The 46,932-nt window shown below is 59.2% G+C and carries 50 protein-coding genes; 7 read left to right on the top strand and 43 right to left on the bottom strand.

The annotated features are described in order from the left end of the window. Positions 1-186: 186 nt before the first annotated feature. From VD17_RS24865 to VD17_RS24825, 9 genes are all read right to left on the bottom strand, one after another. Positions 187-792, bottom strand: coding sequence for an START domain-containing protein (locus VD17_RS24865; RefSeq protein ID WP_046056122.1), 606 nt, complete (start codon positions 790-792; stop codon positions 187-189). Positions 793-833: 41 nt separating this feature from the next. Continuing rightward, positions 834-1,088, bottom strand: coding sequence for a YkgJ family cysteine cluster protein (locus VD17_RS24860; protein WP_033055267.1), 255 nt, complete (start codon positions 1,086-1,088; stop codon positions 834-836). 163 nt (positions 1,089-1,251) lie between these two features. Beyond that, on the bottom strand, positions 1,252-1,719 hold the full coding sequence (locus tag VD17_RS24855) for a hypothetical protein (RefSeq protein WP_046056121.1): 468 nt from the start codon (positions 1,717-1,719) through the stop codon (positions 1,252-1,254). Between the two features lie 88 nt (positions 1,720-1,807). Then, complete coding sequence (locus VD17_RS24850) at positions 1,808-3,247, bottom strand: aminotransferase-like domain-containing protein (protein WP_028620632.1); 1,440 nt, start codon at positions 3,245-3,247, stop codon at positions 1,808-1,810. A 275-nt stretch (positions 3,248-3,522) separates the two neighbouring features. Further along, positions 3,523-4,335 (bottom strand): OmpA family protein, encoded by an 813-nt coding sequence (locus VD17_RS24845; RefSeq protein ID WP_046056120.1) that lies wholly within the window; start codon positions 4,333-4,335, stop codon positions 3,523-3,525. Continuing rightward, positions 4,332-4,688, bottom strand: a complete 357-nt coding sequence (locus VD17_RS24840; protein ID WP_008147008.1) for a DUF4398 domain-containing protein — start codon at positions 4,686-4,688, stop codon at positions 4,332-4,334. Before VD17_RS24840 ends, VD17_RS24845 begins: the two co-directional genes overlap by 4 nt. Positions 4,689-4,697: 9 nt before the next feature. Continuing rightward, positions 4,698-5,534, bottom strand: a complete 837-nt coding sequence (locus VD17_RS24835; protein ID WP_046056119.1) for a substrate-binding periplasmic protein — start codon at positions 5,532-5,534, stop codon at positions 4,698-4,700. A gap of 80 nt (positions 5,535-5,614) precedes the next feature. Continuing rightward, the gene (locus VD17_RS24830; protein ID WP_046056118.1) at positions 5,615-6,544 is read right to left on the bottom strand and encodes an electron transfer flavoprotein subunit alpha/FixB family protein; all 930 of its coding nucleotides are present in this window, start codon (positions 6,542-6,544) and stop codon (positions 5,615-5,617) included. After that, positions 6,545-7,294 carry an electron transfer flavoprotein subunit beta/FixA family protein gene (locus VD17_RS24825; protein WP_033057000.1) on the bottom strand — a complete coding sequence of 250 codons (750 nt, stop codon included), beginning with the start codon at positions 7,292-7,294 and terminating at the stop codon, positions 6,545-6,547. A gap of 549 nt (positions 7,295-7,843) precedes the next feature. Here VD17_RS24825 and VD17_RS24820 point away from each other — a divergent pair. Beyond that, a complete protein-coding gene (locus tag VD17_RS24820; RefSeq protein WP_046056117.1) occupies positions 7,844-9,508 on the top strand; it encodes an electron transfer flavoprotein-ubiquinone oxidoreductase in 1,665 nt (554 codons plus the stop codon). A gap of 185 nt (positions 9,509-9,693) precedes the next feature. Here the strand turns inward: VD17_RS24820 and VD17_RS24815 are convergent, their stop codons facing one another. Beyond that, complete coding sequence (locus VD17_RS24815; protein ID WP_046056116.1) at positions 9,694-10,584, bottom strand: AraC family transcriptional regulator; 891 nt, start codon at positions 10,582-10,584, stop codon at positions 9,694-9,696. 192 nt (positions 10,585-10,776) lie between these two features. Between VD17_RS24815 and VD17_RS24810 the strand changes: the two genes are divergently transcribed. Continuing rightward, positions 10,777-11,829, top strand: a complete 1,053-nt coding sequence (locus VD17_RS24810) for an NAD(P)-dependent alcohol dehydrogenase (protein ID WP_046056115.1) — start codon at positions 10,777-10,779, stop codon at positions 11,827-11,829. On the opposite strand, the gene VD17_RS24805 is transcribed toward VD17_RS24810, so the two are convergent. The 6 genes from VD17_RS24805 to VD17_RS24780 form a co-directional block, all read right to left on the bottom strand. Further along, complete coding sequence (locus VD17_RS24805) at positions 11,830-12,633, bottom strand: IclR family transcriptional regulator (protein ID WP_008152270.1); 804 nt, start codon at positions 12,631-12,633, stop codon at positions 11,830-11,832. 60 nt (positions 12,634-12,693) lie between these two features. After that, positions 12,694-14,004, bottom strand: a complete 1,311-nt coding sequence (locus VD17_RS24800) for an MFS transporter (RefSeq protein ID WP_033056994.1) — start codon at positions 14,002-14,004, stop codon at positions 12,694-12,696. Between the two features lie 186 nt (positions 14,005-14,190). Beyond that, complete coding sequence (dgoD, locus tag VD17_RS24795; RefSeq protein ID WP_008152275.1) at positions 14,191-15,339, bottom strand: galactonate dehydratase; 1,149 nt, start codon at positions 15,337-15,339, stop codon at positions 14,191-14,193. A 46-nt stretch (positions 15,340-15,385) separates the two neighbouring features. Further along, positions 15,386-16,006, bottom strand: a complete 621-nt coding sequence (locus tag VD17_RS24790; protein WP_046056114.1) for a 2-dehydro-3-deoxy-6-phosphogalactonate aldolase — start codon at positions 16,004-16,006, stop codon at positions 15,386-15,388. A 19-nt stretch (positions 16,007-16,025) separates the two neighbouring features. Next, a complete protein-coding gene (locus tag VD17_RS24785; protein WP_046056113.1) occupies positions 16,026-17,018 on the bottom strand; it encodes a 2-dehydro-3-deoxygalactonokinase in 993 nt (330 codons plus the stop codon). Between the two features lie 192 nt (positions 17,019-17,210). Beyond that, a complete protein-coding gene (locus VD17_RS24780) occupies positions 17,211-17,690 on the bottom strand; it encodes a GNAT family N-acetyltransferase (protein WP_046056124.1) in 480 nt (159 codons plus the stop codon). A 165-nt stretch (positions 17,691-17,855) separates the two neighbouring features. Here VD17_RS24780 and VD17_RS24775 point away from each other — a divergent pair, with 165 nt between their 5' ends. The 3 genes from VD17_RS24775 to VD17_RS24765 all read left to right on the top strand — a co-directional run bounded on the left by VD17_RS24775 (position 17,856) and on the right by VD17_RS24765 (position 20,183). Beyond that, on the top strand, positions 17,856-18,509 hold the full coding sequence (locus tag VD17_RS24775) for an HD domain-containing protein (protein WP_046056112.1): 654 nt from the start codon (positions 17,856-17,858) through the stop codon (positions 18,507-18,509). A 112-nt stretch (positions 18,510-18,621) separates the two neighbouring features. After that, positions 18,622-19,827, top strand: a complete 1,206-nt coding sequence (locus tag VD17_RS24770) for an MFS transporter (RefSeq protein WP_046056111.1) — start codon at positions 18,622-18,624, stop codon at positions 19,825-19,827. Between the two features lie 101 nt (positions 19,828-19,928). Continuing rightward, positions 19,929-20,183 (top strand): hypothetical protein, encoded by a 255-nt coding sequence (locus VD17_RS24765; RefSeq protein WP_046056110.1) that lies wholly within the window; start codon positions 19,929-19,931, stop codon positions 20,181-20,183. A 159-nt stretch (positions 20,184-20,342) separates the two neighbouring features. Here the strand turns inward: VD17_RS24765 and VD17_RS24760 are convergent, their stop codons facing one another. The 10 genes from VD17_RS24760 to VD17_RS24715 form a co-directional block, all read right to left on the bottom strand. Continuing rightward, on the bottom strand, positions 20,343-21,272 hold the full coding sequence (locus tag VD17_RS24760) for a PfkB family carbohydrate kinase (RefSeq protein WP_046056123.1): 930 nt from the start codon (positions 21,270-21,272) through the stop codon (positions 20,343-20,345). Beyond that, a complete protein-coding gene (locus tag VD17_RS24755) occupies positions 21,265-22,731 on the bottom strand; it encodes a purine-cytosine permease family protein (protein ID WP_046056109.1) in 1,467 nt (488 codons plus the stop codon). The genes VD17_RS24760 and VD17_RS24755 overlap by 8 nt, the downstream gene beginning before the upstream one ends. A gap of 222 nt (positions 22,732-22,953) precedes the next feature. After that, entirely contained in the window at positions 22,954-23,952 is a 999-nt protein-coding gene (locus tag VD17_RS24750; protein ID WP_046056108.1) for an ADP-ribosylglycohydrolase family protein, read from the bottom strand. Next, complete coding sequence (locus VD17_RS24745; RefSeq protein ID WP_008152295.1) at positions 23,949-24,662, bottom strand: GntR family transcriptional regulator; 714 nt, start codon at positions 24,660-24,662, stop codon at positions 23,949-23,951. Before VD17_RS24745 ends, VD17_RS24750 begins: the two co-directional genes overlap by 4 nt. A gap of 200 nt (positions 24,663-24,862) precedes the next feature. After that, positions 24,863-25,831, bottom strand: a complete 969-nt coding sequence (gene araH / locus VD17_RS24740) for an L-arabinose ABC transporter permease AraH (protein WP_033056977.1) — start codon at positions 25,829-25,831, stop codon at positions 24,863-24,865. A gap of 9 nt (positions 25,832-25,840) precedes the next feature. Beyond that, positions 25,841-27,385 carry an L-arabinose ABC transporter ATP-binding protein AraG gene (gene araG, locus VD17_RS24735; RefSeq protein ID WP_033056976.1) on the bottom strand — a complete coding sequence of 515 codons (1,545 nt, stop codon included), beginning with the start codon at positions 27,383-27,385 and terminating at the stop codon, positions 25,841-25,843. 65 nt (positions 27,386-27,450) lie between these two features. Next, positions 27,451-28,455 carry a substrate-binding domain-containing protein gene (locus tag VD17_RS24730; RefSeq protein WP_046056107.1) on the bottom strand — a complete coding sequence of 335 codons (1,005 nt, stop codon included), beginning with the start codon at positions 28,453-28,455 and terminating at the stop codon, positions 27,451-27,453. 122 nt (positions 28,456-28,577) lie between these two features. Next, positions 28,578-29,396 carry an SDR family oxidoreductase gene (locus tag VD17_RS24725; RefSeq protein ID WP_008152305.1) on the bottom strand — a complete coding sequence of 273 codons (819 nt, stop codon included), beginning with the start codon at positions 29,394-29,396 and terminating at the stop codon, positions 28,578-28,580. Between the two features lie 198 nt (positions 29,397-29,594). Further along, positions 29,595-30,470 carry an SMP-30/gluconolactonase/LRE family protein gene (locus tag VD17_RS24720; protein WP_046056106.1) on the bottom strand — a complete coding sequence of 292 codons (876 nt, stop codon included), beginning with the start codon at positions 30,468-30,470 and terminating at the stop codon, positions 29,595-29,597. A 132-nt stretch (positions 30,471-30,602) separates the two neighbouring features. After that, the gene (locus VD17_RS24715; protein ID WP_046056105.1) at positions 30,603-31,319 is read right to left on the bottom strand and encodes a FadR/GntR family transcriptional regulator; all 717 of its coding nucleotides are present in this window, start codon (positions 31,317-31,319) and stop codon (positions 30,603-30,605) included. 194 nt (positions 31,320-31,513) lie between these two features. On the opposite strand from VD17_RS24715, the gene VD17_RS24710 reads away from it, so the two are divergent. After that, the gene (locus VD17_RS24710; protein ID WP_046056104.1) at positions 31,514-32,386 is read left to right on the top strand and encodes an esterase/lipase family protein; all 873 of its coding nucleotides are present in this window, start codon (positions 31,514-31,516) and stop codon (positions 32,384-32,386) included. A gap of 61 nt (positions 32,387-32,447) precedes the next feature. Here VD17_RS24710 and VD17_RS24705 read toward each other — a convergent pair whose 3' ends face one another. The 17 genes from VD17_RS24705 to VD17_RS24625 all read right to left on the bottom strand — a co-directional run bounded on the left by VD17_RS24705 (position 32,448) and on the right by VD17_RS24625 (position 46,154). Next, positions 32,448-33,008, bottom strand: a complete 561-nt coding sequence (locus VD17_RS24705) for a DUF1285 domain-containing protein (RefSeq protein ID WP_046056103.1) — start codon at positions 33,006-33,008, stop codon at positions 32,448-32,450. Positions 33,009-33,025: 17 nt separating this feature from the next. Beyond that, complete coding sequence (locus tag VD17_RS24700) at positions 33,026-33,634, bottom strand: DUF4823 domain-containing protein (protein ID WP_033056964.1); 609 nt, start codon at positions 33,632-33,634, stop codon at positions 33,026-33,028. A gap of 170 nt (positions 33,635-33,804) precedes the next feature. Then, complete coding sequence (locus VD17_RS24695; protein ID WP_046056102.1) at positions 33,805-34,773, bottom strand: GTP 3',8-cyclase MoaA; 969 nt, start codon at positions 34,771-34,773, stop codon at positions 33,805-33,807. A gap of 139 nt (positions 34,774-34,912) precedes the next feature. Further along, a complete protein-coding gene (locus VD17_RS24690; RefSeq protein ID WP_008152317.1) occupies positions 34,913-35,551 on the bottom strand; it encodes a TetR/AcrR family transcriptional regulator in 639 nt (212 codons plus the stop codon). Between the two features lie 342 nt (positions 35,552-35,893). After that, on the bottom strand, positions 35,894-36,679 hold the full coding sequence (locus VD17_RS24685; RefSeq protein WP_046056101.1) for a TatD family hydrolase: 786 nt from the start codon (positions 36,677-36,679) through the stop codon (positions 35,894-35,896). Between the two features lie 14 nt (positions 36,680-36,693). Continuing rightward, a complete protein-coding gene (locus VD17_RS24680; RefSeq protein ID WP_033056958.1) occupies positions 36,694-37,050 on the bottom strand; it encodes a PilZ domain-containing protein in 357 nt (118 codons plus the stop codon). A gap of 42 nt (positions 37,051-37,092) precedes the next feature. Beyond that, positions 37,093-38,082: a DNA polymerase III subunit delta' gene (locus tag VD17_RS24675; RefSeq protein WP_033056957.1), complete on the bottom strand. Its 990-nt coding sequence runs from the start codon at positions 38,080-38,082 to the stop codon at positions 37,093-37,095. Further along, positions 38,075-38,707: a dTMP kinase gene (gene tmk, locus VD17_RS24670; protein ID WP_008152325.1), complete on the bottom strand. Its 633-nt coding sequence runs from the start codon at positions 38,705-38,707 to the stop codon at positions 38,075-38,077. Before tmk ends, VD17_RS24675 begins: the two co-directional genes overlap by 8 nt. 19 nt (positions 38,708-38,726) lie before the next feature. Continuing rightward, positions 38,727-39,992 (bottom strand): endolytic transglycosylase MltG, encoded by a 1,266-nt coding sequence (mltG, locus tag VD17_RS24665; protein WP_046056100.1) that lies wholly within the window; start codon positions 39,990-39,992, stop codon positions 38,727-38,729. 3 nt (positions 39,993-39,995) lie between these two features. After that, entirely contained in the window at positions 39,996-40,811 is an 816-nt protein-coding gene (pabC, locus tag VD17_RS24660; RefSeq protein WP_046056099.1) for an aminodeoxychorismate lyase, read from the bottom strand. Then, positions 40,811-42,055, bottom strand: coding sequence for a beta-ketoacyl-ACP synthase II (gene fabF / locus VD17_RS24655; RefSeq protein ID WP_046056098.1), 1,245 nt, complete (start codon positions 42,053-42,055; stop codon positions 40,811-40,813). The genes pabC and fabF overlap by 1 nt, the downstream gene beginning before the upstream one ends. A gap of 108 nt (positions 42,056-42,163) precedes the next feature. Then, positions 42,164-42,400: an acyl carrier protein gene (gene acpP / locus VD17_RS24650; RefSeq protein WP_003442511.1), complete on the bottom strand. Its 237-nt coding sequence runs from the start codon at positions 42,398-42,400 to the stop codon at positions 42,164-42,166. Between the two features lie 191 nt (positions 42,401-42,591). Further along, positions 42,592-43,335: a 3-oxoacyl-ACP reductase FabG gene (gene fabG / locus VD17_RS24645; RefSeq protein ID WP_046056097.1), complete on the bottom strand. Its 744-nt coding sequence runs from the start codon at positions 43,333-43,335 to the stop codon at positions 42,592-42,594. A 16-nt stretch (positions 43,336-43,351) separates the two neighbouring features. Beyond that, positions 43,352-44,290, bottom strand: coding sequence for an ACP S-malonyltransferase (gene fabD / locus VD17_RS24640; protein WP_046056096.1), 939 nt, complete (start codon positions 44,288-44,290; stop codon positions 43,352-43,354). A gap of 125 nt (positions 44,291-44,415) precedes the next feature. Next, positions 44,416-45,426: a phosphate acyltransferase PlsX gene (gene plsX / locus VD17_RS24635; RefSeq protein WP_080932064.1), complete on the bottom strand. Its 1,011-nt coding sequence runs from the start codon at positions 45,424-45,426 to the stop codon at positions 44,416-44,418. A 4-nt stretch (positions 45,427-45,430) separates the two neighbouring features. Next, on the bottom strand, positions 45,431-45,613 hold the full coding sequence (gene rpmF, locus VD17_RS24630) for a 50S ribosomal protein L32 (protein ID WP_008152339.1): 183 nt from the start codon (positions 45,611-45,613) through the stop codon (positions 45,431-45,433). Between the two features lie 13 nt (positions 45,614-45,626). Further along, positions 45,627-46,154 carry a YceD family protein gene (locus VD17_RS24625; protein ID WP_004371317.1) on the bottom strand — a complete coding sequence of 176 codons (528 nt, stop codon included), beginning with the start codon at positions 46,152-46,154 and terminating at the stop codon, positions 45,627-45,629. 106 nt (positions 46,155-46,260) lie between these two features. Between VD17_RS24625 and VD17_RS24620 the strand changes: the two genes are divergently transcribed. Beyond that, on the top strand, positions 46,261-46,839 hold the full coding sequence (locus VD17_RS24620; protein ID WP_046056094.1) for a Maf family protein: 579 nt from the start codon (positions 46,261-46,263) through the stop codon (positions 46,837-46,839). Positions 46,840-46,932 lie beyond the last annotated feature (93 nt).

Raw genomic sequence — 46,932 nt, 5'->3', positions numbered from 1 at the left:
GGCACCGAACGAAAGGGGCAAGAACCCTTTGGTTACTTTGGGGTTCTTTTCCAAAGTGACTCGCTGTAAAAGCGAAACCGTAACCAGCCATAACCGAAGAAACGGATATGCCCCCAATCAAATAAACCGCCCTGCCAAATAGCAAAACGCCCCAAACAAGTCAGGGCGTTTTATCAAAAAGAACAATTACTTCTCGGCCCGTTCTTTCAGGGCTTTCAAGGTATTGAACGGCGCATCGACCACAAACTTGTTGGCCACCATCGACGGTATGCTACCGCCCGGCTCAGTGTGCACCTGATAAGTCACTTCAATCTGATCGCCCTTGGGCACGAACTTCCAGAAACCGTCGACCTTGGTAACCCGGACGAAACCTTTTTCTTCGGGAAGGTACTTCGGTACGCCTTCAAGTTTGCGGGTCAGGCTGCCATCAGCCCCTTCGATGGTGGTCACATGCAACACCGAATCACGCTCGGTAACCGGCCAAGGAGTATTGAACTGAGTGTAGGTCCAGCTCTGATCACCTTCGTGTTTGAGCAATTTCTGGGTCTTGCATTCGTGAATCCAGGCACAGGCCCCTGCCACGTCTTCCTGCAATGCGCGCAGTTTGGCCACAGTGGTCTTCATCAGCGTGACACCACGGTAGGCCTTGTAATCGGAGCCGGCCACCTCGCTCAAGGAGATTTTGATGCCGTCCTGTTCCTTGGCGACTTTCCAGTCTTCGGCCTGAGCAGCCGTGGTGGCGAACATTACCGTCAAACCACACAACACAGCCATACGATGCAGCGAACCCATAATCTTATTCCTTATTGTTGAAGATCCGTTCGTTGAACACATTACGCCGCCGTCATTTGCTCCCACCAACCCAGCAATTTGATCGCTTCGTCACTGCTGTTACCACAGACTTCGATGTCGGCTTCGAACGCCGAACACACTGCAGGACGCTCCGGTTTGCCGAATATGCCGCACAGGTTATCGACAGAGAGTTGTACGCAACGTTCTCCGGCGGGCTTGCCATTGGGCATGCCGGGAATCGGTGAGCTGATGGAAGGGGCAATGCAACAGGCGCCACAGCCTTCACGGCATTTCATGACGACGAGCTCCTCGACGGGTGATGTGTTAAAGGACGTGGCACAGAGTAACCGCTAAAACGCTTGTTTAAAATTGTCTGGGCCCGGGTTTTTACACTTAAACGAGCGTGACTGACCAGTCTCCGACAAAGCGTCTGGCCAGCGGGTCACGGACGGGAAGAAATTATCGTTTGAACTCGAATTCCAGGGCTGCGCCTTCGACTTCACGGCGCTCTTCGTTGCGCAGTTGCAACTTCATTTCGTTGCTGATCAGCCTCCCGTTGAGCTGAAACGGACCCGCCTTCTCACCAAACATTTGCGGCAATAGTGCATCGTGCCGTGGCAACGCTACCGTACCGAGCGGTTTCAGCTCCTCCGCCATGTCTTGGGGCAGGCTCAAATCCAGGTCGGCCGAAGGGAGCTTGGTTTTCACGATCTCACTGGCGGATTTGGACTTGGAGGCAATCGGCGGTCGCTTTTTCACCGTGGCCACTTTGTTTTTGACCGGCGCGGTTTTCTTGACCGGTGCCGGTTTTTTCGCGGTAGCGCTGGCTGCCGGTTTTTCTTGAACGGAAGCCGCCAATACACCTTCGGCCTGGAAGGTCATCAGCAGGCAGATCGATAGCCAGACAGCGGGAAAAATCGGCTTCATGGACCCAACGGTACAAACGGCAGGAGCCATATGCTCGCCTGTTGCACGCGACATGACAAGCGCGGGCAGGAATAACCTGCCCGCCCCCTCAAAAGCCGCCGGCCATCTCCTGACAGAGCTGGGTGGCGAGCATGCCCAGGGTCATCAACGCGCGCTCGGCTTCACGGTTCCAGGGTGTGCCGCAGTTCAACCGAATGCAGTGATTGAACTGCTCGGTGTTACTGAAAATCAGCCCCGGCGCGATGCTGATACCCTGCTGCAACGCACGAACGTGCAGCTCCTGGGTGTTGACCCGCCCCGGCAGGCTGACCCACAGAATGAAGCCGCCGGTCGGCCGGGTCATCTGCGTGCCCTCCGGGAAGTATTGCTGCACCGCCAGCTGGAAAGCGCTGAGGTTCTTGCGGTACTCCTGACGGATGTAACGTAAATGTCGGTCGTAACCACCGTTCTCCAGATAGGCCGCGATGCCCATTTGCGTGACGCTGCAGGCCGAATGGGTGCTGAAGGTCTGCAAACGCTGGATTTCCTGCTGGTACTTGCCAGCGATCATCCAGCCTATCCGCACGCCCGGCGACAAGGTTTTGGAGAAGCTTGAGCAATAGATCACCCGATCCAGCCGATCATAGGCTTTAAGTGATTTGGTGCGACCCTGCTCGAACATCAGTTCGCCGTAAATATCGTCTTCGACAATCTGGATATCGAAATCCGAGGCCAGGCGCAGCAGTTGCTTTTGCCGTTCTTCGGGCATGGTGCCGCCCAATGGATTGCTCAGACGAGTGGTCAGCACCAGCGCCTTGATCGACCATTGGTTGGCCGCCAGCTGCAGGGCTTCAAGGCTCATACCGGTGGCCGGATCGCTCGGGATCTCAATGACCTTGAGGCCCAGCAGGTCAGCCAGTTGCAGCAAACCATAATAAGTCGGTGACTCGGCGGCGATCAGGTCGCCCGGCCGGGTCAGCACGCGCAGTGACATCTGCAACGCATCGACGCAACCGTGGGTGATCACCACTTCGGACGGATCAACCACCACGCCGGCATCGCGCATGCGGATCGCCACTTGTCGGCGCAACGGTTCGAAACCCGGGCTGAACATGTAGCTGAACGCCCGCGGGCTATGGAAGCGGGTGACTTTGGCCAGTTGCTGATGCAGCGCCCGCACCGGCAGATAATCAACGCTCGGTACCGCCGCGCCCAAGGGAAACACACCCTCGCGGCGGGATTCGACCAGGACTTGTTGGATGATGCTGCTGCGAGTGACCAGACCAGGACGCTCGACCCGGGCGATGTCCGGTGTCGGCGCGGTCAGGGCCGGGGTCTGGTGCACGTAGTAACCCGACTGCGGCCGCGCGCGGATCAGCCCCTGATCCTCGAGGTTGGCGTAAGCCTGCAACACCGTCGCATGGCTGACGTTGAGCTGCGAGCTCATCTTGCGCACCGAAGGCACGCGCTCCCCCGGTTGATAGACGCCACGGCGGATGTCTTCGGCCAGTTGTTGAGCAATACGTTGGTAGAGCAAGAGATTGGTCATGACGCAGCACTCGATTTCACGGGCATTTTATTCTTGTGTGAAACAATACCGGAACAGTTTAGAAGTGTACGGGGACAGTTGCCACAATAGTCGACCGTACAGCGCAGTGTCAGCAAAAACTGTACTGTTTGGTGAGTTGATCAGCAGGCGTAAAAAAACCCGGCGCTGGCGGGCAGGCCGGGTTGTAGGAGCTGTCGAGTGAAACGAGGCTGCGATCTTTCCAAGCCCCTTGAGTATCAAGAGCAAGATCAAAAGATCGCAGGCTACGCCAGCTCCTACCGGGCAGCGCCGAGCTGGCCTTTTTCGTCAGAGAACACAATTTCCACCCGACGGTTCTGTGCACGTCCCCGTTCGGAGGCGTTCACGTCGACCGGATATTCATCACCGTAGCCTTCGACCTGAATACGTTTGTCGTCGATGCCCAAATCCATCAACACGTCCGCCACCGATTGCGCACGGTCACGGGACAGCTTGAGGTTTTCCTGCTTGCCGCCAGTACTGTCGGCATAACCTTCGATGCGCACTACGCGCTTGGGGTTGAGCTGCAGGAACTGCACGATCTTCAACACCACGCGGTTCGCCGAGTTTTTCAACTCCGCTTCGCCCGTGTCGAACAGCACATCGCCCAAGGTCATCACCAGTCCACGGTCGGTCTGGGTGGTCGCCAACGCGACAATCTGTTCTTCGAGCCACTTGCCCTGCTGCTGCACGCTGAGCAGTTTGGATTCGCGCAGGGCCAGTTGCAGGCGCTGACGCTCCAGTTCGAGCTTCGCCGCACGTTCTTCGTTGAGCACCTGATTGGTGTGTTCGCGCGCGATTTCGCTATAGCGCTCACTCAGGTAAGCGTAATGCAGCACGTCCGTTCCACTGCCCCAGTAGCTGGACAGACGATCGGCGCGGGCCAGCGACTCACCAGCGCGAATCACGTCCTTGGGCGCGATTCGCAGCACGCTGGAATCTTCCTTGACCTTCTGGAAGTCAGTACTGGCCTGCTGCAACGCGGCCTCGCTGTGCTGACCGGCACAACCATAGAGACTGGCGCAGCCTGCCAGGATCAAACCGCCCAGGGATTTGGTCTTGAGGCTCATTGGGCATCCCCCAGTTGCTTGCGCAGGCGAGTGATGCGGGTATTAAGTACGTTCAACTGCTCCTCGCTCTTGAGGGTCAGAACCCGGGCTTCGGCCAGACGCGCGTCCAGCTCGGCCTGCTCGGCCCGCATGCGCGCGTTCTTGAAGGATTGGTCGTTCATGCTGCCCTTGGCGCGGTTGAACTTGTCTTCGGCCAGTTTCATTTCCGGCACGTCGGCGGCAGTGGCACCCACGGCCTTGGCCTGCTCGAGTGCCTGCTCGGTCAGGCGCATTTGTTCATTCGGCGCCGGATCGGCTGCACAACCCGCCAGAGCCAGAACGGCCAGGGCAGCGAAAAGAGGTCGAATACTCACTAAAAATCCCTACTGTTTTGGGGTACTGACAGGTTGTTGCTGCGGTTGTGAGAGCTGCGCCTTCCAGCGCTCGATATTGCGTTGCAGCACGGCCTCCGTCAGTCCGGACGCGGGCAATTCTGTCATCTTTTTGGCCAGCTGTCCGCGCAACCACGGATCGTTGCAGGCGGAGTTGTGGGAAACCGCGAGGAACAGGCCGGGTTTGTCGATCGGTTGGGGACGGGCGATCAGGTCATTGGCCAGGTTCAGTGTCTGCGCGGCCGCCATGCCCGAGTAGCGCCCGGCAAGGACAAATTCCACCTCGCCCAACAGCAATTTCTGAAAGGCCTGGGTCAGGTTAGGCGTACGGGCGAGGGTCAATTGCTGCTCGGCGAACACGCCAAATGTAGGGGTCATACGAGACTTTTCCGACAATGCGCCGGGATGGCCGTGAAGGTCCTGCGCTTCGTTGTAGACCAGCGTCGAGTCTTTTCGGGTCCAGACCAGGTAATCGTTTTCCAGTAACGGCGGATGAATGTAATCCAGGGATTCCAGTTCACTGACCGTCAATGACGCATCCGCCAGCATGTCCATTCGCCCACTGCGCACTTCGTCCAGGGCCTGAGAGCGTTTGCCGGCGTAAAGCAGTTCGACCTTGATCCCCAGCTCCCCCGCCACCTGCTGCAACAAATCTGCACTGGCGCCGATCAGGTGCTTGGGGTTTTGCGGATCTTGCCACAGGTACGGCGGCGCGTCCGGGCTGCCGGTCACCACCAGGCGTTCGCACTTGCCCGCGGCGACGGACAGCGCCGGCAACACCGTCAGCCCCAGCAGCAATGACCAGCCGTAAACGCGGCGCAGATCCATGGCAACACTCTCCCACTCAAATCCAGAACAAAAAAAAGCCCGACCAAAAGGTCGGGCTCTTTATAAGTCAGGCCGCTGGATTAGACCAGCTTCTCGAACTCAGGGATTGCTTCGAACAGGTCTGCCACCAGGCCGTAATCGGCCACCTGGAAGATCGGCGCTTCTTCGTCCTTGTTGATCGCGACGATCACCTTGGAGTCTTTCATGCCGGCCAGGTGCTGGATCGCGCCGGAGATACCGACGGCGATGTACAGCTGTGGAGCAACGATCTTGCCGGTCTGACCGACCTGCATGTCGTTGGGCACGAAACCTGCGTCGACCGCGGCGCGGGAAGCACCGACAGCAGCACCCAGCTTGTCGGCCAGGGCGTACAGGTGTTTGAAGTTGTCGCCGTTCTGCATGCCGCGGCCGCCGGAAACGACGATCTTGGCAGCGGTCAGTTCCGGACGATCGGACTTGGCCAGTTCTTCACCGACGAAGCTGGAAGTACCCGCATCGTGAGCAGCGGCAACGGCTTCAACAGCCGCCGAACCACCTTCAGCCGCCACCGGGTCGAAACCGGTAGCACGCACGGTGATCACTTTGACCGCAGCGTTCGATTGAACGGTGGCGATGGCGTTACCGGCGTAGATCGGGCGCTTGAACGTGTCAGCGCTTTCGACCGAGATGATCTCGGAGATCTGGTCAACGTCCAGCTGAGCGGCAACGCGCGGCAGGATGTTTTTGCCGTTGGAAGTGGCGGCAGCCAGGATGTGGCTGTAGCCCTTGCCCAACTCGGCAACCAGAGGAGCAACGTTTTCCGGCAGTTGGTGAGTGTAGGCGGCGTTGTCGGCCACCAGCACTTTAGCCACGCCTGCGATTTTTGCAGCGGCTTCAGCCACGGCGCCAGCGCCCTGACCTGCAACCAGAACGTGGATGTCACCACCGATTTTGACGGCGGCAGCCACGGTGTTCAGCGTGGCCGGGGCCAGCACTTTGTTGTCGTGTTCAGCAATAACCAAGATAGTCATTTAGATTACCTTCGCTTCGTTTTTCAGTTTCTCGACCAGTTCAGCCACCGACTTGACCTTGATACCCGCGCTGCGTGCAGCTGGCGCTTCGACTTTCACGGTCTTGTTGGTGGAGGCGGTGGAAACGCCCAAAGCGTCCGGAGTCAGCACTTCGAGAGGCTTCTTCTTGGCTTTCATGATGTTTGGCAGCGACGCGTAGCGCGGCTCGTTCAAACGCAGGTCGGTGGTGACGATGGCCGGCAGTTTCAGGGAAACCGTCTGCGCGCCGCCGTCGACTTCGCGAGTCACGGCAACGCTGTCGCCGCTGATGTCGACTTTGGACGCGAACGTGCCCTGACCGTAGCCGCTCAATGCCGCGAGCATCTGGCCCGTCTGGTTGTTGTCGCTGTCGATGGCTTGTTTGCCAAGGATCACCAGCTGAGGCTGTTCCTTGTCAACAACAGCCTTGAGCAGCTTGGCAACGGCCAGCGAAGTCAGGTCTTCAGCGGATTCGACGAGGATGGCGCGGTCGGCACCCAGAGCCAGCGCGGTGCGCAGTTGCTCTTGAGCGGTGGACGGGCCGATGGAGACGACGACGATTTCAGTCGCAACACCTTTCTCTTTCAGGCGTACGGCTTCTTCCACTGCGATTTCGCAGAACGGGTTCATCGACATCTTGACGTTGGCGAGATCGACGCCGGAATTGTCCGCCTTGACGCGAACCTTGACGTTGTAATCCACAACGCGTTTGACAGCTACAAGAACCTTCATGGATTCCTCGTTACTCTCCGGTGAAAAGAAAGTCGCCTAGGCGAACCTGGCGGTTTGATGCTCATCGGCGCAAGGGCACCTCTAAAAACGCTGGCAAAGGTGTCAAGTGACAAGCGCTCACGATGAAGATGACCGTTCGTCAGTGGTGACTGACGAGTCATTCATTATCGCGGCGTGTAAACTGCGCGCCAGAACCTGCGCTGCGCATCACCTTGTACTGCCATCGCCCTGTCTTTAGAGGTGCTCTTGATACCAACAGTCAGCCTACGGCGAGCGCAAAACCGACCGTATCTTGACCGCAACGCCTATTCCGGTCAATACGGCAAAATGGCCAGTCATAAGCCGCGTGACTTTGATTTCTCTGGCTTTGAGCCGATTCAAACAAACGTTTGTATTGGACGCTAGGAGTGGTGTAGATATAATGCGCCACCTTAGAGAGAAAGGTGGCTCATCGATTGTCCTCTTCCTGCATTGCGCAGGAATTCATGGATGCGACACCAAACCTCCAATTAGAAAAAAAACTGTTGAGCCTTGAGTAGGAGATAACCTGTGGAACGCGAATACATGGAATTCGACGTGGTCATCGTCGGTGCCGGCCCCGCTGGTCTTTCCGCCGCCTGCCGATTGAAGCAGAAGGCCGCCGAAGCCGGTAAGGAAATCAGCGTCTGCGTGGTCGAAAAAGGCTCCGAAGTCGGTGCTCACATCCTGTCCGGTGCCGTGTTCGAACCACGCGCCCTGAACGAATTGTTCCCGGACTGGAAAGAACTCGGCGCGCCGCTGAACACGCCAGTCACCCGCGATGACATCTTCGTTCTCAAGAACGCCGACAGCGCGCAGAAGATTCCCGACCTCTTTGTGCCCAAGACCATGCACAACGAAGGCAACTACATCATCTCCCTGGGCAACCTGTGCCGCTGGCTGGCTCAGCAGGCCGAAAACCTGGGCGTGGAAATCTACCCAGGCTTCGCCGCTCAGGAAGCGCTGTTCGACGAGAACGGCGTGGTTCGCGGGATCATCACCGGCGATCTGGGCGTTGACCGCGAAGGCCATCCGAAAGAAGGCCTGTACACCCCGGGCATGGAACTGCGTGGCAAATACACGCTGTTCGCCGAAGGTTGCCGTGGCCACATCGGCAAGCAACTGATCAAGCGCTTCAACCTCGACAGCGATGCCGACGCCCAGCACTACGGCATCGGCCTGAAAGAAATCTGGGAAATCGACCCGGCCAAGCATCAACCCGGCCTGGTGGTCCACACCGCCGGCTGGCCGCTGGACATCATGGGCACCGAGAACACCGGTGGCTCGTTCCTCTATCACCTGGAAAACAACCAGGTTGTAGTTGGTCTGATCGTCGACCTGTCCTACAGCAACACTTACCTGTCGCCGTTCGACGAGTTCCAGCGCCTCAAGCATCACCCGGTGCTCAAGCAGTACCTGGAAGGCGGCAAGCGCATCAGCTACGGCGCTCGCGCCATCTGCAAAGGTGGCCTGAACTCGCTGCCGAAAATGGTCTTCAAGGGCGGCGCGTTGATCGGTTGCGACCTCGGCACCCTGAACTTCGCCAAGATCAAAGGCAGCCACACCGCCATGAAGTCCGGCATGCTCGCCGCTGAATCCGTGGCCGAGGCGCTGTTCGCCGAGAAAGACGGCACAGAAGAGCTAACCACTTACGTCGACGCGTTCAAGAAGAGCTGGCTCTACGACGAACTGTTCGCCAGCCGCAACTTCGGCCCGGCGATCCACAAGTTCGGTGCCATCGTCGGCGGCGGTTTCAACTGGCTCGACCAGAACATCTTCGGCGGCAAACTGCCGTTCACCTTGCACGACACCAAGCCGGATTACGCTTGCCTCAAGCTTGCGGCCGATTGCAAGAAGATCGACTACCCGAAACCGGACGGCAAGATCAGCTTCGACAAACTCAGCTCTGTGTTCATCTCCGGTACCAACCATGAAGAAGAACAGCCGTGCCACCTGAAACTGGCCGACGCGAGCATCCCGATCGCCAAGAACCTGCCGCTCTACGATGAGCCTGCCCAGCGTTACTGCCCGGCCGGCGTGTACGAAGTGGTGACCAAGGAAGACGGCGAGAAGCGCTTCCAGATCAACGCCCAGAACTGCGTTCACTGCAAGACCTGCGACATCAAGGACCCTGCACAGAACATCACCTGGGTGGCGCCGGAAGGCTCTGGCGGCCCGACTTATCCGAACATGTAAGTCGAACGGCTGAACATCAAGGCTCCCTTAATGGGGGCCTTTTTGTTGCCCACCATTTAAGCCACACCACAATCCCCCTGTAGGAGTGAGCCTGCTCGCGATTGCGGTGTGTCATCCAGAATAGATGTCGACTGACCTACCGCAATCGCGAGCAGGCTCACTCCTACAGGGGGCTCATTGCCAACTCAGGCTGCGCGTTCGTCACCGGGATTACGCTCGAAGTAGCGCTTGTACTCGCGACTGAACTGCGACGTACTTTGATACCCGACCCGATGCGCCACCTGCGCCACGCCCAATCCCTCGCCCAGCAATAACTGCTGGGCCCTGAGCAAACGCAAACGCTTCAAATACTGCACCGGCGACAACAAGGTGCTGCGTTTGAAATGCTCGTGAAACGTCGACGCACTCATGTTTGCGCAACTGGCCAGGGTTTCGACGTTCAGCGGCTCGGTGTAATGCGCATGCAGATGGCTGAGCGACGCCGCGATCCGGGCGAATTGCCCCTGTTGCTCGACCAGCGCCCGCAGCACATCGGCTTGCGGCCCGCGCAAGGCGACGAACAACAATTCGCGCAATCGCGCCTGCCCCATCACCTGGCATTCCAGCGGATCGTGCAGGCAACGCAGCAGCCGTTCAACACAACCACGCATCGCATCGTCGAGCACCGCCGAGGTCATGGACGCTGGCGTTTGCGCCGCAATACTGCGCCCCGGCGCCAGCCCCATGGCCAAGACCAACTCACCGAGCAACACCCGGTCAATGGCAATGGAAACGCCCAGCATAGGGCCATCGGGTGCTGAAAACGTCTCGCATTCGAACGGCACCGGCAGTGCCTGAATCAAATAATGCCCGGCGCCGTATTCCAGCGTACGCGGCCCCAGATACGCCAGTTTGCTGCCCTGGGCGATGATGACCAGACTCGGCTCGTAAATCTGCGGGCCGCGAGCCACATCACAACTGGCCCGCAAAACCTGCACACCCGGCAACGCCGTCGGTACGAAACCGTCGCGGATCGCCAGTGGTTCAATCAGCGAAACCAACGTGGCATTAGCATCGAGATGACGGGTTAACAACATGGGGCGCTCTTCACAGAAAAAGTTACGAAAAAAGGGATGAAAGCATCATCGCAGGTCTGATCGCCCATTTGATCAATCAAGGAAACAAGCCGGAGGATTAGGCATGACACCCGGAGGAATCGCCATGGCCGGTGGCCGGTGCGACGCCCAAAATGCGCCACCTCACCCGTCACAGCTTTTGCGAGGTTCATCATGTACACCGCCATCGGATACGCCGCCCAGTCGGCCACCACTCCCCTCGCCCCCGTGAAATTCGAGCGCCGCAGCCCTCGTGCTGACGACGTTGCGATCGATATTCTCTACTGCGGCGTCTGCCATTCCGACATCCATCAGGCACGCAACGAATGGGGCATTGCCGTTTACCCGCTGATGCCCGGCCACGAAATCGTAGGCAAAGTTACCGCCGTCGGTGCGAATGTCACCAAGCACAAAATCGGCGATCTGGTGGGCGTCGGCTGTATGGTCGATTCCTGCCGCAGCTGCGAAGCCTGCCAATCGAACCTCGAGCAATACTGCCTCGAAGGCCCGACCATGACTTACGCCACCCCGGACCGAGTCGATGGCACCAACACCATGGGCGGCTATTCCGACAGCATCGTGGTCAGCGAACATTTCGTGGTGCGCATCCCGGAAAAACTCGACCCGGCCAGCGCCGCGCCGATCCTGTGTGCCGGCATCACCACCTACTCGCCGCTCAAGCACTACGGCGTGAAGGCGGGCGACAAGGTCGGGATTCTCGGCATGGGCGGCCTCGGCCACATGGGCATCAAGTTCGCCAAGGCAATGGGCGCGGAAGTGACGCTGTTCACTCGCTCGGCGAGCAAGGCTGAAGAAGGTCGTCGCCAGGGGGCGGACCACGTGATCGTGTCCACCGATGCCGAACAGATGAAGGCTGCGGCAGGACATTTCGACTTCCTGCTGGACACCATTCCGGTGCAGCACGACCTCAATCCCTACCTCGATACGCTACGTTTCGACGGCGTGCATATTCTGGTGGGCTTGATCGAACCGGTCGATCCACCGATCCACGCCGCCAAACTGGTATTGGGCCGTCGTGTGCTGGCCGGCTCGCTGATCGGCGGCATCGCCGAAACCCAGGAAGTGCTGGATTTCTGCGCCGACCACAACATCACCTGCGACATCGAAATGCTCGACATCCGCCAGATCAACGAGGCTTACGCCCGCATGATTGCCGGTGATGTGAAGTACCGCTTCGTCATCGATATGGCGACGCTGAAAGTCTAATCAGACCTTCGCGCCAAGCTCCGCAGACAACCGGGCCGTGACCCCTTTGATCAGGGGAATCAGCTCGGCCATTTTCTCCAGCGGCATATACGGCACGGTGCTGGCGATGCTGATGCCGGCAACGATGCGCTTGCTGGCATCGCGGATCGGAGCCGCTACACAACGGATCGACGGTTCGTTGTCTTCCAGATCGAAGGCATAACCGCCTGCCACATACTCGACCATGCGCTGCTGAAACTGCTCCCAGGACTGCTCCGGGTGTTGCGGCCAGAACTGATTTTTCCCACCCGCCGGCAAGCTGACTTCGTACAGCCGCTGCCATTCTTCCTGCGTGTCATCGAGCATCAGCGCCTTGCCGATCCCGGTGCGCGCCAACGGCATGCGATGGCCAACCCGCGAACGCATTTCCGGGCCATTGCGCCCCGGATTCTTGTGCAGGTACAGCACTTCGTCGCCTTCGCGAATCGCCAGGTGAATGGTGTCGCCGGTCAACGCCGACAACTCATCCAGATACGGCCCGGCCAATGTGACCAGCGGCAATTCTTCACGCGCCTGGAAGCCCAGCTCGATCAACTTCGGCCCCAACAGATAACCGACTTGCGGCACCACGCGCAGATAACGCTCGTCCACCAGGCAACTGGCCAGACGATGGGTGGTGCTGCGCGTGGTGCCGATCAGCCGGGCGATCTCCTTGAGATCGCGGGCACCACTGGCCACGGCCTGAACCACACCCAAACCACGAAGCAGTGTCTGGGTGCCGGTCGGTGCGGCGTCCTTGGCGATTTTTGGGGCGTCTTCCTGCATATCCAGCCTTTACCGTTGAGCGAGTGAACGGGCGGCATTATGGTCGCCCGCATGCCGCAACTACAACTTGATACGCTCGACTTTGCCGACCAGCAAGATGTAGGAAAGCGCGCCAATCAACGCCAGAACCGAGATATAGGTGATCGCCGGGGCGAACGAATCACCGGTAGCGAGGAAACCGATGACGATCGGCGTGGTAATCGCCGACAGGTTGCCGATGAAGTTGAACACCCCACCGGTCAACCCGAGCAATCGCGCCGGGGCCAACGTTGAAACCAGCGACCAGGTGATTGAAGCCAGCCCGTTACCGAAGAACGCCAACGCGAGGAAGGCAATCACCAGCGGTGTCGACTCGACGAAGTTGGCGCCGATGATCGAAGTGGAAATCAGCAGACCGCCAATGATCGGCAACTTGCGGGCGAAACCCACGGTGTAGCCGCGACGGATCAGCCAGTCGGAAAAGAACCCGGAACAGAGCACACCGACGAAGGCAGCGAGAAACGGCAGCGACGCCAACAGGCCGGACTTGATGAAGTCCATGCCGCGATATTTCACCAGGTAGGTCGGGAACCACGTCAGAAAAAACCACAACGTCGAGTTGAGGCAGAACTGGCCGAGGTAGATGCCCCACAACTTGCGCTTGGTCAGCACGATACCGAGATCGGTCCAACTGAATTTGGCTTTCACTTTGGCTTGTTCAGCCTGGATATCCACCAACCCACCGCCCTCGCGGATCAGGTCGATTTCGGCGTCATTGGCGCCTTTGAAATCCCTTGGTTCGCGATACACCGCGTACCAGATGACCGCCCAGAGAATGCCCACCGCACCGGTGCTGACAAACACCATGTGCCAACCATATTGGTGCTGCAGCCAAGCCAATACCGGCGTCAGGAACGCCAGACCGACGAACTGCCCGGAGGTGTAGAAACCGATGGCGGTAGCGCGCTCGCGCTCGGGGAACCAGGTGGTGACCACACGGCTGTTGATCGGATACGCGGGGGCTTCCAGCGCACCGACTGCCATGCGCAATACGAACAGTGCGATGAAGCTGGCGGCGAAACCGAGCATGACGGTGGCGATCGACCATAGCAGCAGCGCGACGCTGTAAAGGATGCGCGGCGGAACGCGATCCACCAGCCAGCCGCCGGGGATTTGCATGGCGGCGTAGGTCCAGCCGAATGCGGAGAAAATCAGCCCGACATGGATCGGGTCGATGCCCAGTTCGCTGGTGAGTGCCGGGGCGGCGATGGACAGGTTGCTGCGGTCCAGGTAATTGATCACCACGGTGATAAACAGCAGCACCATGATGAAAAAACGCTTGCGACTGGGCGTCACCAACGACGCCTGCCCTGCGAGGGTTTGCGGTTGCATGAGGGATGCCTCTTCTTATGTTTATTGAGGTCGATGTAAAGGCTTGCGCATGCCCCTTGTAGGAGTGAGCCTGCTCCGGGCGGCGTTCCGACGATAGCGGTGTGTCATTCAGCATTGATGTCGACTGACACACACCATCGCGAGCAGGCTCGCTCCTACAGGGGATGGTGGTGGGTCAGGGGGCACTCACCACTCGGCAAAACTGCCATCGGCATGGCGCCAGATCGGGTTGCGCCAGCGGTGGCCGACGGCCGCACGTTCGATCACATATTCCTCGTTGATCTCGATCCCCAGGCCCGGACCATTCGGGATTTTTACGAAGCCTTTGTCGTAGTCGAACACCCGCGGATCCTTGACGTAATCCAGCAGGTCGTTGCTCTCGTTGTAATGAATGCCCAGGCTCTGCTCCTGGATGAACGCGTTGTAACAAACCGCATCCAGCTGCAAACACGCCGCCAGTGCAATCGGGCCCAGCGGACAATGCAGCGCCAGCGCCACATCGTAGGCCTCAGCCATGTTGGCGATCTTGCGGGTTTCGGTGATACCGCCGGCGTGAGACGCGTCCGGCTGGATGATGTCGACGTAGCCTTCGCTGAGCACACGCTTGAAATCCCAGCGCGAGAACAGCCGCTCACCGAGGGCAATCGGGGTGCTGGTCAGCGGCGCCAATTCCTTCAGCGCTTCGTAGTTTTCGCTGAGCACCGGCTCTTCGATGAACATCAGTTTGTACGGGTCGAGTTCCTTCATCAGCACCTTGGCCATGGGCTTGTGCACCCGACCATGGAAGTCCACGCCGATGCCGACGTTCGGGCCCACCGCATCGCGCACGGCGGCGACGTTGGCCAGGGCCAGGTCGACTTTCTCGAAGGAATCGAGGAATTGCAGTTCTTCGGTGCCGTTCATTTTCACCGCAGTGAAACCACGCTCAACGGCCTCTTTCGCAGCGCGAGCGGTGTCCGCCGGCCGGTCGCCGCCGATCCACGAATACACACGAATCTTGTCCCGCACCTGCCCACCGAGCAGATCGCTGACCGACACACCCAGGGCTTTGCCTTTGATGTCCCACAACGCCTGATCGATACCGGCCAACGCGCTCATGTGGATCGCGCCGCCCCGGTAGAAGCCGCCGCGGTAAAGCACGGTCCAGATGTCTTCAATGTTGCGTGGGTCTTTGCCGATCAGGTAGTCGGACAATTCTTCAACGGCAGCCGCCACTGTGTGAGCGCGGCCCTCGACCACGGGTTCGCCCCAACCCGTCACGCCCTCGTCGGTTTCGACCTTGAGGAAGCACCAGCGCGGCGGAACGATGAAGGTGGTCAGTTTGGTGATTTTCATCTTTTTGTCTCTCTTATAGATGTAGCGCTCGCAGCGCCAAAAAGTCTTAGCGAAGGGCTTTCCAGGCAGCCACGTAGGCCTTGGCGTTAAGCGCCACTTCATCTGGCGTCATGCCCGGCTTGAACAACCCGGAACCGAGGCCGAAGCCTTTGACGCCCGCATCGATAAACACCTGCATGTTGTCCGGCGTGATCCCGCCGACCGGTGCCAGAATCGTTCCCGCAGGCAGCACTGCGAGCCAGGCTTTGACGACTGCCGGGCCCATCTGCTCGGCCGGGAACATCTTCAATACGTCCGCCCCTTCGGCCAATGCGGCAAAGGCTTCAGTCGGTGTGGCCACACCCGGCGACAGGAACAGCCCCGCCGCTTTCGCTGCGCGCAACACCTTGGGATCGCTGTGAGGCATGACGATCACCTGACCGCCCGCCGCTTTCACTTGCTCGACCTGCTCCGGCGTCAACACCGTGCCGGCACCGATCAGGCAATCAGCGGGCAAGGTACTGCGCAGGATGCGGATACTTTCGTACGGCTCAGGGGAATTAAGCGGCACTTCGATGACGCGAAATCCGGCGGCATAAAGGACTTCGCCGATGGCTGCCGCTTCTTGCGGGCGCAGGCCACGCAAAATCGCGATCAGACCGTTTTGCGCCAATGCTTGCTTGAGCATGTCAGACCTCCAGTCAGGTTTAACGGGATGGGTTGGGTGTGATCAGTCCGGCGGCAACCGCCAACTGCCACAAGCCGCGCTCGGTGGCTTGTTCGGCCAGGGTCACCCGGGCAAAACCGCAGGCGTCGAGCGCCCGGCTGTAGCGGGCACAGAGTTGGGCATTGCCGATGAGGACGATCGAAGGCAGATGAACGCTGTTGCGTCGGCGGCGCTGAACACTCGCCAACGCTGACAGTTCATGGCCGATCAACAGACCGGACAAGTAATCCGGTTGGGCGGTGGCGCTGAGTTCGCCCGTCAACCCGAGGCTGCGGGCACTGAACAATGTCGACAACGGGCCAATCTCGCCATCCGCCGACAGGGCCACCTGCACACCACGATCAAAGGCTTGGCCATCGAAGGACGCGCCCTTTTGCTGGGTGCGCCCCAGAATGCTGTGTTCGCTGAGCACGGCAAAAACTTCGCCGGTCATGAAGGTATCGAACTGCACGATGCAGCCGTCGGCCACTTCCACCCATTTCGAATGACTGCCCGGCAGGCCGATCAACAGATCACCACCCGCCTCGGCCGGAAGATTCTGCAGCACGCCGAGCACTTGGGTTTCTTCGCCGCGCATCACGTTCGGCAACCGCGAGCGCTGAATCACACCCGGCACGATGTGCACATCGACACCGCGAAGACTGCGAACCGTTTGTAGGGAGGTTCCGAGATTGGCAACGTTTGCAGGCGTATCGCAGTAGGCCGCTTCACGCCAGCCTTGTGCGCTGCCGACCATGCCGCAAGCAATCACCGGCAAATCGGGCTGCGCGTCGAGCCAGTCACCGCAGGCCTCATCGAAGGCCAGTTCAAAACCGTCGGTACATTCCTGACCCGCAATCATTCGCGGCGTACCGGGCAGCTGCATGATCCCCGACGACAGCGAACGCTGTTCGAGGACCTGGCCACCCGTGGTGAGTTTGTAAGCACGTAATGAGGTTGTCCCCCAATCGAGCGCGATCAATTGCGCCAGCATCGCTTCACCTGTTTTGTTTATTGGCAGTGAGTGAGCTGGACTATAAACCCGGACGCATAAAAATCTCAATATATAAATAATGATCCCATATATTGAGACAAGATAAAAAAAAGATCGCAGCCTACGGCAGCTCCTACGGATAGGTGTAGGAGCTGCCGAAGGCTGCGATCTTTAATAGACGCCGGTTGCGATCTAGCCCTCGGCAAACTCCCGCAAAACCGCCCCGTCCATCCGATACCGAACCCACTCTTCCTGCGGCTGCGCGCCCAACGACTTGTAGAACTCGATCGCCGGTTTATTCCACTCCAGCACGCTCCACTCAAATCGACCGCAATCATTGGCGCAGGCGATTTTCGCCAGGTGGCGCAGCAAGGTTTTACCCGCCCCGCCGCCACGTTGCTCGGGGGTGATGTAGAGGTCTTCGAGGTACAGGCAGTTGCTGCCAAGCCACGTGGAATAACTGAAGAAGAACACCGCGAAACCGATCGGCAAGCCGTCGCGCAAACAGATCAGGCCGTGGGCGGTGGCGCCTTCGCTGAACAGGCTGCGCTCGATGTCGGCGACGCTGGCGATGACTTCGTGGCGGGCACGTTCGTAGTCGGCCAGTTCGGTGATGAACCCGAGGATTTGCGGTGCATCGCTCGGGGTCGCCGGGCGGATCTCGATCGTCATGGACGTGCCTTCGTCAAAAGTGGAAAACGCCATACTAAGTCGGCGCACGGCGCTCGTCACACTGGAAATGCAAAGCTGATCCATGGAGCATGTGTCGCAGCAGGCTTCGCCAGCTGCTACAAGGCTATGTCACTGCAAAAGACGTTTTCACTTAACAGGATGTTTATGACCACTGATGCTTTCGCGCCACTGCAACTTCTCGCTGCGCAACTGCTGCCCCACGCGCTGGAGCCGTCGGAAGATGGCGCTCACGATCTGTCGCACTTGCAGCGGGTCTGGCACAACGTGCGAATACTCCACGCTGAAGAAGGTGGTGATCTTGAGGTGTTGCTCGCATCAGTGCTTTTGCATGATTGCGTGGCGGTAGAGAAGAACTCGCCGCTGCGTTCTCAGGCCTCGCGGCTGGCCGCCGAGAAGGCATCGAAATTGTTGACGGAACTGGCCTGGCCAGATGTAAAAGTCAGCGCGGTTGCCCATGCCATCGAAGCGCACAGTTTTTCCGCCAACATCGCGCCGACCACGCTCGAAGCGAAAATCATGCAGGACGCCGACCGCCTCGACTCCCTCGGCATGCTCGGCGTGGCGCGGACCTTTTACATCGCCGGACGTATGGGCAGCGCTTTGTACGACCCACAGGATCCCGAGGCGAAGGACCGGGAATACGATGACAAACGTTTTTGCCTCGACCATTTCCAGACCAAGCTGCTGCACCTGGCGGATGGATTTCAGACGACCACCGGCCAGCGTCTGGCGCAGACTCGCCACGAACGGTTGAAGGGCTTCATGGCGTTGTTCAAGGAAGAAATCGGCGCCTGCTGAAGGCTTTACTCCGGCCAGCGCTAACCCTGAAATCGGTAACCTCATACCTGACATCAGCGCCTTGCGTGATAGATAGATGAAGCTCTCTTCTATCGGGTCAAGGAACCGCGTCATGCCTAGTGCACCACCCCAAGTCTCAAGCAGGTTGTTCGGCCTGTTTTGCCTGGCCAGCTATTTGCTGTCGCTGTCCTATGGCTCGACCTTTTTGCTGTCGTTGTTGATAGGTTCCCGCGGCGGCAACGAGCACGATGCCGGCAGTGTGATTTCGGCGGCGATGCTCAGTACGTTTGCCGCCGTTATTGTTTCCGGGCACTTGTCCGATTTGCTCGGCGCGGCGCGCTCTATTGCACTGTTCGGCATTCTGCTGGTGGCCGCCAGCCTGGGCTTCGCCTTGGCGCCAGGCTTCGGCAATCTGCTGTTGTTTTTCGGGTTATTGCTGGGGCTGGGTTGGGGCGTGTTCTACACCCTCGGCCCGATCATCGTGGCGAGCCTGGTAACACCTGCCCAACGGGCAAAATACTTTGCGCTGTTGTCGGGCAGCATGATGACCGGGATCGGCAGCGGTCCCTTGTTAGGTCGCGCTGCCAGTGCGCTCGGGTATCCGATCACCGCGGCGTTTTACCTCGCGGCGCTGGCCAGCCTGATCGGCGTGTTGCTGTTCTGGCGATTGGATTCGCAGCTGAAAAAAGCGCCGGCGCACTCGGCAGCGATGTCACGAATTTCCTGGCGTGCAGCGGTGCAAGTGCTGTCGTCCAGAGCGGTGTTCCCGATCATCATGGTCGGCCTCGGTGGTTGCGTTTTCGGCGGTCTGTCGAGTTTTCAAACCAGTTACGCGGCGGCGCGTTCACTCGACTATTCACTGTTCTTCCTCGGCTTCATGAGCGCAGCGATCAGCAGCCGAATGCTGATCGCCGGTTTCGTGGTCAAGCGCGACCCGTTCCGGGCCTCCTGCCTGTTGTCAGGCGTGATGATGGGCTCGATCCTGATGTTCGCTTTTGTGGTCAACGACGGCTTCAGCTACGTGCTGGCGGCGGTGATGCTCGGGGTCGGTTACGGGCTGACCTATTCGGTGATCAACGGCCTGGCGGCCAACGAGGCACCGAACGGCACCACCGCGCAATCCCTGCTGCTGTTCAGCCTGTCCTACTTTATCGGCGTGTTTGGCTTTCCGTTGCTGGCCGGGAAAATCATCGTGGAACAGGGAATGGCGACGCTGTTGCTCACGGTGTTAGGGGTTGCTGTATTGAATTGGCTGATCAGCGTCGGTCGTCTGATCTGGCGTCGGGCCGTTACCAGCAAAACGTTGCAGCAGGCCTAGACCGTTCGTCGTTCATCAGGCACCAATCCAAATCGTGGGCTGACCAATATCAGATAAGGACTCTAATTAAATGGACCTATCCACACCATGAAGAGGTAACCATGAACGCCGATAAAAACCTTGAGCAAGAAGTCCTGACCCGTCTGCTGCATGCCCATCCAAGCGGTTTGGGCAAAGAGGTCCTGGACAATTACCGCGGGGAGAGAGTCGTGGCCAGCACCCTCGCCACGCTGCAGGATCGCGGATTGATCCAGCAGGGTCATGTGATCTGCAACGAGGCCGGCGAGCACTCGTTGAACCTGCCGATCAAACTCAGTGCCGCTGGGGTTGAAGCGGCGCGCAAGCTGGAAGTTTAACAAGATGAATCAGGTCGCAGTCGTGCGCGGCTGCGACCAGGTAAGGTCAGGATTGATGTTGAATCTTATGACCCCTTCGCGAGCAGGCTCGCTCCTACAGGGGATTTGTGTCGTTCACAGATTCAGTGTAGGAGCGAGCCTGCTCGCGAAGGCGCCAGATCAGACACCGAAAGTCTTACGGATTAACGCATCCACTTCTGCAGTCCCCGGCGATGTCGCCGGCCCCCACCGAGTGACCGCCAACGCCGCAGCCGCATTAGCCCGTCGCGCCGCGTCAACCGGGACCAACCCTTGCGCCAACCCGGCCACAAACACCCCGGCATGCGCGTCCCCCGCGCCATTGCTGTCCACCGCCTCAACCTTGAAACCCGGCACATGCTGGCGGTCTCCACCTTGGCTGATCCAGCACCCTTGCGGGCCGTCACGCACCACCATCAACACCTCGGCCGGCAGATGATCGGCCAACCGGTTCAAGGCCTCGGCAATGTCCGACGCACCGGTAAACTTCAATGCCTCGACACTGTTGCTGGTCCATAGATCGATACGCGCCAGCAAGGCTTGCATCAACGGCTCATCCGGTGAATCCACCAGCGGGCCCGGATCGAAAACCACGTTGATTCCTCGCGGCAAATCCAGCACCCAATCCACCAGTGCCCGGGCTTTGCCGCCATGCAGCAGGCTGTAGCCGCTGACGTAGACATAGTCACCCGCCTCGGCCGGCACGCTGGCCAAATCCTCGGCATTGAGCTCACCTTCGGCACCGATATAGGAAATAAAACTGCGCTCGGCCGAGGCTTCGGTCAACGCGACGCACAATCCCGTATCCCGTTCGGCACGGTGAGTGATGCCGATCCGAATGCCTTCAGCGTTCATTGCCTCGCGGGCCAGGTCGCCAAAACGCCCGGTGCCGTGGCGCCCGAGGTAAACCACCGGCAAGCCATTGCGCTGGGCGGCAGCCATCACATTGAAGCCGCCGCCAGCCTCGAAACTGGCGGATTGCGCCAGCACGTCGCCGCCCGAATGCGGCAGTTTATCCACGGCCATGACCAGGTCGATCATGACCTGGCCGGTGTGCAGCAATCTAGGCATGAGCATTCTCGACCAACGCGGCGCGGCGATCCTTGGCCCCGCCGAGTACAAAGTAAATGCCGCCGGCCACCAGGAACGTCACGATCCAGCCGAGACCGTTATGGCCCAGCCAGGAGTCGGACAGGAAACCGCGGAACCAGACAGTTTGTTCAGTCGTGCCGATGGTGGTGAAGCTGAAGCCCAGCACGATCGCCAATGCCCACGCACCGAAGGCGCGCCACTCGATACCGCCGCTGTACCAGTAAGCGCTGCTCGGGCTGACGTCCAGCAAGTCTTTGGGGCTGTAGTAATGACGATGGATCAGGTCGACGACGAAGATCCCGACCCACGCGGTGATCGGCACGGCCAGCAGCGAAATGAAGGTAATGAACGGGCCGTAGAAACTGTCGGCGATCAGCATGAAATAGATCGAACCGGCGAAGATCGCGACGATGTCCACCACCACCGCGTAGACGCGTTTGACCTTCAGGCCGAGGGTCAGCGTGGTCAAACCGGCGGAGTACACCGACAGGTTGTTCGACAGCAGCAACCCGCCGAACGCGGTGATCAGGTACGGCACGGCCATCCAGGTCGGCAGCATGTCGCGGATGGCAATGATCGGGTCGGTGGCCGAGGCCAGATCGTTGTTGCCCACCGACAGCAGGCCGCCGAGGGTGATCAGCAGCACCAGCGGAATCCCCGCACCGAACGCTGCCGACGCCACCAGGCGTGCGGCTTTGACACTGCGGTGCTGGTAGCGCGACATGTCGGCACCGGCGTTGGCCCAACCGATCCCGGTGCCGGCAGCCATGGTGCCGACGCCGATAATCATCGCGCTCAGCGGTGCGGGCGTGGCGTTGAACACCGCGCTCCAGTCGATGGTGGCGCAGAGAAAACCGCCGACCAGAATATTCAGCGCGCCGAACACGTAGGTTGCCCACTTCTGGATCACCAGCAAGGTGGCGTGACCAAGACCCGACACCGACAAGGTCAGCAGCACGAAAATCGCAATGAAGATCAACGTCAGCACCGGTGCGCTTTTGGCTTCCACCGGCGAGCCGAACAGGATCGAGCACAGCGACAACAAGACGAACGCGGCGGTGGTGGTGTTGACGGTTTCCCAGCCCAGACGAGACATCAGCGAGACCAGCGTCGGGCCGATGTTGCCGCGTACGCCGAAGATCGCTCGCGACAACGTCAGGCTCGGGGCGCGACCACGGCGACCGGCAATGGAGATGATCCCGACCACCGCGAAGGAACCGGCAGCCCCCAGGATCGCGACGATGATCGCCTGCCAGATCGCCAAGCCGCGAAAGGCTACAAGGGTCGCACCCAGCGGCAGGCCGAGGATGGAGATGTTGGCGGCGAACCAGACCCAGAACAGTTGCAACGGATGGCCGTTGCACTCTGCTTCCGGCACCGGTTCGATGCCACGGGTTTCCAGTTGCCCGGCGCTTGGCCCGGCGTTTGATGAACTCATGTGAAATGCTCCTGTTGCCATTTTTGTGGTTGTGGGCAATTGCGGAAGTCGACATAACATCCCGGCGGTCCTGGCCGTATTCCTGCGTTCCATTGCGGGGTTATCAATTCAATTCGGCGGTGCGCCCATCGCGAGCAGGCTCACTCCCACAGGTACGGCGTGTACCGTGCGGCTTGCACTTTCCCTGTAGGAGCGAGCCTGCTCGCGAAGAGGTCAGTCCAGTCAGCGCAAAGCCAGTAGACCCTGCACCAACGGTTCCAACTCCAGATCATTAACGACTTTGACCTTGTCGATCATCGCCGCCGGCCAACATTCAAGGCCCAGGCAGGCCCCGAGCATGGCGCCGAGAATCGCCGCGATGGTGTCGGTGTCGCCGCCAAGGCTGGCGGCCATGCACAGCGCTTCGAACGCGTTCATTTCACCAATGGCCACTTGCTGGGCCAGGGCAAAGGAGACCACCACCGATTCCTGTGAAGCCACCGAAGTGCCGATCACGTCGTACATCAAATCCGCCAGCAACGCCTTGTCGCTGTCGACACTGATGGTTCGCGCCCAACTGATGCGCGAGGCGATGCGTCCGCCAGCCACCCAGTAACCGTGGCTTTCAGCTTGCTGAGCGATTTGCTGGCCGAGGTTCAACGCCTCACCCAGGTCCATTCCGTTGATACCGGCCGAGACCACCGCCGCCACCGCCGCCGCACTGGAAATGCCCAGCGTGGTGTTGTGGGTGACCTGGCAAGCCTGCACGACAGCGTTGATGAATCGCTCAGGGTTGGCGACATCCGCCGCGATCCCCACCGGCGTGATGCGCATCGCCGCGCCATTGGTGGTGCCGTAGCGCCCCGCTTCTTCCGGCGAGTGGCCGGCGAGGATCATTTCGATGGCACGTTTGGTCGAAGGGCCGAGCAAGTCTTGCGAGCCCTTGGCCTGCATCGCGGCCTCCCATTCGATCAACCGTTGGGCGAGCAGCGACGGTTCGATCCGGCCCTCGCCTTCAACCAGCAATTGGCCGACCAGAATCGCCTGCTCGGTGTCATCGGTGATCGAGCCTTTGAGCATGTTGGCGGCGATCGGTTGATCGGGGCCTGCGTCTTCCAGGTCAGTGATCTCGCCGAAGCGCACCTTGATCTCGGCGCGGCTCAGGGATTGGGTCGGCATGCCCAGCGCATCGCCCAGAGCCAGTCCGTAGAACGCGCCCAATGCACGATTGAGCGCAGTCACTTTGACTCTCCAAATTGCAGGTGCAGGCGAAAATGCACCGGGTCGAGCAGGCTTTCAACCTGCTCCATGAATCGGTTTTGCCGGTCGTAGGTGGTGCGCAAGGCCTTGAGGAAAACCGTGCCTTCCGGACGGCCGAGCAGTTCGGCGTCTTCGGCGTTCAAGGGTTCGGCGCCGATCCATTGATCGCCGCGCTCGCCGATATAGCCGTAGGCGGCCAGGGTGATGGTCAGGGAGTTGTCGATAAGGCCGACCCGCGGCAGGCTTTCCAGGCCTCCGGTGGCGGGCATCAATGAGCGTTCAAGGGAGACCAGCTTGCCTTCGTTGGAACGGCGGCGACGGTCGAGGGTGATGAATTGGTCGGTGCCGAAACGCGGCAACAGGTCAGGACGGGTGACCGCCTCCAGTCGCAGCACTTCGGTATTGATCAGCGCCCCGCTGTCGGCCAGGGCCTGGGCCCAGCCGCTGCGCTGATCGAGCACCACGCCGTCGAAGGTGACGATGGAACCCACCCCGCTTTGTGTCGCGATGTAATTGCGCCGTTTCAACTCAGCCAGGGCTTCGCGCAGCGTGCCTCGGCTGACTTTGAATTCTTGAGCCAATTGATGCTCGCCCGGCAACAGAAAGCCGTCCTCCATGAGGCCGCTTTCGATGCGCCGGATGAGTTCGTCGACCACCCGTTGTTTCTTGTCAAATCGTACCTGTCTAATCATGTACAACTTGATATCCGAAACGGGTTACAGCAAGCAAGGAATATTTAAGGGAGGTGACAGAAGGAGTTACTTCGGGAAGCGACCGCTACGCGGTCAATCGCGAGCAAGCTCGCTCCCACAGGGGTTTTGCGGCGGACACATATTTTGTGCACGACACAAGCCCAATGTGGGAGCGAGCTTGCTCCGACAGATAATGGATGTCAGCGCTGTTTGAGGCGGTCGATGACCACGGCCAACAGCAAGATCGAACCGCGAATCACGTACTGGTAGAAGGTATCAATGTTCTTCAGGTTCATCGCATTCTCGATGATCGCCAGAATCAACACCCCGGCAATCACATGCCGGATCATGCCGATCCCGCCGCTCAACGACACCCCGCCCAACACACAGGCAGAAATCACCGTCAGCTCAAAACCCTGGCCAATCATCGGCTGTCCGGACGTCATGCGCGACGCCAGGATCACCCCGGCCAACGCCCCGATCAAGCCGTGCACGGCAAAGATAATGATCTTGGTCCGGTCAACGTTCACCCCGGCCAGCAGCGCCGCTTCCTGGTTACCGCCGATGGCCATGGTGTTGCGCCCATAGGTGGTGTAATTCAGCAGCCAGCCGAAAAACAGGAAGCAAACGATAGTGATCAGGATCGGCACCGGCACACCCAACAACTGGCCATTGCCGAAGACGAAGAACTGCTCTTGCGACACCCCCACCGCTTTGCCGTTGGCGAAGATGTAAGCCAGGCCTCGAACGATCTGCATGGTCGCCAACGTGGTAATCAACGCATTGACCCGCAGCTTGGCGATCACGATGCCGTTGATCAACCCGACGATCAGCCCCATGAACAGCGCCGCCACCACACCGAGAAACACGCTGTCAGTGTCGCGCATCACCACCGCTGCAACCACGCCGGCGCAGGCAATCACCGACCCCACCGACAAATCGAAGTGCCCGGACGCCAGGCAATACAACATGGTGCACGCGGCAATCCCCGTCGTCGAAATCGCCAGGCCCAGGCCCCGCATGTTCAGCGGCGAGAGGAAGTTATCGATCAGCAAGGTGCAGAGCACGAAGATCCCGACGGCCGCCAGCAGCATCACCCAGTCATCGAGAAAACGCCGCAGGTCCAGAGGTTTGCGCTGGGTGGGCAAAGCGTTGTTTTGGATAGTCATAGTCACCTCTCAGTTCGCCACGCCGTCAGCGCGTTGGCGCGGCAAAGCCAGTTGCAGCAGGTTGGATTCATTGGCCTCTGCGCGAGACAACTCGCCGCGCATCGCGCCTTCGCAGAGCACCAGGATGCGGTCGGAAATACCCATCACTTCCATCAGGTCGCTGGAGACCACGATCACCGCGATGCCGCTGGCGGCCAGGTTGTGGATGATCTGGTAGATCTCGGCTTTGGCGCCGATGTCGATGCCGCGAGTCGGTTCGTCGAGCAGCAGCACTTTCATCGGCATCGACAGCCAGCGGCCGAGAATGGCCTTCTGCTGATTGCCGCCGGACAGGTACATGATTTTCTGCGCCGCATTGGGGGTCTTCACTTTCAGCGCCTTGATCTGCTTGTCGGCGTTGTCCTTCTCCCACAAGCCACGCAATAGGCAACCGAAAGTGGAGTGGGCGCCGCGGGCGCTGATGTTGATGTTCTCGGCGACGCTGGCAAGCGGCAGGATGCCCTCTTTCTTGCGGTCCTCGGGGCACAGCAGAATCCCGGCGGCAATCGCATCGCGGGGTGAACGCAACTTCAGTTCATGACCGCGCAATTCCAGGCGCCCGGCGGTGTTGCGCTCAAGGCCACTGAGCATGCGGAACAGCTCGGTACGACCGGCGCCGACCAAACCGAACAACCCGAGAATCTCGCCTTTGTGCACCTCGAAACTCACCGGCTCACGCAAACCCGGCCCCAGCAAACCGTCGACCTTGAGCGCCACCGCGCCACGCTGACGGTGGCGGTAATCGTAGATGTCCTGAATGTCGCGACCGACCATGCAGGTCACCAACTGATCGTGAGTCAGTTCGCTCATGTCCTCGAAAGTACGCACAAAGCGACCGTCCTTGAACACCGTCACCGCGTTGCAGATGCGGAACACTTCTTCCATGCGGTGGGAGACGTAAAGCACCACTTTGCCTTCGTCGCGCAGGCGACCGATGATCGCCATCAAACGATCAATCTCCCGCGCCGACAGGCTGCTGGTCGGTTCGTCGAACGCGATCACATGCGCCCCACGGGACAACGCCTTGGCGATTTCCACCAGTTGCCGCTGACCGAGGGACAGGCGCCCTACTTTCTCTTGCGGATCGATTTCATCGGCCAGGCCCTTGAGGCAGGCCAATGCCTGTTGCCGCAACGCGCCGCGATTGATCAGGCCGAAACTGGCCGGCAGATGACCGAGGAACAGGTTCTCTGCCACGGTCATTTCCGGGACCAGGTGCAACTCTTGATGGATCACGGCGACGCCACTGCCGATGCTGTCGGCGGTGGACTTGAAAACCATCGCCTGCTCGCCGATCTGCAGGTCGCCGCTGCTCGGGGTGTAAGCACCGCCGAGGATTTTCAACAGTGTCGATTTGCCGGCGCCGTTCTCGCCCATCAAGGCATGAACCTGCCCCGGGTGGGCGACGAAGCTGATGCCATCCAGCGCCTTCACCCCAGGAAAGGTCTTGCCGATCCCGTTGAAGCGCAAGCTGCCGCCGGCATTGTGTTGTTGTGTTTTTGATTGCGCGTGCATAACCCACCTCTTCACACAGATCAGGCAGCCCCATCGCCAGGGCCGCCGATGAAATCAACCGTGCCTCAGTTCCAGAGGCCGATCTTTTCCAGTTCCTGCTTGAAGTTCTCGCGAGTGATCAGTGTCACGTCGTCCATCGCGGTGTACTTCGGCGGTTCTTTGCCGGTGGTGACCCACTCATGCATCATGCTCGCGGTGTTGTAGCCCTCGATGTGCGGGCTCGGCAGCATCGAGCCGAAGAAGCCACTGTTGGCCTTCTTCAATTCGCCGATGGCGTCGGTGCCGTTGATGCCGATGCCGATCACGTTGGCCGCGGCAAAACCGGCGCTCTCGGTGGCGCGCACGCCGCCCAGCACGGTGTTGTCGTTCATGCCGCCGATGATCAGGTTTTTCGCTGCGCTCGGCAGTTTCACCAGCGCCGAGTTGGTGGCGTCCATGCTGCCGGGTACGTCGAGGGTTTTCAGCGCCGAGAACAGAATGTGGTCTTTCGGCATGCCGGCGTCTTCCAGCGCTTTGACCGAACCGTCGGTGCGTTTCTTGCCGGTGTCGAGTTCGTTGAAGGTGTTGATCACCGCGTAGGTGTCTTTCCAGTCCCAGCCACGTTTCTTCGCTTCGGTGGCCATGGCGCTGCCCTGCTTCTGGCCGACTTCGAACGCGGCCATGCCGAGGTACGGAACGTCTTCCATGAACTTGCCGCCGGCATCGACAAAGCGGTCATCGACGGCGATGACTTTCAAACCGTTGAGCTTGGCCTTGGCCATGATCGCCGGGCCGAGGGATACGTCTGGCGGGCAGATCACAAAGCCCTTGGCGCCGTTGGCGGCGAGGCTGTCGATGGCCGAGAGGGTTTTCTCGCCGTCCGGCACGGCGATCTTGATGACGGTGAAGCCCTTCTCTCTCCCGGCCTTTTCGGCGAATGCCCATTCGGTCTGGAACCAGGGCTCTTCTGCCTGCTTGACCAGAAAGCCGATCTTCACTTCCTCGGCCGCCAGCAACGAACTGCTCAGGCTGACCGCGGTGACCGCCAAAGCGGCACAGCACAGGGAACGGATCCCACGACGACGATTCATAAGCTGACTCCTTGTTATTTTTTTTGAGCGTTATTTGAAAGCCAATCAAACTGTGCAGCTAATAGTCATATCGTATGATGATTGGATTTCAGGCGTAGTTCCGCGCCTGAAATCCGATTGACTCAGTCGTGGTACATGACCGAGCGACCGCCATCGATGGTGATGCACGAGGCATTGATGAACGGCGCTTCATCGCTGGCCAGGAAAACAGCAGTCATGGCCACTTCGATCGGCTGACCGATGCGACGTGGCGGATGCAGATCGAAAGCGCGCTGACGCTCGGCATGCGGGTCGGCAAAACCGTTCCAGTAATCAACATTCAGTTGGGTTTCGATGTAACCCGGCGCGATGGCGTTAACGCGAATACCCTTCGGCGCGTATTCGATGCCCAGGGCGCGAGTCAGGCCGAGCAGGCCATGTTTGGCCACCGGGTACGGAAAGCAGCCGGGAATGATGTGAGTGGAATGGGTCGAGGCGATGTTGATGATGCTGCCGATGCCTTGCTCGATCATCTGCGGCAGCACCGCTTTGCAGCCATACCAGGCGCCGTCCAGGTCGATGGCGAAGCAGCGGCGCCAGTCTTCCTCGGTCATTTCCAGCGGGTCGCGGAACACATTGACCCCGGCGCAATTGACCAGCACGTCGATCCGACCGTGCAGCTCGATCGCCAGTCTGGCCATGGCGTGCAGGTCTTGCTGGTTGGAAACGTCAGCCTTGATTGCCTGAACGTCGAAGCCCTTGTCACGCCAGTGCGCCGCGACTTTTTCGACTTTCTCACCCTGAATATCGCTGATGATCAGCTTGGCCTGCTGGGAAGCGAAGGTCGCGACAATCGCCTCGCCAATACCCTGAGCAGCACCGGTCAGCAGCACGACCTTGTTTTTCAGGCGCTCACCCTTCGGCGGTTCGGGCACCGGTGGCAAGGAAAGAGGTTCAGCCATGGATCAAGTCTCCTTTTTGAAGGCACGACAAAAACCGGGCATCTGTCGATGTCCGGTCAAAAGGCTTTTTGGAAAATCGCTGCATCACTTCACCTGTTTTGTTTTTTTAAGTGTGAGTGCGTGTAACTGATGGAGCCGACTATAAACCCGACCGCCAAATAATCTCAATATATAATTTAACATCCCATATTTTGGGATTCATCCCGCAAACCGAATACAGGTTTTTCCGGGCACATCGACTTGAATCGACAGCAACGCACCGTCCAACGGATGGTTGAGCGGGCTCGCGGCGCTGGTGATGTACAGGGTTTTCATGTCTTCCCCCCCGAATACACAACTGGTGGGGCGGCTGATGGGCAGCTCGATCACGCGATCGACCTGTCCGTCCGGGGTCAGCCTGAGCAGACAACTACCATCCCAGCGAGCGTTCCAGAGGTAACCTTCGGCATCCATCGCCGAGCCATCCGGCCCGCCGCGTTCATGCGGTCCGAACCAGACCCGGGCCGGGTCGAGGTTGCCGTCAGTGCGGATGAAATACTGGTAGAGCGTATTGTCGAGGCTGTCGGCGAAATACACGGTGGTTGCGTCTTCACTCCACAGCAACGTGTTCGGAATGCCCAACCCTCGAAGCAACGGCGTGACCCGAGCATCGCGATCGATGCGAAACAGGCCACCGGAACGCCGCACAATGGGCACGTCTTCGCCCCGCTCGCCGATGTTGTTCTGCATGGTGCCGAGCCAGAGCCGGCCCTGAGCATCGCAGCGGGCTTCATTGGCGCGATTGCCGGGTTGCGGATCGGCGACGCAGAGCAACGTCAGTCGCGGCTCCAGGCCGGGGGAATCCAGATCGAGTCGATACACGCCGCTGTTCAACGTCACCAGCGCATCGCCGCTTTCGCAGGGGATGAAGGCAGACACATGCTCGGGCATCTGCCAGATCTGCACGTTGGCACCCATCAGCCGCAGCGCTTGTTGACCGGCGATATCAACCCAGTACAGTGCCTGGGTAGGCGCATCCCAGAACGGGCCTTCACCCAGTCGTGCCCGGTGTTCGGTAACCGCAGTCCACGTCATGAAACCTCCTGCATTGTTCTTGTTCTTTATGTGGGAGCGAGCTTGCTCGCGATGGCGGTGTGTCTGTGACATCAATGTTGGATGTGCTGACGCCTTCGCGAGCAAGCTCGCTCCCACAGGGGATTTGTGTGATCAACTGGCTTTTCTGTCGGCCATGACTTGCGGGTAGAAACGCTTGATGGCCAGGTCGGCGTTATCGATCAGGGTCATGCAGGCCCAGACACCCCGCGCGGCATCCCGGGCGGCGATGGCCTCGGCCATGTCTTTGTGTATCGGTAGCGTACGGCGCAGTTCGTCCGGGTCGGCGGCGGACACTTCGAAAGACACCGCCAGCAGCGCGCCGAGGGCCGGGACCATTTGTTCGATGAATTGATTGTGGCTGGCCGCGAGGATGCACTCGTGGAAAAACTGGTCGGCGCGGTTGTAATCGACGCCGCTGTCCACTGCCCGCTCCAATGCGTTGTAAGCCTGAAGGATGGCGTGAACCTGCTCGACGGTAGCGCGCTCGCAAGCCCAGCGGACGGCCATGGGTTCGATGGTGCGGCGCAGGTCGAGCAAGTCGTCGACGAAGTTTTCCGGCAAGCCGCTGCGCGACAGCCAGCCTACGACTTGCGGATCGAAGAGGTTCCAGCGACGCACCGGCAACACTCGTGTGCCGACCTTTGGCCCGACTTCGAGCATGCCCTTGGCGACCAGGGTTTTGATGGCTTCGCGGATAACGGTGCGGCTGACACCGAGTTGCTCGCCCAAATCGGCTTCGACCTTGAGCGTTTCACCCGGTTTGACCTGCCCCGTGGCGATCCAGCAACCCAGCCAATCGACCGTCGACGCATGAAAACTGCTGGACATGGACACCTCGATTCAGGGACGGCACATAGCCGTTCGCGATGGGTGCCTACGCTAATCATCATACGATTGTGTGTCAATTTGATTTTTCTGCCTGACGGCGTTCAGGCGAGCGATTTGAACGAACCCACGTTGTAACCTACGGTTAGCCGCGACAGATCAAGCGCAACTAAAGTCCGCTATCGACAGGTATAAGCATGAACATGGATGCGTCTACGCAATACCCGATTGTTTTGGTCCACGGCCTTTTTGGCTTCGATAAAATTGCCGGTTATCCCTACTTCTTCGAGATCAAGGAAGCTCTGGAGCACGCTGGGGCCAAAGTGTTTGCCGTTAACATTCCAGCCGTTAACGGAAACGAGGAGCGCGGTAAAAAACTGCTCGAACACGTCAATCGCATATTGCGGGAAACGGGAGCTGCCAAGGTCAATCTTATCGGCCACAGCCAAGGTCCATTGGCTGCACGCTACGTAGCGGCGCTACACCCGGAAAAGGTCGCATCAGTCACTTCTGTCAGCTGCCCCAATCATGGCTCCGAGATTGCCGACCAATTGCATAAGGCGCTGACGCCTGGGGAGATGCCCGAAGCGCTCGTACTGGTTCTGTTCAAAGCAGTCGGCACCTTCATTTCGTCGATCAGCGACCATCCGGAAAACCCTCAGGACGCTCAAGCGGCTTTCGAATCCCTGACCAGCGCAGGATTGGCCGCTTTCAATCTCAAGTACCCGCAAGGGCTACCGCAACATTGGGGCGGGGAAGGCAACGAAATTGAAAACGGCGTGTACTACTACTCCTGGAGCGGGATCCTGCAAAACTTTCAAAGTCTGCAACCGCTCGATCCGTCCCACTTGAGTTGTATCGTGCTGTCGAAGTTTTTTTATAAAGAGAAACACGCCAACGATGGGCTGGTCGGACAGTACAGCTCGCACCTGGGCAAAGTCATCCGTTCGGATTACCCGATGGACCATTTCGATGCAGTCAATCAAATGGCCGGGATCACGAGTTGGAACGTAAGCCCGGTCCACCTCTATCTTGAACATGCGGCTCGGCTAAAGGACAAAGGTTTGTAGGCAAAAAAAAATGGCCCGCTTGAATAGCGGGCCATTTTCCAGAACACAGCAACTTGGCGAGTTACGGCTCAAGCCCGATGGGGAAGAACTCGCCAGCGCTCCACACGCCCAACCAGCGCTGCCCGTCGATCTCGCGGGTGACGGCCAGCTCCACCAGTTGGTAGAACACGTTGCGATGGATCAGGGCTTCGAGGTTGGTGCGCACATGCACGTAGGGCGCAGGTTCCTGCGTGACCGGGTCGATCACCACGCGCATCGGGTGTTCGGGGCCGGCCTCGGCGGTCTCGTCAACATTGGTGGTGAAGCGCAAGACCTGGGTTTCACCCTCGCCTTCGACCTCCACGGCAATCGCCACGAAGGGCGCGTCGTCGACCTTGATGCCAACCTTCTCGACCGGGGTGATGAGGAAGTAATCGTCACCATCGCGGCGAATGATGGTGGAGAACAGCTTGACCATCGGCTTGCGCCCGATCGGCGTGCCCAGGTAATACCAGGTGCCATCACGGGCGATCCGCATGTCGATGTCGCCGCAGAAGTCGGGGTTCCACAGGTGAACCGGCGGCAAGCCTTTGGTTTTGGGGATTTGCCCCAACAGATCGTTGGCTTTTTGCGGGCCACTCATGGCGTTCTCCTTTTGAATTACTGGTCGCTGAGCCCCAGCAGGCTGCGCGCGTATTGCTCCAGCGGCGGGCCCATCAGGTCTTCTGGCTTTTTGTCGTGGAACGTCAGTAAACCGCCACGCCCCTTGATGCGTGCAGTATCAATCAAATACTGGGTGCTGGTCTCGATCAACATGATCTGAATCACGCCGCCATCGATACCGAGGCGATCCAGGGCTTCCTGATCGAGCCATTCGTCCGAGTTGCCGATACGGTCATCAGACTTCGCGAAACGGGTATAGAGCAGGTAATGGGCACCGGCGGCACGGGCTTCGCCCATGGCTTGATCAAGACCTTCCGGAGCACGGGCGCGGCGGACCATGGGGAAGTATTCGACAAAGCCATCGAAGGCGACTTCGGCTATCACGTTAGGTCGTGGGTAGACAGTACTGCCTGGCGGCACAAAGGCGCCCTGGGCGATATAGACGAATGAGTCCGGTTGAATGCGCAGGTTATTCACACGGCGGCTGTCGCTATGGTCGAGCAACCCCGCGTCGCTCATGTGGTAGCGAGTCCCTTCAGCCAGATCGCTGACATTCATGCAGCCACCAAGCGCCAAAACGGCCAGCAGCAAAACCAGGCTACGCATCCTACCCTCCAGAGGCCGGTGACGGAAAACCGGCGAATGGCCATGGGATGCAGCTTCCGCGCCAGCTCTTAAAACATCAGCGTCTTGTAAATCGCTCTCGCGAGCAGGCTCGCCCCCACAGGGGAATGCATTTCACCTGTGGGAGCGAGCCTGCTCGCGAAGAGGCCCGATTAGCCGCCGATGATCTTCATGATGGTCGCGCCACCGGAGAACGCCACTTCCTGCTTATCACCCAAGGCTTTCACCAAGAGTCTCTGCAAGGCGGGCAACGCTTGATGACGGGGCTTGTCCAGCAGGTCGCCGACATAGTGGCGGTTGCTCGACGACAGGCAGCCGTGCAGCCAGCCCGTGGAGGACAGACGCAGCCGAGAACAGGTGCGGCAGAAAGGAACGCTTTCGTTGGCGATAATGCCGAAGTAGCCCTGCCCCGGAATCTGGTAACGCACGGCGGTGGCGTCTACCGGCGCATCGGCCTGAAGGTATTCGTAGCGCTCGCCGATCAGGCTGAGCAACTGTTGAAGGCTGACAAACTGTTGCAGGAAAGCATTGGAGTCGCTGGCCAGGTGCCCCATACGCATCAACTCGATGAAGCGAAGCTCGTAGCCGCGCTCCAGACAGTAATCGAGTAGCGGCATTACTTGATCGAGGTTCTGCCCACGCAGCGGCACCATATTGACCTTGATCTTCAGGCCGGCGGCACTGGCCTGATCCATACCGTCGAGCACAGTCGCCAGATCGCCGCCACGGGCAATGCTACGAAAAGCGCTGGCATCCAGGGTATCGAGGGAAACGTTGATGCGACGAATGCCGGCATCCACCAGCAGTGGCAGCTTCTTCGCCAGCAGCTGACCGTTGGTGGTGAGGCTGATGTCCGCCAGGCCCATCTGCCCGACAGCGGTCATGAAGGTTTCGAGTTTGGGGCTGACCAGCGGCTCGCCGCCGGTGATGCGCAAACGCTCGATACCGGCGGCCTCGATCAGATAGGCCACGCCACGCGCCATGGACTCGGCCGACAATTCATCCTGCGCAGCGACCAACCGCTTGCCGTTGGGCACGCAGTAGGTACAAGCGTAATTGCAGGCTGAAGTCAGACTGATTCGCAAATTGCGAAAACGCCTGCCTTGACGGTCAACGATCATGGACTACTCCGGCGGAAGAATATTCGGACCGCTAAAACTTGACTCACAAATCAAGTTTTAGCAAGTCCTATGCCTGAGTATATTCCTGCGGTACTGCACCACGTAGCGAAATCATGGCGCAATAAGGCAACTGAATGGTTCAGCTGCTCGGGGTGTCGGTATCGCGCTTGCGCTTGTTGCCCATGCGCACGCCGATGTCCATCAGGAACTGGAAGAAGCCTTCCTGATCTTCCAGCACATTGCTCCAGAACGGCGAGTGATACAGCGCCACGGCACCGTGCACCAGCGCCCAGGATGCGCAGTAATGGAAATAAGGCGGTACGTCTTCGAGCTTGCCTTCGCTGATCCGGCCCTTGATCAGCAGGGTCAGGCGTTCGAAGTTCGAGGCGCGAATCTTGTGCAGCTCCTCGACCATCTCCGGCACCTGATTGCCCTTGACCACCTTCTCTTCCAGGCGATCGAACAACCGATAGCGTTGAGGGTCGCGCATGCGGAATTCGAAGTAGGCCCGGGACAGGGCTTCCTTGTCCTTGTCGACATCGGCCGAATGCAACAGCTCGTTCAAATCGCGCTCGTAATCGAGCATCAGGCGCAGATAGATCTCGGCCTTGGATTTGAAGTGCTTGTAGATTGTGCCTTTGCCGATACCGACGGCATCAGCAATCATCTCGACGGTGACACTGTCTTCACCTTGATCGAGGAACAGCTTGAGCGCGGTATCGAGAATTTCTTGCTCGCGGCGACGAAACTCACGGACCTTACGAGGTTCTTTATGCATAAGAAAAGGTCTGTAGGGGTCAAAATTCGAAGCCGCGTATTATGCCTAACTTGCGCAAAAATGCACGGATCATCCGACCATATATGTGTTTCTTGATGAATTCCGACGGCCTCGCAGATTAATGAGAACTCAACCGAAGCGCCCGTATTCCAAATTTGTTTAAAAACCGGCGCCGGTAAACTGGACGAGGCGCAATAGTGATCAATACTTCAACTGTCGGCGGGACATCTCCCCCAAGTGTTGCGCCGATATAGGTACCAACGGACCGCGTGCCTTTGTTTTACTCCTAATGGTCTTAACCCGGATTCACCCCCCAGAACCCGGGTTTTTTTTGCCTGCGATTTAACCTTTCACATGCGCCAGCGGAAACAGTCGCTTGAAGTTCTCGGTGGTTTGCTCGGCAAACCGCTCGTAGGGCTCACCTCGCAACATTGCCAGAAATTCCGCTACGTCGCGCACGTACTGCGGCAGGTTCGGCTTACCGCGATGAGGGATCGGCGCCAGGTAAGGCGAGTCGGTTTCCACCAGCAATCGATCAGCCGGCACTTTACTGGCCACGTCACGCAGAGCGTCGGCATTGCGGAAAGTGACAATCCCGGACAAGGAAATGTAATACCCCATGTCCAATGCTGCTTTGGCCATGTCCCAGTCTTCGGTGAAACAATGCAGCACGCCAGCCTGGGGCAGCGCCGCTTCGCGCAACAGGCTCAACGTATCGGCGCGGGCACCACGGGTGTGGATGATTACCGGTTTGCCCGTCTGCTGCGCCGCTTGTAGATGCAGGCGAAACGACTCCTGCTGCAACTCCGCTGCTTCCGGCTCGTAGTGGTAATCCAGACCGGTTTCACCGATCGCCACCACACGCGGGTGGTTCAGCTCCTGTAACAGCCAATCCAGCGCTGGCGCGGCGCCCGGCTGCACGTCCAGCGGATGCACGCCAACCGAACAGTCGACGTCGTCGTAACGTTCGGCCAGGGCTTTGACGTCGGCGGCATTCTCGACGCTGACGCCGATACACAGAAAGTGCCCTACCCCGCGCAGACGGGCGGCGTCCAGTGCAGCATCCAGGGAGCCGTCATGGGCGGCGAGGTCGAGGCGATCAAGGTGGCAATGGGAATCTACGAGCATAAAAGGGCTGCAACTTACATCGTATGAGTGGGACGGTCGGACTTCAGGGCTCCGGCCAGATGGGTTTCGATTCGACTGCGCGCGGTATTGTCGCCATCGTTGAATTGTACGCCGACCCCGGCGGCCCGGTTGCCCTGCGCACCTTTGGGGGTGATCCAGGTGACCTTGCCGGCGACCGGAATCTTCTCCGGCTCGTCCATCAGGTTCAACAGCATGAATACCTCATCGCCCAACTTGTAACTCTTGTTGGTCGGGATAAACAGGCCACCGTTCTTGATGAAAGGCATGTAGGCCGCGTAAAGCACAGACTTGTCCTTGATCGTCAGGGACAAAATGCCGTTGCGCGGCCCAGGATTGACGAGTTCATTCATGCTGACCTCCGTTGCTGATGCTCAGAGTCTAAGCACAGACGATCACTTCTGGGTAGGCAAACCCACCCATTGCACCAACAGCGCCTCCAGCAACAACACCCGATTGAGGTTGGCTTTGCTCATCACTTTCTGGCGCTGGGCGAGGATCCAGTCCTGAATATTCAGGACCTTGTCCTGGCCGGCTTTCTGCGCCAGGTACTGAATCACCTTGCGCATGTCCGTCAGTCCCAGGCCTTCTTCGTCCTGCGTCAGCTGATAGCGCAGGATCAGGCTCGACCAGTCGCAGAACCAATCGAACAGCAACAACAGCGGAATCGCATTCCAGCCTTCGGCCAGTTGCGTTGGTGACTGTTGCTGCTTGAGCAACTTCTTCACGCCATCGACCACCAGCGCCCGCTGCTCGCGCACGCCCTGGGCCTGCAAGTTGACGGCGGCCAGTGGCGAACCGGCGGCCAGGGTCAGCAACTCGACACGCTCTTCTTCCGAGCAGTCCGGCAAGGCTTTCGCCAGCCATGCAAGACTCATGGCTTCGCTCGGCAATGGACAAGCCTGCTGCACGCAGCGGCTCTTGATAGTCGGCAACAGACGACTGGTCTGGTGGCTGACCAACAGCAAAACGGTATCGCCGGAAGGCTCTTCAAGGCTTTTGAGCAAAGCGTTGGCGGCGTTGATGTTCATCGACTCGACCGGCTCGATCAGCACCACTTTGCGGCCGCCCATCTGCGCGGTCTGAACCACGAAGCTGACCAGATCACGAACCTGATCGACCTTGATCGCCTTATCGGCTTCTTCCGGTTCCAGAATGTAGTTGTCAGGGTGACTGCCGGCCTTGAGCAACAGGCAGGATTTGCATTCGCCGCAAGCATCGTGGGCGGCGCTCGGACGTTGGCACAGCAAACTGGCCATCAAGCGCTCGGCCAGCGCACGCTTGCCGATCCCGGCCGGACCATGCAACAGATAGGCGTGAGCATGTTGCTTGCGACCAGCCAAATGCTGCCAGAGACTGTCCTGCCACGGATAGGCTTCAGCCACGGGTCAACTCCAGCAGGCGCGGCAACAAGGCATCCAGTGACTGCTGAACCTGCGCCAACGGCTGGGCGGCATCGACCAGGACATAACGCGCAGGATCCGCTTCAGCACGCTTGAGGAAGGCACTGCGCACTGCATCAAAAAAGGTTCTGCCTTCGAGTTCGAAGCGATCCAGACGACCGCGAGCGCTGGCGCGGGCCAGGCCCACTTCCACCGGCAGATCGAAAATCAACGTCAGGTCCGGGCGCAGATCGCCCTGGACGAAGGTTTCCAGGGTCGCGATGCGCTCCAGCGACAGGCCGCGACCGCCGCCCTGATAGGCGTAGGTCGAATCGGTAAAGCGATCACACAGGACCACCGCACCGCGGGCCAGCGCCGGGCGAATCACCTCGGCCAGATGCTGGGCTCGCGCGGCGAACACCAACAGCAACTCGGTGTCGGGGTTCATGACTTCGTCAACCGGCGCCAGCAGCACTTCGCGGATCCGCTCGGCCAACGGCGTGCCGCCTGGTTCGCGAGTCAGCACGACCTCGATACCAGCGGCGCGCAGGCGCTCGGCCAGGTATTCGCGATTGGTGCTCTTGCCGGCCCCTTCCGGGCCTTCCAGGGTAATAAACAAGCCAGTCACAGGCAGTCCTTAGTCAGAGTCATTGCGGGCTTTGCGGCGCGGTTGCATCCAGTTCGGGCGCGGGTGCGGCTGCGGGTTCTTGAGTGGGCTCTGGAGCAGATTCCGTTGAGGGCGACGGGTCAGGCGCTTGCGGCTCTGCTGGCGCCGCCTGAGCAGGCTCTTGCGGCGGCACTTGGGGCAAAGCCTCTGGGGCTGTGTCGGGAGAAGCAGCCGGGATCGGTGCCTGCTCATCCGTCGCCTCTGGCGCCGTGGTCGGCGCCGGGCTGGAGCGGTAGTCGGCACGGCGCTTGATCTGGAACTCACGCACAGCGTTATTGTGCGCGTCCAGATCATCGGAGAACACGTGGCTGCCATCACCACGAGCAACGAAATAGAGGCTATTGCCAGCCACCGGATTCAGCGCTGCATGAATCGCTTCGCGGCCGACCATGGCGATCGGGGTCGGCGGCAGCCCCGAAATCATGTAGGTGTTGTACGGCGTCGCTTCCTTGAGATGGGCGCGAGTCAATTTGCCGTTGTAACGATCACCGAGGCCGTAGATCACGGTCGGATCAGTCTGCAACAACATGCCCATTTCCATGCGCCGTACAAACACGCCAGCGATTTGCCCGCGCTCCTGCGGCACACCGGTTTCCTTCTCCACCAGCGAGGCCATGATCAGCGCCTGATAGGGTTCGGTGTACGGCACGTCAGCGGCGCGCTGGCTCCATTCCTTGGCCAGGACTTCGTCTAGGCGGTCGTAGGCTTTTTTCAGCAGCTCGACATCGGTCATGCCGCGCACGAAGCGATAGGTGTCAGGGAAGAATCGTCCTTCCGGAAAAATCCCGGTGTGGCCGAGCTTGTCCATCACCTCGCTATCACTCAAACCGTCGAGGGTCTTTTCGAGTTTTTCATCCTTGGCCAGAGCAGCGCGGACCTGATGGAAATTCCAGCCCTCGACCAGGGTCAGGCTGTACTGAACCATTTCCCCGCGTTTCCACAGGTCAATCAGGCCTTCGACGGTCATGCCGGGCTGCATGCGGTATTCGCCCTTGTGCAACGGTTGCTTGGCGAGATTGAAGCGCCAATACACCCGCAGCCAGAAAGCGTCCTTGATAACGCCATCGGCTTCGAGTCGATAGAAGGTGCGAGTCGGTGTCGTGCCTTTTGGCACTTCCAGCAGCTCTTCTTGAGTGATGTTCAGCGGCTGTTTCAGCGCCGAATGGATTTTCCAGGCAGAAGCGCCCAGACACAGCCCTGCCAGAACCAATCCGGTTTCCAGCAACAGCAAGAATTTACGTCTCACGTATCAAGCATCCAGTAGCGCGCGGGCAATGGTTTGGAGTTTACGGGTGAGCGGACCAACCGGCCAGCTCAGTGCGGCATAGGCGCGCACCGGCCAAACGCCATACACGCTGTTGCAGACAAAGACTTCATCAGCCCATTGCAGCTGATCGAGGGTGATATCGGTGATTTGGGTGGGGATCCCCAATGACTCGGCTTGAAACAATAATTCGGCACGCATCACGCCGGCCACGCCGCAGCGCTTCAAATCAGCGGTGATCAGCACGCCATCGCGGATCAGGAACAGATTGCTGAACACGCCTTCAATGACGCGCCCGGCCTGATCGAGCATCAAGCCTTCAGCATGATCGGTGTCTTGCCATTCAGAGCGGGCGATGACCTGTTCAAGACGGTTCAGGTGTTTGAGTCCGGCGAGCAGAGGCTGCCTGGAAAGCCGCGTCGCACAGGGGAACAGGCGAACGCCCTGCTCCGCATTGGCCGCAGGATAAACCGCAGGAGGGTTGCCCAGCATGATGCGGCGCGCCTGAGCCGAAGGATCGGGCGCATAGCCGCGCGCGCTTTCGCCACGCGTGACGATGAGCTTGAGCACACCTTCGCCCAACGCTTGGGCATAGGTCAGCAACTCAGTGCACACAGCCGCCTGATCGAGATTAATTGCCAACCGCTGGCAACCCTTGACCAGACGCACCAGATGCCGATCCAGCAGCACCGGAGTGCCGTCGTGTACAGCGATGGTCTCGAACAGACCATCGCCGTAAGCCAGGCCGCGATCCTTCAGCGACAAAGCGTCAGCCGGCTGACCGTCGACCCAGCTGTCCATCAGTCAGCGAACCGACGGAACACCAGCGAGCCGTTGGTACCGCCAAACCCGAAGGAGTTGGACAACACCACATCGATATCCATATTACGCGCGGTATGCGGTACGAAGTCGAGGTCGCAACCTTCGTCCGGCTCATCAAGGTTGATGGTCGGCGGCGCTACCTGGCTGTTGATCGCCAGCACACTGAAGATCGCTTCGACCGCGCCCGCCGCACCCAACAGGTGACCGGTCATGGACTTGGTCGAACTGACGGCCAGCTTGTAAGCGTGATCGCCGAACACCGACTTGATCGCACAGGCTTCGGCAAGGTCGCCGGCCGACGTCGAGGTGCCGTGGGCGTTGACGTACTGAACCTGGTCGCCATTGATCTTGGCATCGCGCAGCGCATTGATGATGCAACGTGCAGCACCCGCGCCATCGGCCGGAGGCGAAGTCATGTGGTAAGCATCGCCACTGGTGCCAAAGCCGATCAGCTCGGCATAGATCGTCGCGCCACGGGCCTTGGCGTGCTCCAACTCTTCGAGAACCAGAGCGCCGGCACCGTCGGACAGCACGAAGCCATCACGGCCCTTGTCCCATGGACGGCTGGCGCGGGTCGGCTCGTCGTTGCGGGTCGACAGCGCGCGGGAGGCACCGAAGCCGCCCATGCCCAGACCGCAAGCCGCCATTTCAGCGCCGCCGGCAATCATCACGTCGGCTTCGTCGTACATGATGTTGCGTGCCGCCATGCCGATGCAGTGCGTACCGGTGGTACACGCGGTGGCGATGGCGTAGTTAGGTCCCTGTGCGCCCAGATGGATGGACAGGAAACCGGAAATCATATTGATGATCGAGCCAGGTACGAAAAACGGAGAAATCCGTCGTGGGCCGGAATCATGCAGGGTGCGGCTGGTTTCTTCGATATTGGTCAATCCGCCAATACCCGACCCCATGGCCACGCCAATGCGCTCACGGTTGGAGTCGGTGACTTCCAGACCGGCGTTACGAACTGCCTGAAAACCTGCGGCCAGACCGTATTGAATGAACAAGTCGAGCTTGCGAGCTTCCTTGACCGACAGGTATTCCTCGACATTGAAGCCCTTTACCGAGCCGCCAAAACGGGTGGAATAGGCAGAAAGGTCGGTGTGTTCGATCAGACCAATGCCACTGCGGCCAGCCAGAATGCCCTGCCAACTGCTCGGCACATCCGTGCCCAGTGGCGACAACATACCCATACCGGTGACTACGACGCGTCTACGCGACACAGCACTCTCCTTTTTCAAATGACGACTTTGCATCAGGCCTAAAGAAAAAACCGCACGCCATGATGGCAGTGCGGTTTTTCCATGACAGCAAGCAACGATTACAAGCTATTAAGCCTGGTGGTTTGTAACGTAATCGATTGCAGCTTGTACAGTAGTGATCTTCTCAGCTTCTTCGTCAGGGATTTCGGTCTCGAATTCCTCTTCCAGAGCCATCACCAGCTCAACGGTGTCAAGGGAGTCGGCACCCAGGTCTTCAACGAAGGAAGCAGTGTTGACCACTTCTTCTTCTTTAACGCCCAGTTGCTCAGCAACGATTTTCTTGACGCGCTCTTCGATGGTGCTCATACCTTGTTTTCACTCCTAATGGACAAATTCAGGCAGCTGGCCAGTGGGTAAGTGTATAGAAAGACTTTTCAGTTTTTCAACTGAAAGCTTCACTCCTCAAACCCGACGACCCTCTGCCTATAAATAGATTGCAGCTTTATAACGGATTTTAGACAGCTCGTATGACATTTTTTTGAAGCGATCCGTCACATTTAACTCATGTACATCCCGCCGTTCACCGGGATTGTAGCCCCAGTAACGTAAGCCGCACCGTCGGATGCAAGAAAAGCGACCACAGACGCGATCTCTTGAGCTTGTCCCAGACGGCCCAGCGGAATCTGCGTCTGCAAGGCTTCACGCTGTGCCTCGGGCAGTTCGCGGGTCATATCGGTGTCGATGAACCCAGGGGCCACCGAGTTTACCGTAATCGAACGCGAACCGACTTCACGCGCCAGTGAACGGCTGAAACCTTCCAGACCGGCCTTGGCGGCTGCGTAGTTTACTTGGCCTGCGTTGCCCATGGCACCCACAACCGAGCCAATACTGATAATTCGTCCCCAACGGGCTTTGGTCATACCGCGCAAAACGCCCTTGGACAGGCGGAACAGACTGTTCAGGTTGGTATCGACGACGTCATGCCATTCGTCATTTTTCATGCGCATCATCAGATTATCGCGGGTGATACCGGCATTGTTGACCAGGATCGCCGGCGCACCGAACTGCGATGTAATGCTCGCCAGCACTGCAGCAACGGATTCGTCGCTGGTGACATTGAGTTCCAGGCCAGTGCCTTGAATCTCGTTTTCTTTCAGGGTTGCCGCAATGCGCTCGGCACCCGAGGCAGACGTCGCGGTGCCGATAACGATGGCGCCCTGACGACCCAGTTCCAGGGCGATAGCCTGGCCGATACCGCGGCTCGCGCCAGTGACCAGTGCAACTTTACCTTGCAGACTCATGCAGGCTTCTCCTGATTCAAGCCAGCGCTGCGCGAGCGGCAGCGAAGGCGTCGGGGGTATTGAGGTTGGATGTCGACACGCCTTCGGCGCAACGCTTGTTCAAGCCAGCCAGCACTTTACCTGGGCCGCATTCGACCAACTGGGTAGCACCTTTGGCGGCCAGCGCCTGAACCGATTCGACCCAGCGTACAGGCTTGTAAAGCTGCTCAAGCAAATCGCGCTTGAGGGTATCCAGATCGGCCGGCACAGTGGCGCTGACGTTCTGAACCACCGGAATCTGCGGCGCCTGCCAGTCGATCGCTGCGATCGACTCGGCGAAACGCTCGGCCGCCGGACGCATCAGCTCGCAATGGGACGGCACGCTGACCGGCAATGGCATGGCGCGCTTGGCACCACGGGCCTTGCAGCCTTCGATGGCGCGCTCGACCGCTGCCTTGGCACCGGCGATGACCACCTGGCCAGGGGAGTTGAAGTTGACCGCACTGACCACTTCGCCTTGCGCCGCTTCGGCACAGGCTGCCAGCACATCAGCATCGTCCAGACCGAGAATGGCGGCCATGCCACCTTGCCCGGCCGGAACGGCTTCCTGCATCAACTGACCACGGCGTTCAACCAGCTTCACCGCGTCGCCCAGGCTCAGGCTGCCCGCAGCGACCAGAGCGCTGTATTCGCCCAGGCTGTGACCGGCAACATAAGCCGGACGCGCGCCGCCTTCAGCCAGCCACAGACGCCACAAGGCAATCGAGGCAGTCAGAATGGCCGGCTGGGTTTTATCGGTTTGATTGAGTTGCTCTTCCGGCCCTTGCTGGGTCAGTGCCCACAGGTCGTAACCCAGAGCATCGGAAGCTTCTTTGAATGTTTCGAGGACAACCGGATGTTGCGCGCCCAACTCGGCCAGCATGCCGAGGGACTGCGAACCCTGTCCCGGAAAGACGAATGCGAGGGAAGCAGACATGTAACAAGCCCCTAATGATCTTGTCGTCGGAGAATTGACGTCCCGCTTGGAGGACGCAAGAAACTGACAGTTGGATGGCAAATTGAACTGAGCGGTCACATTTAAGCATTGTCCGACGAAAACGCCTAAAGCAACAAATCTTCCAGGCGACCGTGAATACGTTCCGGCAGGTTTTCCTGGATCTCGATCAAGGCACGCTGAATCGCACTCTGGAAGCCCTGAACCCCCGCCGAACCATGGCTTTTCACCACAATTCCCTGCAACCCGAGGAAGCTTGCGCCGTTATGCCGCGCAGGCGCCAGATCAGCTTGCAAGCGCTTCATCAGCGGCAGCGCCAGAGCGCCGACCACTTTAGACGCGAGGTTTTTCTTGAACAAGGCTTCGATGCGCCCGGCAATCATGATCGCCAGGCCTTCGCTGGACTTGAGCAGGATATTGCCGACAAAACCGTCACATACCACCACATCCGCCTCGCCACGGTACACACCGTCACCCTCGACAAAACCGATGTAATTGATGCCGCGAGCACCCTGCAACAAGGTGGCCGCCAGCTTGACCTGTTGGTTGCCCTTGATGTCTTCAGTACCGATGTTCAGCAGCGCCACTCGCGGACGAACGATGCCCAGGGTTTCCGCCGCCACCGACCCCATCACAGCGAACTGCAACAGATGCTCGGCGCTGCAATCGACATTGGCGCCCAGGTCGAGCAACTGGCAATAACCCTTCTGCGTAGGAATCGCCGCCACCATCGCCGGCCGATCAATGCCTGGCAAGGTCTTGAGCACGAAACGCGACAACGCCATCAGCGCACCGGTATTGCCGGCACTGACACACGCCTGGACCTTGCCATCGCGCAGCAATTCCAGCGCCACGCGCATCGACGAGTCGGGCTTGCCGCGCAGGGCCTGTGCAGGTTTTTCGTCCATAGTGATGACTTCGGACGCCGGAGCAATCGACAGGCGCGAGCGATCCACAGCCGATTGGCCAGAGAGCAATTCTTCAAGGAGGGAGGGTTGACCGACGAGGGTCAGGTGTAGCGAGGGCGTAGCAGACAGGCAAGCAAGGCTGGCCTGAACAATGCTGCGGGGACCGAAGTCCCCGCCCATTGCGTCAATCGCGATGACTTGAGCAGACAAGTGATTACTCGTCAGCGCCCTTGTCGATCACTTTACGGCCACGGTATACGCCTTCTGGCGATACGTGGTGACGCAGGTGAATTTCACCGGTGGTTTTTTCTACAGACAGAGTGCTTGCCGTCAGGGCGTCGTGCGAACGACGCATGTCACGGGCAGAGCGGGATTTTTTGTTCTGCTGAACAGCCATAATTGATTAACTCCTAAACGTTTGGGTCACGCTTTAACTGCGCCAATACACTGAACGGGTTGGACCGCGTTACCTCGTCCTCGCTCGGTTCGGGCTCATCGAGACCCGCCGGCTGCTGGCATTCTTCCGGATGATGAGCAGGCACAATGGGCAAGGCGAGCAGAAGCTCCTCCTCGATCAGTGACTGCAGATCCAAAGGATCTTCGCCCAGTTCCAGCACGTCATAACCTTTCGGCAACGACTGGGTATTCGCACCCTCCTTCACCACAGCATAACTGCATTCGCTATGGATCGGCAGGGTGACCAGCTCAAGACAACGCTGGCAAACCATTTTGACTTCGGTGTCGATAAAGCTGTGGATTACCACAGACTTACGTTCATCTCGTTCAAAAACGAATTTAGCCTGCACCGTACCGACAGTGTCGGAAAGCGGGTCGCAGAGTCTCTCCAAATCGGCCAGCAGCAGTTCACCTTGAAGGGTGGTGCCACGATCAGCCAATTTGCGCGGGTCAACGTGAGGTGGAATCGGGTCATTCAACATAGGCGCAGCATTATAGGGATGCCCCCAGCCATGTCAAAGGAAATTCAGCCCTGTCCGTCACTTGCAAGCCTCCGCTAGAATTCGCGCCTGTCTTCTGGAGATGCGCATGCTGCCTTTATTACTCGCTTCAAGCTCGGTTTATCGCCGGGAATTGCTGGCCCGCTTGCAGCTGCCGTTTACCTGCAGCTCGCCGGATATCGACGAAAGCCATCGCCCGGGCGAGTCCGCCATCGCGCTGGTCAAGCGCCTCGCCGAGGAAAAAGCACGTGCGCTGGCCGGCAGCCACCCCGCTCATCTGATCATCGGCTCCGATCAGGTCGCGGTACTTGGCGAACGGATTATCGGCAAACCGCACACCTTCGAAAAGGCCCGCGAACAATTGTTGGCTTCGAGTGGCGCCAGCGTGACCTTCCTCACCGGCCTGGCGCTGCTCAATAGCCAGACCGGTGAATGCCAGGTCGACTGCGTGCCGTTCACAGTACACATGCGCACGCTCGATCAGGCGCGCATCGAACGCTACCTGCGCACCGAACAGCCCTACGACTGCGCTGGCAGCTTCAAGGCCGAAGGTTTGGGGGTGAGCCTGTTTCAAAGCACCGAAGGCCCTGACGCCACCAGCCTGATCGGCCTGCCATTGATTCGCCTGGTCGACATGTTGCTGGCCGAAGGTGTGCAGACACCTTAAAGATCAAAAGATCGCAGCCTCGTTTCACTCGACAGCTCCTACATTGAAATGCATACCCCTTGTAGGATCTGTCTGTCTAGTCCTGAAATAGGT

The sequence above is a fragment of the Pseudomonas fluorescens genome (assembly GCF_000968015.1).
In the GTDB taxonomy this organism is placed as follows: domain Bacteria; phylum Pseudomonadota; class Gammaproteobacteria; order Pseudomonadales; family Pseudomonadaceae; genus Aquipseudomonas; species Aquipseudomonas fluorescens_W.
This window is presented reverse-complemented; position numbering and strand designations above follow the sequence as displayed.

Coding starts and splice junctions, on each gene's coding strand:
- VD17_RS24865 (WP_046056122.1), bottom strand. CDS start 792: ATGGGTTCGCTGCATCGTATGGCTGTGTTGTGTGGTTTGACGGTAATG.
- VD17_RS24860 (WP_033055267.1), bottom strand. CDS start 1,088: ATGAAATGCCGTGAAGGCTGTGGCGCCTGTTGCATTGCCCCTTCCATC.
- VD17_RS24855 (WP_046056121.1), bottom strand. CDS start 1,719: ATGAAGCCGATTTTTCCCGCTGTCTGGCTATCGATCTGCCTGCTGATG.
- VD17_RS24850 (WP_028620632.1), bottom strand. CDS start 3,247: ATGACCAATCTCTTGCTCTACCAACGTATTGCTCAACAACTGGCCGAA.
- VD17_RS24845 (WP_046056120.1), bottom strand. CDS start 4,335: ATGAGCCTCAAGACCAAATCCCTGGGCGGTTTGATCCTGGCAGGCTGC.
- VD17_RS24835 (WP_046056119.1), bottom strand. CDS start 5,534: ATGGATCTGCGCCGCGTTTACGGCTGGTCATTGCTGCTGGGGCTGACG.
- VD17_RS24830 (WP_046056118.1), bottom strand. CDS start 6,544: ATGACTATCTTGGTTATTGCTGAACACGACAACAAAGTGCTGGCCCCG.
- VD17_RS24825 (WP_033057000.1), bottom strand. CDS start 7,294: ATGAAGGTTCTTGTAGCTGTCAAACGCGTTGTGGATTACAACGTCAAG.
- VD17_RS24815 (WP_046056116.1), bottom strand. CDS start 10,584: ATGTTGTTAACCCGTCATCTCGATGCTAATGCCACGTTGGTTTCGCTG.
- VD17_RS24810 (WP_046056115.1), top strand. CDS start 10,777: ATGTACACCGCCATCGGATACGCCGCCCAGTCGGCCACCACTCCCCTC.
- VD17_RS24805 (WP_008152270.1), bottom strand. CDS start 12,633: ATGCAGGAAGACGCCCCAAAAATCGCCAAGGACGCCGCACCGACCGGC.
- VD17_RS24800 (WP_033056994.1), bottom strand. CDS start 14,004: ATGCAACCGCAAACCCTCGCAGGGCAGGCGTCGTTGGTGACGCCCAGT.
- dgoD (WP_008152275.1), bottom strand. CDS start 15,339: ATGAAAATCACCAAACTGACCACCTTCATCGTTCCGCCGCGCTGGTGC.
- VD17_RS24790 (WP_046056114.1), bottom strand. CDS start 16,006: ATGCTCAAGCAAGCATTGGCGCAAAACGGTCTGATCGCGATTTTGCGT.
- VD17_RS24785 (WP_046056113.1), bottom strand. CDS start 17,018: ATGCTGGCGCAATTGATCGCGCTCGATTGGGGGACAACCTCATTACGT.
- VD17_RS24780 (WP_046056124.1), bottom strand. CDS start 17,690: ATGACGATCGAGATCCGCCCGGCGACCCCGAGCGATGCACCGCAAATC.
- VD17_RS24775 (WP_046056112.1), top strand. CDS start 17,856: ATGACCACTGATGCTTTCGCGCCACTGCAACTTCTCGCTGCGCAACTG.
- VD17_RS24770 (WP_046056111.1), top strand. CDS start 18,622: ATGCCTAGTGCACCACCCCAAGTCTCAAGCAGGTTGTTCGGCCTGTTT.
- VD17_RS24765 (WP_046056110.1), top strand. CDS start 19,929: ATGAACGCCGATAAAAACCTTGAGCAAGAAGTCCTGACCCGTCTGCTG.
- VD17_RS24760 (WP_046056123.1), bottom strand. CDS start 21,272: ATGCCTAGATTGCTGCACACCGGCCAGGTCATGATCGACCTGGTCATG.
- VD17_RS24755 (WP_046056109.1), bottom strand. CDS start 22,731: ATGAGTTCATCAAACGCCGGGCCAAGCGCCGGGCAACTGGAAACCCGT.
- VD17_RS24745 (WP_008152295.1), bottom strand. CDS start 24,662: ATGATTAGACAGGTACGATTTGACAAGAAACAACGGGTGGTCGACGAA.
- araH (WP_033056977.1), bottom strand. CDS start 25,831: ATGACTATCCAAAACAACGCTTTGCCCACCCAGCGCAAACCTCTGGAC.
- araG (WP_033056976.1), bottom strand. CDS start 27,385: ATGCACGCGCAATCAAAAACACAACAACACAATGCCGGCGGCAGCTTG.
- VD17_RS24730 (WP_046056107.1), bottom strand. CDS start 28,455: ATGAATCGTCGTCGTGGGATCCGTTCCCTGTGCTGTGCCGCTTTGGCG.
- VD17_RS24725 (WP_008152305.1), bottom strand. CDS start 29,396: ATGGCTGAACCTCTTTCCTTGCCACCGGTGCCCGAACCGCCGAAGGGT.
- VD17_RS24720 (WP_046056106.1), bottom strand. CDS start 30,470: ATGACGTGGACTGCGGTTACCGAACACCGGGCACGACTGGGTGAAGGC.
- VD17_RS24715 (WP_046056105.1), bottom strand. CDS start 31,319: ATGTCCAGCAGTTTTCATGCGTCGACGGTCGATTGGCTGGGTTGCTGG.
- VD17_RS24710 (WP_046056104.1), top strand. CDS start 31,514: ATGAACATGGATGCGTCTACGCAATACCCGATTGTTTTGGTCCACGGC.
- VD17_RS24705 (WP_046056103.1), bottom strand. CDS start 33,008: ATGAGTGGCCCGCAAAAAGCCAACGATCTGTTGGGGCAAATCCCCAAA.
- VD17_RS24700 (WP_033056964.1), bottom strand. CDS start 33,634: ATGCGTAGCCTGGTTTTGCTGCTGGCCGTTTTGGCGCTTGGTGGCTGC.
- VD17_RS24695 (WP_046056102.1), bottom strand. CDS start 34,773: ATGATCGTTGACCGTCAAGGCAGGCGTTTTCGCAATTTGCGAATCAGT.
- VD17_RS24690 (WP_008152317.1), bottom strand. CDS start 35,551: ATGCATAAAGAACCTCGTAAGGTCCGTGAGTTTCGTCGCCGCGAGCAA.
- VD17_RS24685 (WP_046056101.1), bottom strand. CDS start 36,679: ATGCTCGTAGATTCCCATTGCCACCTTGATCGCCTCGACCTCGCCGCC.
- VD17_RS24680 (WP_033056958.1), bottom strand. CDS start 37,050: ATGAATGAACTCGTCAATCCTGGGCCGCGCAACGGCATTTTGTCCCTG.
- pabC (WP_046056099.1), bottom strand. CDS start 40,811: ATGGACAGCTGGGTCGACGGTCAGCCGGCTGACGCTTTGTCGCTGAAG.
- acpP (WP_003442511.1), bottom strand. CDS start 42,400: ATGAGCACCATCGAAGAGCGCGTCAAGAAAATCGTTGCTGAGCAACTG.
- fabG (WP_046056097.1), bottom strand. CDS start 43,335: ATGAGTCTGCAAGGTAAAGTTGCACTGGTCACTGGCGCGAGCCGCGGT.
- fabD (WP_046056096.1), bottom strand. CDS start 44,290: ATGTCTGCTTCCCTCGCATTCGTCTTTCCGGGACAGGGTTCGCAGTCC.
- rpmF (WP_008152339.1), bottom strand. CDS start 45,613: ATGGCTGTTCAGCAGAACAAAAAATCCCGCTCTGCCCGTGACATGCGT.
- VD17_RS24625 (WP_004371317.1), bottom strand. CDS start 46,154: ATGTTGAATGACCCGATTCCACCTCACGTTGACCCGCGCAAATTGGCT.
- VD17_RS24620 (WP_046056094.1), top strand. CDS start 46,261: ATGCTGCCTTTATTACTCGCTTCAAGCTCGGTTTATCGCCGGGAATTG.